General features: G+C 62.9%; 48 protein-coding genes (2 of these 48 only partly in view). 30 read left to right on the top strand and 18 right to left on the bottom strand.

Features of this window, described 5'->3' with window-relative positions:
* From H7X47_RS19325 to H7X47_RS19300, 6 genes are all read left to right on the top strand, one after another.
* Positions 1-32 carry the end of an ABC transporter permease gene (locus tag H7X47_RS19325; RefSeq protein WP_193370366.1) on the top strand. 886 nt of this gene lie to the left of the window's left edge, so only the last 32 of its 918 coding nucleotides appear in the window; its start codon lies beyond the left edge, outside the window; it ends in the stop codon at positions 30-32.
* A 1-nt stretch (position 33) separates the two neighbouring features.
* A complete protein-coding gene (locus H7X47_RS19320) occupies positions 34-930 on the top strand; it encodes an ABC transporter permease (protein WP_193370365.1) in 897 nt (298 codons plus the stop codon).
* Complete coding sequence (locus tag H7X47_RS19315; RefSeq protein ID WP_193370364.1) at positions 930-1943, top strand: ABC transporter ATP-binding protein; 1014 nt, start codon at positions 930-932, stop codon at positions 1941-1943. Before H7X47_RS19320 ends, H7X47_RS19315 begins: the two co-directional genes overlap by 1 nt.
* Entirely contained in the window at positions 1940-2953 is a 1014-nt protein-coding gene (locus H7X47_RS19310) for an ABC transporter ATP-binding protein (RefSeq protein WP_193370363.1), read from the top strand. The genes H7X47_RS19315 and H7X47_RS19310 overlap by 4 nt, the downstream gene beginning before the upstream one ends.
* A gap of 2 nt (positions 2954-2955) precedes the next feature.
* On the top strand, positions 2956-4392 hold the full coding sequence (locus H7X47_RS19305; RefSeq protein ID WP_193370362.1) for a M20 family metallopeptidase: 1437 nt from the start codon (positions 2956-2958) through the stop codon (positions 4390-4392).
* A 257-nt stretch (positions 4393-4649) separates the two neighbouring features.
* The gene (locus tag H7X47_RS19300) at positions 4650-5462 is read left to right on the top strand and encodes an ATP-dependent Clp protease adaptor ClpS (protein ID WP_193370361.1); all 813 of its coding nucleotides are present in this window, start codon (positions 4650-4652) and stop codon (positions 5460-5462) included.
* Here H7X47_RS19300 and H7X47_RS19295 read toward each other — a convergent pair.
* From H7X47_RS19295 to H7X47_RS19220, 16 genes are all read right to left on the bottom strand, one after another.
* Positions 5425-5817: an aldolase/citrate lyase family protein gene (locus H7X47_RS19295; RefSeq protein WP_193370360.1), complete on the bottom strand. Its 393-nt coding sequence runs from the start codon at positions 5815-5817 to the stop codon at positions 5425-5427. The two genes, H7X47_RS19300 and H7X47_RS19295, sit on opposite strands and share 38 nt — an antisense overlap.
* A 75-nt stretch (positions 5818-5892) precedes the next feature.
* Entirely contained in the window at positions 5893-6726 is an 834-nt protein-coding gene (locus H7X47_RS19290) for a shikimate dehydrogenase family protein (protein WP_193370359.1), read from the bottom strand.
* A 5-nt stretch (positions 6727-6731) separates the two neighbouring features.
* Positions 6732-7517, bottom strand: coding sequence for a 2-oxo-hept-4-ene-1,7-dioate hydratase (gene hpaH, locus H7X47_RS19285; RefSeq protein WP_322096515.1), 786 nt, complete (start codon positions 7515-7517; stop codon positions 6732-6734).
* A 4-nt stretch (positions 7518-7521) separates the two neighbouring features.
* Positions 7522-8412 carry a dioxygenase family protein gene (locus tag H7X47_RS19280; RefSeq protein ID WP_322096514.1) on the bottom strand — a complete coding sequence of 297 codons (891 nt, stop codon included), beginning with the start codon at positions 8410-8412 and terminating at the stop codon, positions 7522-7524.
* Between the two features lie 103 nt (positions 8413-8515).
* Positions 8516-8959, bottom strand: a complete 444-nt coding sequence (gene aroQ / locus H7X47_RS19275) for a type II 3-dehydroquinate dehydratase (protein WP_193370358.1) — start codon at positions 8957-8959, stop codon at positions 8516-8518.
* Positions 8956-9756 (bottom strand): sugar phosphate isomerase/epimerase family protein, encoded by an 801-nt coding sequence (locus H7X47_RS19270; protein WP_193370357.1) that lies wholly within the window; start codon positions 9754-9756, stop codon positions 8956-8958. Before H7X47_RS19270 ends, aroQ begins: the two co-directional genes overlap by 4 nt.
* Positions 9753-10475 (bottom strand): GntR family transcriptional regulator, encoded by a 723-nt coding sequence (locus tag H7X47_RS19265; protein ID WP_193370356.1) that lies wholly within the window; start codon positions 10473-10475, stop codon positions 9753-9755. Before H7X47_RS19265 ends, H7X47_RS19270 begins: the two co-directional genes overlap by 4 nt.
* Before the next feature lie 303 nt (positions 10476-10778).
* Entirely contained in the window at positions 10779-11918 is a 1140-nt protein-coding gene (locus H7X47_RS19260; RefSeq protein WP_319633637.1) for a nucleotidyltransferase family protein, read from the bottom strand.
* Between the two features lie 368 nt (positions 11919-12286).
* Complete coding sequence (locus H7X47_RS19255) at positions 12287-13135, bottom strand: formyltransferase family protein (protein WP_193370355.1); 849 nt, start codon at positions 13133-13135, stop codon at positions 12287-12289.
* Positions 13132-14022, bottom strand: a complete 891-nt coding sequence (locus H7X47_RS19250) for a class I SAM-dependent methyltransferase (protein WP_193370354.1) — start codon at positions 14020-14022, stop codon at positions 13132-13134. The genes H7X47_RS19255 and H7X47_RS19250 overlap by 4 nt, the downstream gene beginning before the upstream one ends.
* Positions 14023-14034: 12 nt before the next feature.
* Positions 14035-15216: a DegT/DnrJ/EryC1/StrS family aminotransferase gene (locus H7X47_RS19245; RefSeq protein ID WP_193370353.1), complete on the bottom strand. Its 1182-nt coding sequence runs from the start codon at positions 15214-15216 to the stop codon at positions 14035-14037.
* Positions 15213-16784, bottom strand: a complete 1572-nt coding sequence (locus H7X47_RS19240) for a hypothetical protein (protein ID WP_193370352.1) — start codon at positions 16782-16784, stop codon at positions 15213-15215. The genes H7X47_RS19245 and H7X47_RS19240 overlap by 4 nt, the downstream gene beginning before the upstream one ends.
* An 89-nt stretch (positions 16785-16873) precedes the next feature.
* Entirely contained in the window at positions 16874-18964 is a 2091-nt protein-coding gene (locus tag H7X47_RS19235; RefSeq protein ID WP_193370351.1) for an ArnT family glycosyltransferase, read from the bottom strand.
* 376 nt (positions 18965-19340) lie between these two features.
* Positions 19341-20702: a polysaccharide deacetylase family protein gene (locus H7X47_RS19230; protein ID WP_193370350.1), complete on the bottom strand. Its 1362-nt coding sequence runs from the start codon at positions 20700-20702 to the stop codon at positions 19341-19343.
* Entirely contained in the window at positions 20666-21448 is a 783-nt protein-coding gene (locus tag H7X47_RS19225) for a glycosyltransferase family 2 protein (protein WP_193370349.1), read from the bottom strand. Before H7X47_RS19225 ends, H7X47_RS19230 begins: the two co-directional genes overlap by 37 nt.
* 64 nt (positions 21449-21512) lie before the next feature.
* Complete coding sequence (locus tag H7X47_RS19220) at positions 21513-22487, bottom strand: lysylphosphatidylglycerol synthase transmembrane domain-containing protein (protein ID WP_193370348.1); 975 nt, start codon at positions 22485-22487, stop codon at positions 21513-21515.
* Between the two features lie 547 nt (positions 22488-23034).
* Here H7X47_RS19220 and H7X47_RS19215 point away from each other — a divergent pair.
* A complete protein-coding gene (locus H7X47_RS19215) occupies positions 23035-24333 on the top strand; it encodes a dienelactone hydrolase family protein (protein ID WP_193370347.1) in 1299 nt (432 codons plus the stop codon).
* A 24-nt stretch (positions 24334-24357) separates the two neighbouring features.
* Here the strand turns inward: H7X47_RS19215 and H7X47_RS19210 are convergent, their stop codons facing one another.
* A complete protein-coding gene (locus H7X47_RS19210) occupies positions 24358-25524 on the bottom strand; it encodes a glycosyltransferase family 4 protein (RefSeq protein ID WP_193370346.1) in 1167 nt (388 codons plus the stop codon).
* Positions 25525-26169: 645 nt separating this feature from the next.
* Between H7X47_RS19210 and H7X47_RS19205 the strand changes: the two genes are divergently transcribed.
* From H7X47_RS19205 to asnB (H7X47_RS19105), 21 genes are all read left to right on the top strand, one after another.
* On the top strand, positions 26170-26832 hold the full coding sequence (locus H7X47_RS19205) for a winged helix-turn-helix transcriptional regulator (protein WP_193370345.1): 663 nt from the start codon (positions 26170-26172) through the stop codon (positions 26830-26832).
* Positions 26829-27344 (top strand): transcription termination/antitermination protein NusG, encoded by a 516-nt coding sequence (nusG, locus tag H7X47_RS19200; protein WP_193370344.1) that lies wholly within the window; start codon positions 26829-26831, stop codon positions 27342-27344. Before H7X47_RS19205 ends, nusG begins: the two co-directional genes overlap by 4 nt.
* Before the next feature lie 121 nt (positions 27345-27465).
* Positions 27466-28401, top strand: coding sequence for a Gfo/Idh/MocA family oxidoreductase (locus H7X47_RS26375; RefSeq protein ID WP_193370343.1), 936 nt, complete (start codon positions 27466-27468; stop codon positions 28399-28401).
* Positions 28398-28985 (top strand): acyltransferase, encoded by a 588-nt coding sequence (locus H7X47_RS19190; RefSeq protein WP_193370342.1) that lies wholly within the window; start codon positions 28398-28400, stop codon positions 28983-28985. Before H7X47_RS26375 ends, H7X47_RS19190 begins: the two co-directional genes overlap by 4 nt.
* Entirely contained in the window at positions 28982-30142 is a 1161-nt protein-coding gene (locus H7X47_RS19185; protein WP_193370341.1) for a DegT/DnrJ/EryC1/StrS family aminotransferase, read from the top strand. The genes H7X47_RS19190 and H7X47_RS19185 overlap by 4 nt, the downstream gene beginning before the upstream one ends.
* Positions 30139-30948: an ABC transporter permease gene (locus H7X47_RS19180; protein WP_193370340.1), complete on the top strand. Its 810-nt coding sequence runs from the start codon at positions 30139-30141 to the stop codon at positions 30946-30948. Before H7X47_RS19185 ends, H7X47_RS19180 begins: the two co-directional genes overlap by 4 nt.
* The gene (locus tag H7X47_RS19175; RefSeq protein ID WP_193370339.1) at positions 30941-32305 is read left to right on the top strand and encodes an ABC transporter ATP-binding protein; all 1365 of its coding nucleotides are present in this window, start codon (positions 30941-30943) and stop codon (positions 32303-32305) included. Before H7X47_RS19180 ends, H7X47_RS19175 begins: the two co-directional genes overlap by 8 nt.
* Positions 32306-32315: 10 nt before the next feature.
* Positions 32316-33242, top strand: a complete 927-nt coding sequence (locus tag H7X47_RS19170) for a sulfotransferase family protein (RefSeq protein ID WP_193370338.1) — start codon at positions 32316-32318, stop codon at positions 33240-33242.
* Positions 33243-33253: 11 nt separating this feature from the next.
* On the top strand, positions 33254-33952 hold the full coding sequence (locus H7X47_RS19165; RefSeq protein WP_193370337.1) for a class I SAM-dependent methyltransferase: 699 nt from the start codon (positions 33254-33256) through the stop codon (positions 33950-33952).
* Between the two features lie 25 nt (positions 33953-33977).
* Positions 33978-34667: an SGNH/GDSL hydrolase family protein gene (locus tag H7X47_RS19160; protein ID WP_193370336.1), complete on the top strand. Its 690-nt coding sequence runs from the start codon at positions 33978-33980 to the stop codon at positions 34665-34667.
* A gap of 65 nt (positions 34668-34732) precedes the next feature.
* The gene (locus tag H7X47_RS19155) at positions 34733-36112 is read left to right on the top strand and encodes a glycosyltransferase (RefSeq protein ID WP_193370335.1); all 1380 of its coding nucleotides are present in this window, start codon (positions 34733-34735) and stop codon (positions 36110-36112) included.
* Positions 36109-37446, top strand: coding sequence for a hypothetical protein (locus tag H7X47_RS19150; RefSeq protein ID WP_193370334.1), 1338 nt, complete (start codon positions 36109-36111; stop codon positions 37444-37446). The genes H7X47_RS19155 and H7X47_RS19150 overlap by 4 nt, the downstream gene beginning before the upstream one ends.
* A gap of 10 nt (positions 37447-37456) precedes the next feature.
* Positions 37457-38326, top strand: coding sequence for a class I SAM-dependent methyltransferase (locus H7X47_RS19145; protein ID WP_193370333.1), 870 nt, complete (start codon positions 37457-37459; stop codon positions 38324-38326).
* A 50-nt stretch (positions 38327-38376) separates the two neighbouring features.
* Positions 38377-40326, top strand: a complete 1950-nt coding sequence (gene asnB, locus H7X47_RS19140) for an asparagine synthase (glutamine-hydrolyzing) (RefSeq protein WP_193370332.1) — start codon at positions 38377-38379, stop codon at positions 40324-40326.
* 21 nt (positions 40327-40347) lie between these two features.
* The gene (locus tag H7X47_RS19135; protein ID WP_193370331.1) at positions 40348-41244 is read left to right on the top strand and encodes a hypothetical protein; all 897 of its coding nucleotides are present in this window, start codon (positions 40348-40350) and stop codon (positions 41242-41244) included.
* Between the two features lie 97 nt (positions 41245-41341).
* On the top strand, positions 41342-42286 hold the full coding sequence (locus H7X47_RS19130) for an NAD-dependent epimerase/dehydratase family protein (protein WP_193370330.1): 945 nt from the start codon (positions 41342-41344) through the stop codon (positions 42284-42286).
* A 28-nt stretch (positions 42287-42314) separates the two neighbouring features.
* Positions 42315-43256 (top strand): NAD-dependent epimerase/dehydratase family protein, encoded by a 942-nt coding sequence (locus tag H7X47_RS19125; RefSeq protein ID WP_193370329.1) that lies wholly within the window; start codon positions 42315-42317, stop codon positions 43254-43256.
* Positions 43257-43271: 15 nt separating this feature from the next.
* Complete coding sequence (locus H7X47_RS19120) at positions 43272-44324, top strand: NAD-dependent epimerase/dehydratase family protein (RefSeq protein WP_193370328.1); 1053 nt, start codon at positions 43272-43274, stop codon at positions 44322-44324.
* A 15-nt stretch (positions 44325-44339) separates the two neighbouring features.
* On the top strand, positions 44340-45386 hold the full coding sequence (gene wecB / locus H7X47_RS19115) for a non-hydrolyzing UDP-N-acetylglucosamine 2-epimerase (protein WP_193370327.1): 1047 nt from the start codon (positions 44340-44342) through the stop codon (positions 45384-45386).
* Positions 45387-45415: 29 nt separating this feature from the next.
* Complete coding sequence (locus H7X47_RS26370) at positions 45416-46612, top strand: glycosyltransferase family protein (RefSeq protein WP_193370326.1); 1197 nt, start codon at positions 45416-45418, stop codon at positions 46610-46612.
* A gap of 16 nt (positions 46613-46628) precedes the next feature.
* Positions 46629-48554: an asparagine synthase (glutamine-hydrolyzing) gene (gene asnB, locus H7X47_RS19105; RefSeq protein WP_193370325.1), complete on the top strand. Its 1926-nt coding sequence runs from the start codon at positions 46629-46631 to the stop codon at positions 48552-48554.
* Positions 48555-48815: 261 nt separating this feature from the next.
* On the opposite strand, the gene H7X47_RS25890 is transcribed toward asnB (H7X47_RS19105), so the two are convergent.
* Positions 48816-49001: a hypothetical protein gene (locus tag H7X47_RS25890; protein WP_227010613.1), complete on the bottom strand. Its 186-nt coding sequence runs from the start codon at positions 48999-49001 to the stop codon at positions 48816-48818.
* Between the two features lie 785 nt (positions 49002-49786).
* Here H7X47_RS25890 and H7X47_RS19095 point away from each other — a divergent pair.
* Positions 49787-56296 (top strand): FecR domain-containing protein, encoded by a 6510-nt coding sequence (locus H7X47_RS19095; RefSeq protein ID WP_193370324.1) that lies wholly within the window; start codon positions 49787-49789, stop codon positions 56294-56296.
* A 104-nt stretch (positions 56297-56400) separates the two neighbouring features.
* Positions 56401-57671 carry the 5' portion of a CHASE2 domain-containing protein gene (locus H7X47_RS19090; protein ID WP_319633636.1) on the top strand. The gene runs 1036 nt beyond the window's last position, so only the first 1271 of its 2307 coding nucleotides appear in the window; the start codon lies at positions 56401-56403; its stop codon lies beyond the right edge, outside the window.

The raw sequence follows: 57671 nt of genomic DNA, 5'->3' as shown, positions 1-57671 counted from the left end.
CCTGGCTCGACCCGCGCATGAGGGCCGGCTGACATGGCCCGCACCGCCGATGCCCTACTGGAAGAGATCCACGGCCCGAGCCCCGCGCAACTGCTGCGGCGGCGCGTTTTCGGCCACCAGGGGCTGCTGATCGGCGGCGGCGTCCTGGCCGTGCTTTTCGTCGTGGCAGTGCTGGCGCCCTATCTCGCCCCGCACGATCCCTATGCCCAGGACCTGCTGGCGCGCATGCGTCCGCCGGTTTTTCTGGGCGGCGACTGGGACCACCCGCTGGGCACCGACCACCTGGGCCGCGACTACCTGTCGCGCCTCATCTACGGTGCGCAGGTCTCACTGCTCATCGGCAGCGTCGCGGCCGTGATCTCCGGCCTTATCGGCACCGCCATGGGGGTGGCCGCCGGTTACTTCGGCGGGCGGGTCGACATGGCGGTGACCTTCCTGGTCAACGTCCGCCTGGCCATGCCCGTGGTGCTGGTGGCCCTGGCGGTGGTGGCCCTCTTCGGCGGCTCGCTGCAGGTCGTTATCCTGGTGCTCGGTCTGCTGCTGTGGGACCGCTTCGCGGTGGTGATGCGCGCGTCGACCCGCCAGGTCCGCTCGCGCGAATACGTGACCGCGGCCCGGGCGATCGGCTGCTCCACGGCGCGGGTCGTGCTCAGTGAGATTATGCCCAACATCGTCAACAATCTGATCGTCGTGGCGACCTTGGAAATGGCGCACGCGATCCTGCTGGAGGCGGCGCTGTCGTTCCTCGGCCTCGGCGTTCAGCCGCCGACCCCCTCCTGGGGTCTCATGATCGCTGAGGGCAAGCAGATGATGCTCTTCGAACCCTGGCTGGTGACCATTCCCGGCGTCGCCCTCTTCGCCCTGGTCTTGGCCATCAATCTGCTGGGGGACGGCCTGCGCGACGTCACCGCGCCGGAGAACCGCAACTGATGGAGACGGCGGTAAACGATCCGATTCTCAAGGTGCGCAATCTGCGTCTGACAATTCCGCTGGGCGCCGGGTCGCTAAACGCGGTGCGCGGGATCGATTTCGACCTGCAGCGCGGCGAGACGCTGTGCATCGTCGGTGAAAGCGGCTCGGGAAAGTCGCTTACCGCGCTCTCGATCATCGACCTGCTGGGCCGCGGCATTGAGCGCCGGGCCGACCGTCTGGAATTCGACGGCATCGACCTGCTTAAGGCCGGGCGGAGCCAGATGCGCAGCCTGCGCGGCGACCGCATGGCGATGATCTTCCAGGAGCCGATGACCTCCCTCAACCCGGCCTATACCATCGGCGACCAGTTGGTCGAGGCCTTCCGCCTACACCGCAAGGCCGACAGGGCGGCGGCGCGCGCGCGCGCCGTGGAGCTGCTGGAGAAGGTGGGGATCACCGCGGCGGCAAGCCGCCTCGGCCAATACCCGCATCAACTCTCCGGCGGTCTGCGCCAGCGCGTGATGATCGCCATGGCCCTGATGTGCGAACCCGAGCTCATCATCGCCGACGAGCCGACGACGGCCCTCGACGTCACCATCCAGGCGCAGATCCTGCACCTGCTGGCCGAGCTGACCCGCGAGATGGGAGTCGCCATGATCCTCATCACCCACGACCTCGGCGTCGTTGCCCGCGTTGCCGACAAGGTGGCGGTGATGTACGCGGGCGAACTGGTGGAGACCGGCACGGCCAAGAAGGTCTTCGAAGCGCCGGTCCATCCCTACACCCGCGGGCTGCTGGGCTGCATTCCCGTGCCAGGACGCACCCAGCGCGGCGCGCCGCTGGGCGCCATTCCAGGCATCGTGCCCTCCCTGATCAGCGAGGTTTCGGGCTGCGCCTTCCGCAGCCGCTGCGCCGAGGCGACCGAGGCCTGCGGGGCGTTCATCCCGCACCGCGTCGCCAGCGAGGGCAGCCACAGTTTTCGCTGTGTGCACGAGAGCGGCCGAAAGGCCGGGGCGGAGGCCGGGACATGACGGCGCCGCTTCCCACCCAGCCGGTGCTCGAGCTTGACGGCGTCTCGAAGGTCTACAGCGTGAAGCAGGGACTCTTCGGCCGGCGCAAACCCCTGAGGGCCATGGATGAGGTTTCCCTCTCGCTGGGGCGCGGCGAGGTTTTGGGGCTGGTTGGGGAGAGCGGCTGCGGCAAGTCGACCCTGGCCAAGATCCTGCTCGGCCTGGAGGCGCCGACGGCGGGCCAGGTCCGCGTCGACGGAGAGCCGCTGGACGGGCAGAACCGGCGGCTGCTCGCGCGCCGCATTCAGCCGATCTTCCAGGACCCCTACTCCTCGCTCAACCCGCGCAAGTCGATCAAGGACATCATCTCGCTGCCGCTGCGCGTCCACAAGATCGGCGACGCCGCTTCCCAGGAGAATGCGGTGCGCGAGATTCTCGACGTCGTAGGCCTGCCGGTGCGGGTCATGAACTCCTATCCCAACCAGATGTCCGGCGGCCAGCGCCAGCGGGTCGCCATTGCCAGGGCCCTGATCATGAAGCCGGAGGTGGTGATCTGTGACGAACCCACCTCGGCGCTCGATGTCTCGGTGCAGTCGCAGATACTCAATCTCTTGGGCGAGCTGCGGCGCGAGTTTGGGCTGACCTACCTCTTCATCAGCCACAACCTGGCCGTGGTGGAGCACCTGGCGACCCGCGTCGCCGTGATGTACTTCGGCCGCATTGTCGAGGAGGCTGCGGTAGGCGACCTCTTCGACCGGCCGCGCCATCCCTACACCCAGGCGCTGCTGGCTTCGGTCCTCACGCCCGAGCCCGGCCTCGGCGTGCCGGACACGCAGCTGGGCGCAGCCTATCCCAATCCGATCGATCCACCTCCCGGCTGCCACTTCCACCAGCGCTGCGCCCAGGCGATGGAGGTCTGTTCCCGCCTGGCGCCGCCGTCCTGCCTGGACGGGGACCGACGGATCGAATGCCATCTGGTATCGCCCCCCGAAGGCGGCGGCGATGCCGCAACTGAACTGGAAAGAAGGTGATCATGGCCATCGCAGGTGAAGCATCCAAGGGCAGGACGACAAGCGAAAGCCCGACCAGAGACGGCGCGATTGCCCGGGCCGCGGGCTACTTCGACGAAGGCTCCTTCAAGGACGACCTCGCCGAGCTTGTCGCTTTCGAGACCGAGAGCCAGAACCCGGAGCGCCGGGGCGAGTTGTCGCGTTATCTCGAGGAAGCGATCCGTCCCCGCCTGACCGCGCTGGGCTTCGACTGCGAGATATTCAACAACCCCGATCCGCGCGGCGGGCCGCTGCTGGTCGGCGAGAGGATCGAGGATCCCGCCCTGGAAACCATCCTCACCTACGGCCACGGCGACGTGATCCTGGGCCAGACCGAGCAGTGGCGCGAAGGCCTGCACCCCTACAAGCTGGTCGAAGAGGAAGGCCGCCTCTACGGCCGCGGCACCGCCGACAACAAGGCCCAGCACCTCATCAATCTCTCGGCGCTGGCCGCCGTGCTGGCCGAGCGGCAGCGGTTGGGCTTCAACCTGAAGGTCGTCATCGAGACGTCCGAGGAGACCGGATCGGCCGGCCTGGCGGAGTTCTTTCAACAGCAGAAGGCGCGCCTGGCGGCTGACGTGCTTATCGCCTCCGACGGTCCGCGGCTTCAGCCCGAGACGCCGACCATGTTCATGGGCTCGCGCGGCGGCATCAACTTCGACCTGGTTGTAGATTTCCGGGAAGGGGCGCACCACTCGGGCAACTGGGGCGGCCTGCTGGCTGAGCCGGGGACGGTCCTGGCCAATGCCATTGCCGCGATCGTCGACCAGCGCGGCCAGATTCAGGTTCCCGAGTGGCGCCCGACGAGCCTGAGCCCAGCGATCCGCGCGGCCCTGGAGAACCTGCCCGTGGTCGGCGACAGCGGACCGGCGGTGGACGAGGACTGGGGCGAGAGGGACCTGTCGCCGGCCGAGAGGGTGTACGGTTGGAACTCCTTTGCGGTGCTGGCAATGAAGAGCGGCATTCCTGAGGCGCCTGTCAACGCCATCTCAGGCTGGGCCAAGGCGCACTGCCAGCTGCGATACGTGGTCGGCACCGACCCCGACGACATCATTCCCGCCCTGCGCCGCCATCTCGACTCCTGCCGCCTGCAGGCGGTCAAGATCGTCCCCGCCGACCGAGGTTTCTTCCGGGCCACGCGCCTCGACCCGGGCAGTCCCTGGGTCACCTTCGTGGCCGCTTCCCTGGAGAAGACGGCCGGCAAGGCGCCGCACATCCTGCCCAACCTCGCCGGCTCCCTGCCCAACGACACCTTCAGCGAAATCCTCGGTCTGCCGACCGTCTGGGTGCCGCACTCCTATCGCGGCTGCTCCCAGCACGCCCCCAACGAGCACGTCATCAAGGCGACCTGCCGAGATGCGCTGAAAGTGATGGCCGGTCTGTTCTGGGATATCGGCACCCGATCGGCAGGCGCGGGTTAACAGGGCCGACAAGGGAGGCTCGGAGATCAATAAGGCGGTTTCCGAATACCCTTCCTCTGTCCGCTCCTGGCACATTGCGGACGATTAGAACGGCTCGGACTGGTGTCTGCTTTTGACCCGAGGCAAACCTTATACGGGTGACTGTTCCGTCCAAGAGATCGGCCATGAGGCTCACGTGTTTTGTGGGTCTTAATAAAATGTGAACCGAAGGCCGTCAGATGCATCCGGCGGTTAATCACTTTTCATTGAGACGACTTATGCTGGATGCGCCGGCGGCGGCTGACGATGTTGAGATCCTTCTCCTCAACGATCAGAACACGCCCTTTGACTTTGTGGTCGACCTACTGCGGTCGGTCTTCGGTAGGGATGACGTCGAGGCGCGCCTGTTGGCGGCGACGGCTCACCACTATGGCGAAGTCTCCTGCGGCGCTTGGCCCCCATCCGTGGCGGCGGCCCTATTGGAAGTAGCCAATTCGCGGGTCGAAGCGGTACAGCATTCGTTGAGCTTTGCTCGGCGGTCCGCCGCCGGACGAAACGTGGTAGGGCAGGCGCAATGCGGCTTTTGCGGCCTGCCGGAGGCCCAGGTCGCCACACTGTATGGGACGAAGGCCGCGCGGATTTGCGACCGCTGTGTGCTGCAGGCTTCGGCCCATCTTTCCGGAAGTATCAAGAGCGCGAAGTTCAGACACTCCAAGGAGATTTTAGACTGGCACTTCGCGGGCACCCAAATTGAAGAGCTTGTCACCTCGACCCGCGTCTATCCCGAGCGCTCGCGCGCCGACCTCCAAAGGGCCCTGGACGAGATCATGCCCGCCAATACTGTACGTTTGGTTGGCGTCAAAGGAAGCTTCCGCTACGAAGCATTGACCTTCGCCGACCTGCTGCAGGTCCAGCGGGACGCTAAGCCCTTGACGCCGGTCCAGTATGCCGATGTGGATGTCGGCAGCGTCGATTGGCTGGAGCGATTTTTGTCGCGGGTGAAGTCGCCTCAGCCCCAACCGACAGCTTATGACAGCAGACGCTTCGGTATCGTCATGCAGCCCGTGTCTCACACTCGAGGCGGGGTATGAGAGCGCGCTTTTCTTTGGAGCGGATTTTATGAATGTTGAACTTATTATGGATGAAAAACGTGTCGCGGGCGCCAGGCTTAAGCACCTCAAGGCTGGCCACAAGCATGTCATGGCCTGGAAGCGGATTAGAACGGCGAGGTAAACGAGACAAAGCCTCGGTCACGTCCACCACCTGATCCCCTTCGAGAACGGTGATAGCGTCCATGGCCGCGTGCTCGGTGTCGAACATCAGCCAGTCGTATCCACAGCCGGCAAGAATTTCGGCGACCATAGGGTCCGTCATCGAACACCAGAGGCCGATCTGCTGGCGCCCTGCCTTGATCGCGGCTTTGAACGGATTGCGGGGCAGATCCATCTTGCAGGTCAGCCTTTCATAATTTGGCGCTTGTTCACGAGGTAGGCAGGAGGTGTCTTGGCCGAAGCGGCCGTTTCAGTACCTGATCTTCGCCAGCCGCCGCAGTTCCTCCGGCGTCGTCGAAGGAAAGCCGAAGAATTCAAGGTAGGCCGGAATCTGTTCGAACAGCATGTCCGTGCCAACCTGGATCATACAGCCACGTGCCCGAGCGGCGGCCAGGAAGGGGGTTTCCTCCTGCTTCATGACGACTTCACCGACGAAAGTCGAAGGGTCGATCCGATTGACATCGGCCGGCAACGGGTCTCCGTCATTCATCCCCAGCGGCGTGGCGTTGACGACGATGTCGTAGCCTTTGGGATCCTTGCCGTCGGTGACCACTTTCAGCTCCGGATAATGGGTACGCAGGCGGTTCGCCAGTTTCTCCGCGGACTCGGCTCGGGTGTCAAACAGGCCGAGACGGCGCGCGCCGGCATTGGCCAAGGACGCGGCAATGGCGGAGCCGACACCGCCAGAGCCCACGACCAGCGCAGAGGCGCCCTCGATCCTGCGCCCTTTGCGCAGAACGCCGCGCACGAAACCCTCTCCGTCGAACATATCGCCAACCAGTCGTCCCTCTGCGTCCCGCCTCACGGCGTTGCAGGCGCCGCAGACCTTCACTGTCGTACTCGACTCGTCCAGCAGGCCGACAGTACAGACCTTGTGCGGCATCGTGATCAACGCCCCGGCAATGTTGCGGAGCCTGAAGACAAGGCGGAGGAACGCCGGATAGTCTTCTGCCTCGCAGCCCATGGGCATGACGACAGCGTCAATCCCACGCTCTTCGAAATAAGGGTTGTAGATCATCGGCGCCTTGAAGCTCTCGGTTGGGACGCCCAGATGCGCAATGATGTGAGTGCGTCCTGAGATCATCGGGCTCACTCAAAGCTGACGCCGATGGCGCCCAGAGGCCCGTAGTCAGCCTGAATGACATCGCCGCTGGCGATGTCCACCGGACGCGTGAAGGAACCACCGAGCACGACTTCTCCCTTCTTCAAGCCGTCGCCGAGGGGCGCGAGCTTGTTGACCAGCCAGGCGATGCCGGCTGCGGGGTGCCCCATCACCGCAGCCGAGACGCCGGATTCTTCGATGGTGCCGTTCTTCGACAGTGTGGCGCCGATCCAGCGCACATCGACCTCGAATGGCTTGACAATCCTGCCGCCGAGGACGATCGCGCCAAAGGCCGCGTTGTCGGCGATCGTATCGACAATCTGGCGCGGCACCTCGGTGCGGTAGTCAATGATCTCGAGGGCGGGCGTGACGTACTCAGTCGCACGCATGACGTCGTGCACGCGACAACCAGCTCCAGAGAGGTCCTCGCCCATGACAAAGGCGAGTTCCGTCTCGAGACGCGGCTTGATGAAGGTGCCCGCCGGGATCCGGGCTCCGTCGTTGAACAGCGCATCGTCGAGGATCAAGCCGTAGTCGGGCTCCGTCATCTTGGAGGCCATCTGCATTGCCCGGCTGGTGAGCCCGATCTTCCGGCCGGCGACCTTGGCGCCTTTGGCAATCCGCCCCGCGGCCCAGCGCCGCTGCACGTCATAGGCATCCTCGATGGTCATGCTGGGATAGGTCTTCGAAAGCTGAGGAACGACAACACGTGTCTCCTCGGCCCTCAGGATACTGTCGGCAGCGGCCTGCCGGTCTGCATCGGTCAACATCATGGCCTCATTTGATTGGGGGGATCGGGAGCTTGGCTTCGCCGGGTTCCATGGTGAAGGTGTAGTCGAGCGTGTACCATTCACCCACGTCGCCATCCTCCGGATGCGCGTCGGTGCGGGCGACGAGGTGACCGATAAGTGCCTTCGTCACGCCGAATTGCACGTCCGACGTCAGGTAGTCGGTTTCGTCAACGTAGACCTGGCTTGTAAGGGTCTTGAACCCTTCCTTGAAAATCAGCGCGTGGACATGCGCTGGCCGGTAGGGATGGCGGTCCTGCGCGGCCAGCAGTTTGCCGACAGTAGTGTTCGTCGGAATCGGATAGCCTACGGGCTTCACCGATTTGAACCGGAAGGTGCCGTCGGCCTTGGTCAGGAACTTGCCCCGTAGATTGAAGTCGGCCTGACTCTCGTCCTGATTTTCATACAGCCCGACCGGGGATGCGTGCCACACATCGACTTCCGCGCCCTCTATCGGATTGCCGTCTCTGTCCTGAACCCGAAAGGTGCCGTAGAGCCGCGGGCCCGGCGTCTCGGAGCGCAGAATGGAGCCGCCGTCTTCCGTTTTGGGGTGATTCAGGCGCCAGAAAGGGCCGAGCAGCGACTGCGAGGTTTCGGTCGCGCCGTTGTCTCCGTTGTTGAGCAGGCAGACGAGCGAGGAAACGCCCAGAGATCCCGCCATCAGCACGAACTCATTGTGCTTGTCGTTGGACTGCTGCCCCATGGTGTTGAGGATACGCGTCGCCTGCTGGAACTCCTGCTCGGTCAATCGCACCTCCCGGGCGAAGCCGTGCAGATGCTTGATGAGGCTGACCATGATCTCGCGCAAGCGCGGGTCTTTCGTCTGCTCCATCACCTTCAGCACAGCCGGCGTGACGGCTTCATGGCTGTCGATTAGCACTTTTCACTCCTTTCCGGATCGGATCCGTGGTGCCGGCAGAATGCGGTGGTCGCTGGCCGCGATCTCACTGTCTATCCGGCGAGTTGGAGACATCCCGAACAGGTCATTCGCGCCGATCAACCAGCGCGCAAATTCGCCTGACAGCGGCTTCGTAGCCGTCGAGGCCCAGGCCGGCCACAACGGCCTCCGCACGCAGCGAGACAAAGGAATGGTGGCGGAAGCTCTCACGCTTATGAACGTTCGAGATATGAACCTCGATCACCGGACCCTCGAACGTATTGAGCGCATCGAGGATCGCAACAGATGTATGCGTGAGCGCCGCGGGATTGATGACGATGCCGCAGGCGCGCTGTCGCGCCTCGTGGATCCAGTCGACGATCTGACCCTCGCGGTTTGACTGCACGAGGTGGACATCGAAGCCATCCGCGCACACGCTGCGGCATTTGGTTTCGACGTCGCGCAGCGTTTCATGACCGTAGAGTTCGGGCTGCCGCTGGCCGAGAAGGTTCAGGTTAGGGCCGTTGATGATATAGATGACCTTGTTCATGGCAGGTTTCCCAGCAGGCTCATGGTCGCGCGGAATATGGCAGCCGCACGGACCTCCGGCGGCCGGGGATCGTCGGCCATGGGCAGTTCGACCGAGACGGCCGTCTGGTCGGGCAGCGCGGCAAGGAGGCTGGTCAGGTCCAAGTCGCCCTCTCCGGGGATCAGTCGTCCGCCACGTGCTTCGGCAATGCATCCGGCGACATCTGTCGGATGCGTCGCCGGGGCATCGCACAGCTGCGCGCTGACGACCATGCCGGGCTCCATGGCGCGAACCTCGGCGGCGGTGCCGCCGCAGCGGTGCAGGTGGAGCGCATCGACGAGAAAGCCAGCGTTTCGAGCGCCCGATGCCTTGATGACTTCGACACACTTTCCAGGAGTATCGATGCCGCGCCAGGCCATGCACTCGATGTCGACCCCCAGGCCGGAGGTGGCGGCCAACTCGCAGAGTTGTGCAAAGCGGTCGATCAGCTCGGCGCGGTCCCAGTCGTCGGCGCAGATGTTCAGGCGTTCGGCGCCTACTGCGACCGCTGCATCGATCACTGGTTGCAGTGCGTCAAGGTCGAAGGTTTGGTCCAGAACGATCGTCTCGATGTCGTAGACCGAGATGTCTTCGTCTTCCAAGCTCCTGCGAAGCTCCCGCACTTCTGCGGCATTCTGGGGACAGTAGTGCAACTGACCGGGCGCAAAGGGATTGAACCGCAGGCCGACGAAGGAGTAACCGGCCCGCCGCGCCAAGCGGACCAGCTCCACCGGCCGCAAATCGAGGAAGGTGAAATGGCCCAGGCCGAGTGTTCTCATCCTTCCTGACTCAGCACATCGGTAAGGTCAGCACTCTCGTTGCGGAGGCGGTTCAGCAGGTTCGTTCCGGTGCGCTCGATGTGGTGGCCCAAAAGCGCGCAGGCCGTCTCAGTGTCGTAGCTGATTGCGGCTTCCGCGATAGCCGTATGCTCGGCGGCCACGTCCCTGTCGCCGGAGCTCGCGAGGAGGAACAGGCGACGGTAGCGGTCGTTCTGGCTGTGAAGCACGTTGCAGAACTGCAGGAGCTGGGGCATGCGGCAGCCTGCGATCAGCTCCATGTGGAAGTCGTGATGCGCTTTTTCCCATGCTTTGATCGACGCAATATTCCCGGTTTCGCGGTGCGTATGGTTCAGGCGGTAAAGGGCGCCCATGACGGCGCTCTCCCACTCGACATTTCCGTGGCGCATGGCTTCTCGAAGCGCCATCGCCTCGAGCTCAGCGCGCAGGAAGGTGATCTCCTTGAGGTTCTCGAGTGAGACCGGCGCGACCCGGTAACCACGGTGATCCTCAAATGCCACGAGCCCTTCGGTTACCAGCTTGCCCATAGCCTCCCGGACCGATGACACGCTGATGTCGAAGTCTCGCCGCACCAATTCCAGGTTGACCTTCTCGCCAGGCGGCATTTCACCGTCGAGAATTCTCTGGCGCAGCTCTCGGGCGACCTGGCTGGCGATCGTCGCTTTCTTAGCGCCAGTGTCACCGGGATGCAGGGCTGCCATCGAATGAGTTCTCCATATCGCGTGCCGGAATCACTTCATCGCATAGTTTGATCGATCTGAGAAGGTGAAATCGATTTTTTCGAGAAAAGCGATAGTTATTTATAAAGTCGTTTTCCGGTGCGATATCGGATTCCTCGTGACGATCTGGCCTCCGTCGCCAAAAACAAAAATCCCGGGAGAAGTCCCTGATGAGAACCCGATTGACGCGCCGCGAGCTCGTCGCGGCTGCCGCCGTTACAGCCGCTGTCTTGACCTTCAGCACGCTAGCGCCGGCCCAGGATCGGGTGCGGCTAGAGCTGCCTGTCAGGCGCAGTCCTCGATCGCTTTAGCTGTTGCGGGCAGGCGTGCAAGGCTGCGCTCGATCCTCTCCCGCCAGCGCGGCCCCCGGTTTATTGCGTCCTGATAGGCCTCGACCAAGTCGCTTGGCCTGTCCTCAGCCAGGATCGCTATCAGGAGTTCTGCCTGAAGGAGGTCCTTACGTGATTTCAGGCTATCTGGGCCCTCGCGCCGGCGATCGGCGACGATCAGCTTGTGGATCGCGAATCGCTCCGGGCGAGGTACCTGGACGAGGATGCCGTCGCGGTAGACAGCGGCCGCTTGGATGGGCTCGGCAATCAGGTAGTCAAGGTGGTGGAGTGACTGGGCGCTTACTCCGAGGGCCGCGAACTCGCGGACGTCTTCCTTTTCGTCGAAGGAGGGGGTCAGGAATTCCACAAGTGATTCGCCGGCAGCCTGGCGCCATTTCCACACTTTGCCTGCATCCAGACCCGGCACAGGTGCGAAGGAGAAGTCAGAAAAGACCTCTTCAAGAGAAGGTAGGACTGTATCTCCCAGCGCGAGGGACAGGGCCTCAAAGCTGGCAATGTCGATATCGTTCGTCATTGCGGTCTGGTCGAAGGAAAGGTGCAAGCCCAGTTCGCCCTCGTAGATCCTGAAGGCGTTTATGCCCACCAGAACTCCGCCGAGGCGGAAAACACCGGCTTTTGCAAGGGCTGCGACCAGGCTGCCGGTCGTGCCGTCCATACCAAGGAATCGTTCGCTGCGCAGCAGCCTGACCAATCGTGCGCGTTCGCGCCGCCGCTGGGCCCGCTCCTCCTTTAGACTTCTGAAGCGGTCCAAGCGTGCCCGGAGAGCCTCGGAGTCTTCGCCCAGGTAGCGCTCCTTCACCTCCGAACCGATGCGATAGCGGTCGTACCAGTAGGTACGACCATTGCGATCGCGTGGGGTGGGAGTTCCCCGGATGTCGGATACCGCCTCGTCGAGCAGCAACGAGACGAGATCGTGATAGGCCGCTTGGGCGGTAGGGGAGTGGCGACGAAACATGGTGCTTGAGGTTTGTTGCCACACAATAATAATGACGTGTGGCAAAATTGCAGGGGTTGATTGCCACACGGCGTACATTTTGTGTGGCAAGGTCGGCCGACCCCATCTGAACTTGGACAAAGAAGTTTCTCTGTCAGGGCTGCCAGCCGGTTTTAGCGGCTGATTGGCGCAGACATCTGCACCGGCCGCCGACGTGTATCCGCACCCAGGTATAGGTCGTGTAAGTAGAGTTTGCAGGCAGCATCTCAGCGGTTTAGAGACGCTCCCTGTGCTGCGAGCTTCGGGTGCAATTCAGGTCCAAATCGCATTCGCTGACGAACTTCATCTCGCGTAAAGGTTGAATTTGCCCGACTGATCAAGCGATCTGACCTCTCGCAGCTAAATCCGAATGCGGCTGAACCAGCCGTGGTTACGCCCTCCCGACAGGCCATCCCGTATCGAATGTTGTTGTTGCTCGAGCGTCCGGCGCTTTGCTCCTGTGACCCTTGTCAGCGCGCCAATCTGAATGCCGCCAGCGCCAGTTGGAGGGCTTCACCGAACCTAATCAGAGATTTGCCCTGCTTACGCAAAGCGCTGACTTCGCTCGATTTCGGCCAGGAGAAATAGGACGGCTTTAGCTGGCCCTCAAACAGCACGGAACCGTGGGATCCATGTCCCGCGAGTTGTCGCACCATCTCTGCCAGAAGCTTCCCGGCCGCAATGTTGTTGTCATGGATGTGCTGAAAGACGCTGCCCGCCTCATTCCGCGGAATGACAACCTGCGCCAGCGGCGCACCCTCATCGAGCTTGGGCGTGACCTCAAAAACGGTGGACCCTATCGCGGCAGCCGGCGTCCGCAAGGCATGGAACTCTCCTGCTATGCCCTTGAATGAAGGAAGCAGACTGGAATGCACGCACCAGGTGCCCTCGACCGGGATGTCAAGCACCTGAGGTTTCAATATGTCTGCGACCCGGATCACCAGGAGATCCACCGCATCGCTTCGGAGTTCGGCCCGAATCTCCGGGGATGAAAAGTCCGCAACTTTCCGGCAGCGGGTTCCGCGTAGCGCCGCTAGGCGGCGCAGAGAACAGAACTGACGTGTCCTCGGCGACAGACGGAGCACCGAAGTCAGCGTTTCGAATACCTTGAAGGTGCCGTTGGTGAAGACCAGGAATAGCCAGTATCGGAGCGCCATGCGACGAAGCAGGGAGAGCGCCCCCCGCACCATCGACGTTTCCCCTCGGCGAGGGGACATGGCGATATACAGACCAGTGATTTCGATGCCGGAAACATCGAAAAGGGGTGAGAAGATCAGATTCGAGGTCAGATCGTCGTTTGTAAAGATTGCGACCTTCATGGAGCTATGAGATCCACGCGCTTTTTCGCCCAGACCGAGATCGGGTTCGCTTGATCGGAATGAACAACGTCGCATTTCAATCCACTAAAGTGCTCGCAGACTTCCTCCTGCGTCGGAAAGATGAGATTGGGCGGCGCAATGTTTACCAGCACCACTTCCCTGCAGGCCTTCCAAGAAGCGTTCTTCAGGCTCACTCCGCTCGCCGTCGGAAGCAGCGACAGGAACGGGACAATCAAATCTGCCAGGGCGCGTTGATACAAAGTGGGAACTTTGCTGACCATCCGCCGGGTGAGTCGGAACAAGAGCCCAAGCAGGTCTCCCCGTTTGGGATAGAACCAGACACCAATCAGCCCACCCGGTTTAGTAACCCGCACCAGCTCTGAAAGCCCCTTCCAGGGATCATCCATATAGGCGAGCGTGCCGTAAGAAAAGGTCGCGTCCGCAGAGTTGTCCTGAAGCGGTATCGATTGGCCGTCGGCATGCAAGAGTGTCGCTTTCGGAAACCTCTGCGCCACGGCCTCTAGGCCCGGGCCGGAAATGTCGATCCCGACGACTTCGACCTCTGGGTAGAACTCTCTCACGATCGCCAGGTGCACACCGTCGCCGGTTCCCACATCAACCCACCGCGCCCCGCTGCCCCGCGGAGCGGCCTCATTGAACAGGAACGACAGGAACCGAATGCCCGTTTCGCGTTTGGCAAGCGGCATCTCCGGCAGCCGGTTGTGCTGCCAGTGCTCTTCAAAATATCCGGCACCGTCCTGCAGAAACAGGTAGACCCCCGCTGCACTACGTTTAATAACGCCATGGACTGAGCAGCGCAGAGTTTCGCCTTCTCCCTGCAGCCCTGCATGACAATGCGGGCAGCGCATTCGGCCTTCGACCGTCAAGACACTTGCTTCCTACTGTTGCATGATCGTTGCGACGCGATTGGCCACGCCCACATCCACTCCCCGGTGAACCGGTAGATTGACAACGCGGCCGACATAGCGCCGCCCGATGCCGGCACCAAAGCTGAGATGATCTTTGTAGGCCGGCAGGTCCGGAACAAAATAGTCAATAAGTTCGCCGAGTTCGATTCCCGCATCCTCCGCCAATGCCAGGTAGCGCGCAGCGTCGTCCGTGCGCACAACGTAGTGGGAGAACGTCGCCCCCTCCGGATTCGGCGGAAGGGTGAGGTGCTTCGCGCCTGATAAGGCGTGATGGTAACGTCCGGCAATCATGCGGCGATGTGAAACGATGTCCTGATAGCGCTTCAGCTGACCGATTCCGATCATCGCTTCGAACGGAGCCATTTCGGTAAGATAATCGGCAGGCATGTCGATCTTGAACTCGTCGAAGTAGCGGATAAATCTGTCAAGGACGCCCAGCCTGGACAGCCGCCAGGTGAGTCCAAACATGACCGGATTGAGGGCGCACAACGCCGCAACATAATACAGGCGCCGGGAGATTTCCTTCTTCAGGCCCGCCGCACTGACGGTGCGCGCCCGCGACGTCCGGATCGCCTCTGCGAGATCATCGTCGTCGGTCGTGACCATTCCGCCAAAGACGCTGGTGAGTATCTTGCTGAAGTTGAGGCCATAGATCGCGGCTACACCGTGCTTGTGGACAGGCTTTCCCTTGTCGCTGCAGAAGAAGCTATGAGCACAGTCCTGAATAATGGCCACAGCGGGAAACCGTTCTTCGAAGCGTGCAAGGCGGTCCAGGTCGACGGGTTCGCCGAACAGCGATGTGGCGATCAGAGCCTTGGTCCTTTCATTGACGGCCTGCTCTGCCAGATCCATGTCCATCAGGAAGCTGTCCTCACTCACGTCAACGAATACGGATTCGTTGCCGCTATACTCGATCGCGTGCGGGACGACGACGCAGGTATACGACGGGCAGATGATCTGCCGGTCTTTCAAGCCCATCGCCTGCAACAGACAAATGAGCGCCGTGCGGCCGTAGGGAAACGCAATAGCGTGCCTGGTTCCGGCCACTTCGGCGAAAGCCGCTTCGAACCGGTCGACGGCATCCGGAGGCGAGGGGTGCAGGGCTTGCCCGAGGCCCGCCAAGGGTATGTCGGGGCTGAGACGGGGAATCATTGCCTGTCGTCCGAACGTTGCCAATATCCCTGGCTCGCCATGTGGATAGCCTGGATTGCTTTGGCACTCTCCACTCTTTCGATCCCTTCGGCGGGAACCACCCATTTGTCTTCTATAGAAAAGGCCGGCCGGAACCGTATGATTCGCCTGAAGACGGCTTTGGCGGAGCGCCTTCGTGTGATTAGAAGATGGACGAGAATGCGTTTTATGGCGTCTCTGCTCCACCTGAAGCGCATGGCCGTCAGGCACAGAATCCGGAGTACGATGAAATCGAGCGGCGACGGCAGGGATACGTGGTACTTTGTCAGCGGTCCCTCTATGCAGAGGGTGTCTCGGCTTGGCCACTCGATCTTCGTTTCTTCACCGGCCAGCTGACCGGTATACCAATGCCCCTCACGGTCACGGGCGCAGACTCCGGCGTCCACCTGCGAGGATGAACCGCTGTAGCGCTGAACCACCCCTCCCTTTCGCCAGTTGACGACCGTGTAGCAGCCATCTGACCGTTCGAAGACCAGCCCGGCGTCGTCAAAGCGCTTCAGGTCGCTGCCGTCCTGCTCGAAGGGAAGCGGTTCAGCCTGGGGTAACGGGCGCTCAGCAGCGGCTGCTGCGGCACGGCAGAAGCTGTTGAACATCGGGATGAGGTTGGGGTCGTCCATCGCCGCAAGACCAACGACGGCGCGGTCGCTGTGCGATTGCCGCATGAATCCGGCAATGGCTGCGGCCGCCGGGACTTCGTGAGCCAGTTCTTCGATGCCGGCGGGGTAGAGGAAACGCGTGTTCCGGCTGCCGTAGAGCCCGCCGTACGAACCGTCCGGATGGCAGCACCAGGAGAGGAATTCCATGGTGGCGGCGAGCTTCGGCCCGAGGCCCAGCTCGGGCATGACCCGGTCGAGGTCCGCCAGGTAGTCCAGCGTCAGCGACTGGTAGCCGGGATCGGCTCCCTCGTACTCCTTGAACCATCCCTCCGGCGAACGATGTTCAAGAATGAAGCTGAGCAGCGCCCGAAGCGGCGCGGAGACGTCCTGCGCAGTTTCCATCTGCCAACGCCCAAGCGCCGCCGCTGCCACGCTCAGGTGGTTGCTGATAATGCCGTGACTTTCCCTGCTCTCGGCGATATGCCGAACCATGGGGCTGACGACATCGAGGTAGCCTTTCCTCTTTTCCTCGCCGACGACATCCCTCAGCAGCGCAAGCGTCCTCAATAGATCGAAAGCGACAAGCGCCGTTACACAATAGCTGGACTCGTTGGGAAGGATCTCGTCGAGGCTGCCGTCTTTTTTGACCAGTCTGGCCGTCCCGGCAAAAATGTCGTCAATTCGCGCCAGGACGGACTCGCGGGGAAGCCAGTCCGGCAAAAGGCCCGCAGCCAAGAGCGCCGCCAAGCCATGCGCTGCCCCCTGATAGGTACCATTGGTGAAGTCGAGCCCTTTCCAGGCCCAACGGTAGCGGTCTCCAATGCCGCGGGTCCGGCTGGCCGGGTTCGTATCGAACAGCGCCAGCACGCGCGGCAGCGCGGCATGGATATCATCGAGATACGAGGCAGCAGCAATGGAGGCCTTAGTCGTCACTTGTGTCCCCAACTGGTTCGCTCCGCGGCAGTGGGCGCCCGACCAAGCGCCCAACTATCGCTGTGAGCCCTGGATGGTACCGCCACCGCCTAGTTCCCCGAGTTCCATGCAGCGTCCGAGAAGATCGCCTTGAAGCCATCCGCATCGAAGTACCGGTCCACCACCTGGCCGAACGTCCTCACTTCGGTTCCACCATGGAGATCATTGACGGTTCCGGTCTTTTTCTCGAACTGCTGATCCACCCAATCGACAAGAATATCAATTGCGCCGGGCTGGATGACCGAGGCGGCGCCCCCCAGCAAGGCGAGATACTGCTCCACGTAGTCGGCCTTTGCACGTGCATCGAACTGCAGCCAATCGCCCGCCATCAGGTTTCGGCGCTGTCGCAGGTCCGCGTCATAGCGCAGCAATACGACATTGTCCCCAATGTGGTGCAGTCCTCTGGCAAGGGTTGCGCAGGGCGTTTGCCTGGTGAGCTCCTCGAAGTTGTCCTCCGACAGGAAAACCGTGACGAGCAGGTTCGGAAATCGAGAGACGCGCCCGGTGACGGCTTCATACGCGTTCGGATCGATCAGCGTGACCGCAAGGTATTCCTTCAACTTCCCCTTCCAGACCGAGGGGTTGATGTAGAGGGACTGCCAACCGTGACCATTGTCGGCATTGACCATGACGTCGATCCGATCACCGATCGACTGCCGCCGGGCATCATAGGGAATTTCCGCCGTCCGATAGTTGACGCCGGGCCCTTCCCGGTAATACCGGATCAGGCCTCGCAGGCTCCAATCGGTCGGCTGGGGAATGGTCTCCTCCGCGTAAAGCCGCATGGAGCCCAGGAAGGGTCGATCGTAGAGATACTGGTACCCTGTGCTGCCCAGCAGCACCGTCGCTTGTTCGGGAACGCCGCAGGAAAGACCCTCGCGCATTGACGCGTGCAGGCTGCGCCCCATTACGTCGCCCACGCTTTTGATGGAGAAGGGTACTGTTACGTAGTTCGAGGTCAGCAGGGCGGCGATGCCCAAAGCGGCCGCCGCCGAGTTGACCACTTTGGCTCTGTTTTTCAGCGTGGCCCGTGCCAGGTCTATGACCCAGAAGTAGCCGATGGCCGAGAATGCCACCAGGAGGATCGCGATATTGGCGCTGTAGCGTGGCGCCTTGTTGGCGACATAGAAGAAGAAGAAGAGCTCATACAGAAAGATATTCAGGGCCAGAAAGGAGGCGATTGCCGCGGTCCGGGAAATCGGTGACTTCGCCCTTGCAGCGCGCAGCCACTCCCAACAGCAGAAAGCAAATGCGATCGCGCATCCCAGCAGTACGACCTTTCCGCCAGGCCAGGCCGTCAAGAAGGTTAGATAGTAGAGAAAAGGTATTCGTATTACTTCGAGGAAGGAACCTCCCTTGAGGAGGATGGTCAGCAAACCGAACCAAAAGTCGTCGCCGAAAAGATACCACCACAGCAGGACGCCGGCAGCTGCCCCTATCGCCAGGCAGGCGACCGGCTTCCAAGCTTCTGTCCGCAGTCTCCAGACCAGATATAAGGCGGCGGCCGGCAGATAGAACAGGCAGAAGAACCCGTACCAGTGCGTCGCAAAGCTTGCGGAGACGCTCACGCCCAGTAGTGCGGCGACTATCCGGCCTTTGCTTCCTTGGTAGTTGTGAAGCAACAGGAAAGACAGGAGCACGACCAGGGAGTACATAAACCCGAATGTAAGGTCCGGTCTGGCAGAGACCATCGGGTGACGCAGGCCGGCAAAGATCGTGGCCAGGACCAGCGTCAGCACCGCTGCCGTGTTACCGACCTTTGATCGAATCAGGTATGAAGCAGCCACGACGCCCAACAGGCCCACGGCCGTGGACTGCAGCAGAAGCTGCCATGCGCCGATTCCGAACAGTTGAAGCCAGATGCTTACGAGGTAATAGTGCAGCGGCGGGTGGATGATGAACTTGTCCACGCCAGGATAGAACAGCTCCTGTGCGTGAAGAGGATAGATCCAGGTGCCGTACAGGACATGATTTATCGGCACATTGGAGACGCTTGAACTCTCGCCATCCAGTATGGACGTCGCCAAAAGCGAGAAGATCCCGCTCCAGACAAAAAGGGCGATGCAAAGCAGGTAGAGAAGCAAACCTGCGACCCTGCGGAACCGCTCGCTCGCTATCATCTCGTCTTTCTCACGCAGCACACGATCAACTTACGGCCGGTCCATAGGGCAGCCTGAAGAGCAGCGTCTGCGACGACGCCGTCCCCGAGGACGCCGTGCCAAGCCGGCGCCGCTGCGGAGCGGCCACATCTGCGTTGTCCGCTGAGAGGGGCTTGAGAGTCGAACCGCTCGCCGGGAAGGGATTTTTGAGCCCGATATATTTTGCCCTCTGACCCCGGCCACGTGGTGGCATGGCCGACAACCGAACTGTAAATTTGCACCGCCGGCTTCATACTCTCCTGTCCAACTCAAAGACTCCTGCAATTCGTGGACGCAGATATTCTAGTAATCATTCAGTGGGCGCAAGTAACATGAGCCGAACTTTCGAGATTTATATTCGCCTTTGTAGCATCCGGCTTCATTGCCTGCTGATCAGGTCCAGCAGGTCTTCGAAACCTTCTCTCCAGCCATAGTCGCTCGCAAGCGCGTGCGGATGCCACAGGACGGCCCCCTCCCCGCCGACGCGCATCACTTCACCCAAGATCCCTGCCATGGCAGCCCGCCTGGAAGTAGGTGTCATCGGAGAGTAGTCGTAGAGATGGGAATCCATGAGAACGAGCGGTAGGACGGCGATATCGTGCGGCCTGTTGCGGACGAAGTCCCAGGGCCTGTAGGTCAAGGCCGCTCCGGCCCGGAATCCGCTTCGATCGTTGAAGCCCAGGGTCGAATCCACGCTCAGTCCGGATTCCGATTGGGCCCGCCAGGTTCCCTCCCAAGAGAACCGCAGCCAGTGCTGCCGGACGGTCTTGGCGTTGACGCCCAGGGTCCGCTCCAGCGCTTCTTTTTCGCGGGTTATCGAAGCGGTGGAATTCCAGCTTTCAAAGGACGGGTGCAAACCGAACTCAAAACCCCTCTCCTTGTACTTCCGCACGAACGACAGCAGTCGCGGATCGTCGATGCGATAGGAAGGATCAAACAACCATTTGCGGAGGCCGGGGTTGCCTGCGCCACGACCGGCATAAAGATGGAAAGCCGATATCAGGCCTCTGGCTTCTGCCATCTCGGCGACCGTCTCGAGATGGTCATAGGACAGCCGAGCGAAGACCATACGCGATGCGCCCAGGGCGGCGCTCCTGGCCTCCCGGATATCACCCCTGGCCAACAGCCGAACCAGGTTGAACAGGTTGAAGAGCCCTTGCTTCAAACGTATTGCGACGGTCTTGTCCAACGCATCGACGTCATGGGTCAGGGTGATCTGCCCTTCCGGCATCGGGCCCAAGAAGGCATCTTCTTCCTTGCCGGCAAGCCGCGCCGCCCGCCGCCGGATGAAAAGCATAATGCGGTTGGCCCAAGCGCGATCGAACAGATCTGAGGGTATCCCCTTGAGGCGGAAGCTGTAGGAATGAGCGGGCCCCAGGCTCCTCTCGATCTTGACCTGCGCTATGCCGCTCAGATGAGCAAAACCGGCCAGGAACCAGTCGCAACGCTCGAAGTCGGTACCGGGCCCCGAGGCGATACTGCGACGGTCGACCAGCAGTCGTCCATCGATGCCGATGTCGGCGGCCCATTCTGGCAGTTCGACATAGCACCAGTCGCTCCCCAGTTCTCCTGGATCGATGTCTTCCCGGCATGGATCGTCCGGCACCGCGCCAGCGGGCCAGTATCGACGCCCGGCTTCCAGAACGTAGGTCGTCAGATCGTTTCTTGTTATGGTGTGGAAGTTGCCTCCCATCGCCATGCTCCCTAGCGGGACCGAAGCTTGCTGACCGATCTCTTCCATCCGCCCCAAGGCCAATGGTACATCACCACCATGATTGCGTACCCGAGCGTGGTCACGCTGAAGACAAGCTTGCTCTCACCACGCTTCATGTCATAGCGAAGCACGAAGGGCACTTCGATCAGTTTTGCCCCGAGCAGGCGCAGCTTTAGCAGCTTCTCCAGAGTGCAGACGAACCCAAATTCCTTAAGCTGGATAAATCTGTTGCCATAAAGATTGAGGGCTTCCTTCACACATTTCGCCCGGTAGGCTCGATATCCGCAGGTAAACTCACGAATGCCACCCATCGGGAAGCAGATACGGAAGGCGTGGTTGGCGATCCGGCTGATCCATTTGCGGTCTGAACCGAGCCCGATTTCTCCTCCCCCACTGGGAAAACGTGAGGCGATGGCCACGTCAGCTCCCCCCTTGATCGCCTCCAGGAGTGCGGGAATGTACTTGGGTTCGTGAGTGCCGTCGGCATCCAGCCGGATGATGACATCTTCATCCTCTGCAAGGTCCGACGCAGCTTCAAAGCCGTCCCTGATGGTTTCTCCGAGGCCGCGGTTGCGGCGATGGCTTATGATGCTGATATCTTCCGCTGAGGCATAGTCCTTCAGCTTCTCGGATGTTCCGTCCGTGGAGCCGTCGTCGACACAGATCACGGTGTAAGAAAGCTCGTTTTCCCGACATACGGCCCGTATCGCATCGAGGAGAGGGCCGATGTTTTCGACTTCATTGTATATTGGGAGAACAATATAGATCTTCATACCAGCCCCAAGCTTCGATGGCGGACGCCGTCGGCTCCGCCTTCATGCGCGTCCTTCTGACGGATTATCCTGCTTCACGTTCTTTTCTGCTTGCCGAGATGCTGCCGATCAGATCCCGGATACCTGTAGGCCGAAGCAGAATGAGAAAAGGAGCGCTCACAGCACTTATCAGCACCTCTGCGATGTGGAGCCCTATAGACTGTGCGAGAGCGACGCTGAACGGGAAATCCATGGCGACAAGAGTCATCGAGACGGCAACCTGTATGAGGCCGATCCCGCCGGGAAGAGCCGGAACCGCGCCGGCGAACAAAACGGCCCCGAACACGAGCGCGACTTGCGAAAGGGATAGTTGCACCTCCGACTGCAGCGCAAAGAACAACCAGATCGCCAGAAAGTGCAAGGACCAACTCGTAACCGTCAGTCCTGCAACCGACCCCAGCCGCCGCTTGGTCAGCATCGTGATGACGTGCGTGCAGTTTTCACGCAGGAACTGCACCCATCTGCCCTCGTACTTCCCAGTCACCCGGAGAATCAACCCGGCAACCTTGTGAATCGACAACAGGCCGACAAAGGCAAGAAGAAGGAAGGCCGCAAAAATCTGTGAATTCTCCAGAACCGCGCCGCCGAAGCCGGCCAAGGCGATCGCAGAGACCGCAGCGACATCGAACAGCCGCTCGACAGCGATTGCGGAGGTTCCGTTGGCGAGAGGGACCTTCAGAACTTTCCTCAGGTATGTGGCTTTAATTACCTCAGCGATACGGCCGGGCGTAACGAGATTTACTCCGGCGGACAGGAGAACGGCTGCAAGGCAGTTCCCGAATGGTGCCGGCGGAACTCTCACTAAGATGGAATGCCTGAAGGCTATTACGCATGTGGCAGAAAGAAAAAGAACCTGGCTGATAAGTATGGCTTCAATGAGATTGAGTGAAACCGAGCGCCAGACCGCGATCCAATCGATGCTTATTGCAATATAGATGGCCGCTATTACAACAAATAGCAATTTAATTGAGAAAGAGGCTCGCTTAGACAAGCTGATCATGGACTGAATGCGGCCTTTCTCTACAAAACCCGTTCCATAAGAACTTGGTGGTACTTTGGCGGCGCGAATTCCGGATCGCTCTCGCCGGCGTCGGCGAACCTGAAACCTCCTCGGCCATATCCAAAGGCTCTCAACAGCTTCGCGGAACCTCAGCGGAAACCTTTGGAAAGTGGCTTGCGCGTTCCGCAACCGACATCAGCTTTTCCTCTTATCAGCGGGGGCCAATTTAATGGAAATGGCAACCATCAAGCAATCTTTTGCACTGCACTCCGGCGCCCTCTGATGTGCCCCCAACCGGGGGACAGCCGCTCGCGAAGCCGGCCGTCGGTTCGCAATCTGCGACCTGAAGCCCGGCGGCGCCAGCCCGGGCGGACCGATGGACAACGCCAATGCCTTGGCCATATCCTCCGCTGGCTCGCTTGACAGAGTCACGCAGGACAGGCGGCTTTCGGTCTGGGCGACCAGCAACCGGCCCACGCTTTAGCAGAACCCAAACTATTGGGAAATTGCATGCCCGCATCGGCAAGATAAAAGGCAAGATTGTATTATGCGAATCAACTGGGCTTTAGTTTCTGCATTACAGCTCGCTGCGATCGCGGTCTTTGTCGGTATCTTGTTACTCGATGATGGTACACGTGATGCTCTTGTGGCGAGGCTGGCGTCAGCGACATCCCAATCCCCTGCCGGCAAGACATCTGTAAAGCCCGATCCGGCGTCCTGGCGATCTGCCCAGGAGCTAATCGAATCAGATCACAGGTTCCTGGACAGCCTGCTCCGCGGACAGATGGCCTCGGCACAGCCCGAACTCGAACCGGCCGAGTTCAGGCATCTGATCGGTGTGCCGAAGGAATGCCATGGCGACCCCGGGGTTACGGTTCAACTCACGCCTTTGGCCGACAAGCCCGCGTCGGGGGTTCCTCTGCAGGCGGTTTTGGCCGAGATTCACTGCGAGGCGGCGGTACTGAGGGCCGGCGGCCTGCTGTACCTAGCAGACGGCACGCAGCCGTCCAGAGGCCTCCTCGTCGCCATCCACGGGACGTCGTCGAGCCCCGAGCAGATCTTCGGCCTCGAGACGGACGAGCACTTCGATGCCGACGACTATCACCACAATTTCGCATTGCGCGCTGCAAAGGCCGGCTTCTCGGTTTACGCCCCCAGAATAGTGACGGACCCCCATCTCGAGCCCGTGAGCGTGTTCAACAAGAACCGGAACGAACTGGACCGGCGGGCAGAAGCTTTAGGGGCAAAGCTAGTCGGCATGGAGGTCTTCGCGATCAGCAAGACCGTCAACGAAATCAGAAAACTCGATGATCTCAAGCAGAAGACTGGCGTTTATGGGATCAGCTTGGGCGGCATGACTGCATTCTATCTTGCGGCGCTGGACCAGGACATCGATGCTGTCGTCGTCTCTCAATGGGCGGAGCAACGGGGGCCGAAGCTGGCATCGCGCGATCACAAGTCGGCCATGTGGCGATATGAACAGGCCGACTACACGATTTTTCGCGACTACGTTACCCGCCTGTCGGATGAACTCGTTGTCAGATCACTGATTGCGCCGCGCCCGCTTTTGTATGAGGTCGGGTCAGAGGATGAACGCAGCGAAAGGGTGCAGCCACTGTTTCGGCAACTCCAGTCGATCTATCCGCCTGACGCGGGCGCTGATAATCGACTCTGCCTTGTCGTTGGGCCCGGCGGTCATGAGATCTTTTTCGACAAGGCCATCCGGTTTCTCGAGTACTGGCTCCGTGAAAGCGGGACATCCGGTGCTGCAGCGGCCGGCAGTGCCGGCGTTCAGACAGGCGACCAGCCATCCGAGGCCTCAGATTTCTGTTCCCAGACCGGATGACCGCCGAAGTCGTGCCCGTGTGCGCTAGACCCCATCGCGGGATCCGTCGGCTTGCTCAGGTGATGCGGTTTCATCAAGCCCCATAGCCGAAAGCATTCTCTCGTTGATCGCTCTGACATCAAAGCGCTCTTCGGCAAGGCGGCGGCTGTTGCGCCCCATGACCACGATTTGCTGCGGGTTCTCGACGAAATGCAGCATCGCGCCGACAAGGGAACCGACGTCCCGTGGGGGAACAAGATAACCATTCTCGCCGACAACGACCGTTTCCCGACAGCCGGGCGCATCCGTGGTGATCACAGGACGGCCCGCGGCCATGGCTTCCTGGGTGCTGCGCGGAATACCTTCGCGATACGAGGGGAGGACAAAAACACTAGTCTGCGCCAGCCAGGGGCGCATATTGACATGCCCCGGCCATTCTAAAACACCCTCCGCCACCCAGGACGCAACTTCCCTTTCCTTGATGGCAGAGGGGTTGGAGTCCAACCCTCCCAGCAGCAGGAACCGGACTTCGGGGTGCTTTGCCTTTACCTGCCGGGCAGCTGTGACGTATTCGCGTACACCTTTTTCCCCCAAGAGTCGCGCGGCCAGCGCAAAGGTCACCGGCGGGCCGGGCAAATCCATCACCGGCCAGGCGGCAAGATCGACTCCGCTTCCGTTGACCGGAATGATCTTTCGGCACGAGACAATGCGCCGGGCGACGAATTCATCGGCATCGTCGCGATTCTGCATGAAAACAGCTTCTGTCCCGCGCAGGGCGATGCGGTAAAGTTGCTGCACTGTCGCCTGGATGATCCAGTCACGCGGCGAACCACCCTCGGAGAAGACATACCCCAGCCCCGTTATGAGCGCGAACCGCCGAGGCACGCGTGCCAGCGCGGCGGCAAGCAAGCCATAGATCACCGGCTTGACGGTGTAGGCGAGGACGACGTCCGGCGCCAGCCGGCGCATCTGCGCATACAAACCGATGATATCGCGGAAATCGCGAACAGGGTTGAGGCCTGTGCGCGACAAAGAGATATCGACGGGTTCGACACCAATGGCCGACAGTTCGGAGCGTGTTCCCGCATCGAAATCCGGGGCCAGCGCCAGAACCTCATGACCGTGGGCCCTCATCGCCTGTATCAGAGCGCCGCGGAAGTTGACCAGGTAGTGGGCGTGACTCCCGATGACGGCGACGCGCCGGCATGTCATGATGTTTTGAACCTGTTTTTTTTAGTTCTAATGCAGGAACCCGCATCGAGAACAAGCATAAGCGAGGGGGGTTTCCAATGAGTGCGACGCTGATCTGAGTTTGATTCGATGATCATTGTCAAGCAGCCGCTGCGAGCTTGAGGATGTTGTGAGCGATACGGACTGTCGCCCATGCGGCCTTCGCTTTGTCGGTACCGCACAGCAGGAATTGCCTGAGCCCTCATGCCTGGTCGATTAGTCCGAACACCGAATCAATAGCCTGCTTGCGGATTGCTCAGGCGATCTCGCCTGCGGAGGGTTTTCAGCCGTGTTCCAATTTCGGTGCTCCTGCCGATCGGTCCTCGCTTTTAACGAGTATAATTAAGTCTATAATTCGCCGAATGCGGGTTCCGCAAGCGCGTCGGGCGTGGAGCCCGACCTCGCGAGGGTGACCAGGACAATCAATGCCAGCGACGAATCCGACTGCGCCGCAACGCTCGGCGAGGGTGCCCACACTTGGAGCAAAAATATAGGAATTCCGCCAGATTCACAGCCGAGAGGCGCGGCCATTTGACATTCACGCGATGAACAAAGTATATGTTCACGCCGTGAATTTGACTATGCCGACGGCAGCGGCCTTCGTCTCTTGGCGGGGCGTGGAGGAAAATGGCCAGTTCCGAGACTCCGGACGAGCATCAGCAGGCGTCGACCCGCATCACGCTGGGCGTGCTGAATGCCGTCGACGGTGATCGTGCGGTTACCCAGCGCCGCATCGCCGCCGATCTCGGCATCGCCGTCGGCCTGGTCAACGCCTATCTCAAGCGCTGCGTCAACAAGGGGCTGATCAAGGTTCAGCAGGTGCCGAAGCGGCGCTACGCCTATTACCTGACCCCCAAGGGTTTCGCCGAGAAGTCGCGCCTCACCGCGACCTACCTGCGCGATTCCCTCGATTTCTTCCGCCAGGCGCGGTCTTCCTGCGACGAGGCGCTGGGCATGGCGGCGGCCAGGGGCTGGAAATCGCTGGTTCTGATCGGGCGCAGCGATATGGCGGAGATCGCGCTGGTCTGCACACTGCACCATCCGCTGCGCATCGTGGCGCTGGTCGATGACTCCGCTGACAGCGGCGAAGGGACCTTCGCATCCCTGCCGCTGGTCGCGAATTTCAGCGCGGTGACCGAACCCTTCGACGGCGCGCTGATCACCCACATCGTGGATGCCCAGACGGCCCATGACGTGGCCGTGGCTGAACTGGGGGCGGCAAGGGTGCTGGTGCCGGACATCCTCGCCCAGGCCATTGCCGCGGCGAAACAGAGCGACGGCGAAGCATGACAGCGGGCGAGGACATGCGCTGGCATGCGGTGCAGGCCAAGCCCGGCCAGGAAGACAAGGCGGCCTTCAACCTGCGCCGCCAGGGCTATGCCGTCTACCTGCCGAAGTATGCCCGCCTGCGCCGCCACGCCCGCAGGACGGAAAGGGTCGCCCGCCCGCTTTTTTCCGGTTATCTCTTCGTCGCCGTCGATGCCGGCCGCCAGGGTTGGCGCGCCATCAATTCGACTCTGGGCGTCATCAGGCTGGTTGCCGCGGCGGATGCACCCATCGCGGTGCCCGAGGCCGTGATCGACGCGCTGCGCGCGCGCGAGGGCGAGGACGGCTGCGTCCGTCTCGAGCCGCAACACCATCTGAAGAGCGGTGACAAGGTACGCATCACCGAGGGCGCGTTTGAGAGCTTCCTCGGGCTTTACGAGGGTTTGAAGGAGAACGAGCGGGCACTGGTTCTCATCGACTTCCTGGGGCGCAAGGTGCGCGCCCTGATCGACCCGGAGGCTCTGGCTGCCGCCTGAAGCGCGTGGCGCCGACCGCCGGACCTGGAGTCGCCGCTTCGGGAGGCGAAACTGCCGTCACCCGGAGTGCGGTAGCATGGGAAAAACAAACTGATATGCAGAGGAAGAGGGCCCTTACTCCGTGACCAATTTCGCACTCATCGGTGCCGCCGGCTTCGTCGCGCCCCGTCATATGAAGGCCATGCGCGCCGTGGGCGGCGACTTGAAGGCCGCAATCGACCCCAACGACTCCGTCGGCATCATGGACAGCCATTTTCCCGAGGCTCACTTCTTCACCGAGTTCGAGCGCTTCGATCGTTATATCGACAAGCAGCACCGCAGCGGCGAGCGCATCGACTATGTCAGCATCTGTTCGCCGAACTATCTGCACGATGCCCATGTGCGCTTCGCCCTGCGATCCGACTGCGACGCCATCTGCGAGAAGCCGCTGGTGCTCAATCCGTGGAACCTCGATGGCCTCGCCGAGATCGAGGCAAGCACCGGGCGCCGGATCAATACCATCCTGCAATTGCGCCTTCATCCTGCGATCATCGCGCTGAAACAGAAGGTGGATGCCTCCGATAGGCGCCACTCGGTGAACCTCTCCTACGTCACGTCGCGCGGGCGCTGGTACCACCAGTCCTGGAAGGGCGACGACAAGAAGTCGGGCGGCGTCGGCACCAACATCGGGGTGCATTTCTTCGATATGCTGAGCTTCGTTTTCGGCGCTGTCACCGACAGCGCCCTGCATCTCAGGAACGAGCGCCAGATGGCGGGCTTCATCGAATGCGAGAAGGCCGATATCCGCTGGTTCCTCTCCGTCGACCGCAACGATCTGCTGCCGGGGCTCGCCGAGGGTCAGTCGACCTATCGCGCGGTCACCGTCGACGGCGAGGACGTAGAGTTTTCCGCCGGTTTCACCGATTTGCACACCGCGAGCTACGAGGCGATCCTCGCCGGCAAGGGCTTCGGCCTGGAAGCGGTGCGCCCGTCGATCGAGATGGTGTCGGCGATGCGCACGGCCGATATCGAGCCGGGCCGCGGCGAACGGCACCCGATGGTTCCGGACGCCCGATGAGCCTGCCGGAAGCCAGCATCCACCCCACCGCGATCGTCGATGAGGGCGCGCGTATCGGCGCCGGCAGCCGCGTCTGGCACTGGGTCCATGTCTGCGGCGGCGCCGTTATCGGTGAGAACTGCTCTCTGGGACAGAACGTGTTCATCGGCAACCGTGTGATCCTCGGCAACAAGGTCAAGATCCAGAACAACGTGTCCGTCTACGACGACATCACCCTGGAAGACGGTGTGTTCTGCGGTCCGTCCTGCGTCTTCACCAACGTCGTCAATCCGCGCGCCGAGATCGAGCGCAAGAGCGAATATCAGCCCACCGTTGTCGAACGGGGCGCAACGATCGGCGCCAACGCGACGATCGTATGCGGACACCGGCTGGGCGCCTATTGCTTCATCGCGGCCGGCGCCGTGGTGACCAGGGACGTTCCTGCCTTTGCGCTGATGGCGGGCGTGCCGGCCAGGCGGATCGGCTGGATGAGCAAGGCCGGTGGCCGTCTGGGCGACGACCTGGTCTGCCCCCTCGACGACAGCCGCTATCGGCTGACCGGCCCGGAGACCCTGGAAGAGATCGGGGAGGGGATCGGCCGATGAGTGGTTCGCCCATCGCTTTCATCGACCTGGCCGCCCAGCAGCGTCGCCTGGGCGAGCGGCTCAGCCAGGCCATCGGCCGGGTGCTGTCCCATGGCACCTACATCCTGGGACCGGAGGTTGCGGAGCTGGAGCAGAGGCTGGCCGCCTTCTGTGGCGCCGCCCATTGCGTCACCTGCGCCAACGGTACCGATGCCCTGCAGCTGGTGATGATGGCCGAGGGTGTGGGGCCGGGCGATGCCGTCTTCGTTCCCGCCTTCACCTTCGTCGCCACCGCGGAGGTGGTGCCCCCGACTGGCGCCACGCCGCTGTTCGTGGACGTGCGCGAGGCCGACTTCAACCTCGACCCGGCCAGCCTGGAGGCCGGAGTCGCCGAAGCCAGGCGCCTGGGCCTCAGGCCGCGCATGGTCATTGCCGTCGACCTGTTCGGCCATCCGGCCGACCACGACGCCCTATCGGCGATCTGCGTGCGCGAGGGCATGACCCTGGTGGACGATGCTGCCCAGGGTTTCGGCGGTACCTACAGGGGCCGCCATGTGGGCTGCCTGGGCGACTACACGACGACCAGCTTCTTTCCGGCGAAGCCGCTGGGCTGCTACGGCGACGGCGGCGCGGTGTTCACCGACGATGCCGCCACAGCCGAACTGCTGCGCAGCCTGCGCTTCCACGGCAAGGGCGGCGACAAGTACGACAACGTGCGCATCGGCCTGAACTCCCGCCTCGATACCCTGCAGGCGGCGATCCTGCTGGAGAAACTGGCGATCTTCGAGGACGAGCTGGCCGACCGCCAGGCGGTGGCCGCGCGCTACGCCGAAGCCCTGAAGGGGCTCAACGCGGTGACGCTGCCCCGTGTCGCCGAAGGCTGCGTCTCGGCCTGGGCGCAGTACACGCTGCTGGTCCCGGACCGCGACGCCCTTGCGGCGGCCTGCAAGGATAAGGGCGTGCCGACCGCGGTCTATTATCCGATCCCGCTGAACCGCCAGACCGGCTACGCCATGCACCCCACGGTGCCTGGCGGCGTGCCCGTCTCGGATCGCCTGGCCGCCCAGGTGCTGAGCCTGCCCATGCATCCCTATCTGGATGTGGCGACCCAGGATCGCATCGTCGCGGCCGTCCGAAGTGGCATCGGCGCGATGGCAAGCAGCGTGGCCGGCGCATGAGCGCGGCTTTTTCCGCCTTTGCCGACCCGTTGCGGGTGAGCTGGAGCCGCCGCTCGATGCTCGCCCAGACGGTGCGCATCGCCCTGCGCCAGCGCTACGCCGGAACCGCCTTCGGCTTGGCGTGGCTCGTGCTCGGGCCGGTCCTGCTGCTGGCGATTTACAGCGCCGTCTATCTCGTCGTCTTCCGGATTCGGCCGGCGAACATGGAGGCGGGAGTCTACGTTCTCTATATTTTCTCCGGCCTGATCCCCCTGATCAACTTCAGCCAGGGGCTGACGCAGGGCGCTGTTTCCCTGACCGCCAACCGGAGCATTCTGCTGAGCACCGTGTTTCCGCCGGAGCTGGTTCCGCTGCGCGAGGTGCTGACCTCGCTGATCACCACGTCCATCGCCATCATGCTGGTGCTGGCCGCCGCGCTGGTCATGGGAAAGGTCGCCTGGACCTGGCTGCTGGTGCCGGTCGTGCTGATGCTGCTCATGATGTTTCTCGCCGGCCTGACCTGGATACTCTCCCTGGCGAACCTGGTGCTGAAGGATATTCAGCAGGCGCTGACTTACGTGACGATCATTCTGCTGGTCGCCAGCCCGATCGCCTACACGCCGGACATGCTGCCGGATGCCCTGCGTGTGCTGCTCTATTTCAATCCCCTGGCCTATTATATCGTCTCCCTGCAGAGTCTGATCGTTCTCGGCAGCCTGCCTCACTGGCCGATCGCCCTTGGTGCGCTCGGCTTCAGCGTCGCCAGCCTACTGCTCGGCGCCTACGTGTTCAGCCGCGCCAAGACGGTCTTCTTCGACTATGCCTGATCCCGCCGCTCAGCCCGCCATTCGCCTGTCCGGCATCCGCAAGGACTATCGCCTGTACGGCAGTCTGTCGGAGCAGGCCCTCGACGTGATGGGCCTGTCACGGCTCCGGTTCTGGCGGCGGGTGAACTACAGGACTTTCACAGCGCTCGACGGCATCGACCTGGACGTGATGCGGGGCGAGCGGGTCGGCATCGTCGGCCGTAACGGCGCTGGAAAGACCACCCTGCTGAAGCTCATCACGGGCAACTTCGCGCCGACAGCCGGCCGTGTCGAGGTCGACGGCGCGGTGCAGGCGCTGATGCAGACCGGGCTGGGCTTTCACGGCGAGTTCACCGGCATGGAGAACATCCGCGCATCGCTGGTCTACAACGGCCTGGCGGGTGACGCCCTGGAGGAGGCGGTTGCCGATATTTTGGACTTCTGCGAGCTTGAGGACTTCATCGACCAGCCGGTCAAGACCTACTCGCTGGGCATGCGCACGCGTCTGCAGTTCGCCGCGGCGACGGCGATCAAGCCGGATATCGTGATCATCGACGAGGTGCTGGGTGCGGGCGATGCCTACTTCGCAGGGAAATCGGTCGAACGGATCAGGCGGCTGACGCAAGACGGCGCCACCCTGCTGATCGTTTCGCACTCGATGGCACAGATCCTGCAGTTCTCAACCCGCGCGGTCTGGCTGGACGGCGGCAAGATCGTCTCGGCCGGCGCGCCGCTCGACATCGTCAACCAGTACGAGGAGTTCATCAACAATCTGGAGCAGGACCGTGCGGCGCCCGGCGCCCCGGCAGGCCGACTGAAGGAAGTGCCGCAGTGGATCCTCGAGAAGACGGGGACCGGCGAAGGCAGCGGGGCCGACTGGGGCGGCAGCGGGCCGCTGCGCATCGACAGCCTGCAGGTCGTCGACGCGAACGGCAAGCCGGTCGATACCATCAAGACCGGCGAGGCGATCGGTTTCGCCGCCACCGTCAGCTCGGACCAGAACGGCAGCTTCCCCTGTTCCTGCCTGTTCACCATGTACAACGAGGGCGGTGACGTCGTCGGACGGATGATCGAGCCGCAACGCAGCTATGACTGCGACGGCGCTCAGCACCGGGTCATCGCCTGGCTCGGCGACAATCCCATCGGTCAGGGAAAGTACATCGTGTCGGCCGCCCTGTTTCGCGATTACGACCCGGCGGTGCCGACACAGGGACACCGTTACCACATCCTGTCCCGCGGATATCAGTTCCGCGTCAAGTCGGAGCGCCGGGACACCAGCCGGATTGTCCTGACGCCCGACTGGCGCTGGCAGGCGGAGGAGGGCGGAGCGCTTGCCGCAGCTGCATCGAAGGCTACCGATGGCCGGACCGGTGCCTAGAGAAGCCGCCGTGAGGGGACAGGGGCACCCCGCCGAGCAGGCGGTGCTGCAGACTCTGCTCTCCGCCCGGGGGGACGCCGCGCCGACGGCGATCTTCATCCTGGGGGCGCCACGCACCGGCAGCACCGTGTTCTACCAGGCGCTGTGCAGCCGCTTCGCGCTGCCTTTTATCGCCAACCTCACCAACGACAGTTTCGCCGAGACGCCGATCGTAGGGCTCTCCATCCAGAAGTCGCTCCCGGTGCAAATCCGCTATGACAGCCGCTACGGCAAGACGGAGGGGCCGTTCCAGCCGTCGGAGGGCTCGGCGGTGATGACGCGCTGGTTCGGCGGCGGGCATCCCTCCGCGCTGGTCAGTGCGCGCATTCTGGAAGGGATGGAGCCGCATTTCCTCGCGACGCTCGCCGCGGCGGAGGCCTTGTTCGCGGCGCCGCTGGTGATCAAGAACGCCTGGCACTGCTTCCGCGTCCCCTACCTGGCCGAGGCGCTGCCGAGCGCGCGCTTCATCTGGATCCGGCGCGACGTGGGCGCCGCCGCCAAGTCGGACCTGGCGGCGCGCTATCACACCAAGGGTTCGGCCCAGGAATGGAATTCGGCCACGCCCGTCAACGTCGAGGACCTGCGCCGGCTCGCCCCGGCGGCCCAGGTCGTGGAGAACCAGCACGCGTTCAACACTGCCGTCGCTGCAGGGCTGACCCGGCATGCCGGGGGGCGCTGGCGGGAGATCTGGTACGAGGACTTCTGCAACGACCCCGAAGCCGTGCTGACCGACCTGGACGGCTTCCTCGAGCGGAGCCCCGTCGAAGGCGCCTGTGACATCGAAATCGGCCGTTCCGGCGCGGTCGACCTGCCGGCGGTGGACGGCGACGCGATAGACCGCTACCTGGCGGAGCAGGTAGAACGTCTTTCCGCCGACAGCTATGCCGCGCGAAAGTGAGTTGAGGGCCAATGGAGATTCTGACTGAAGACGCCGTTTCGCGCTTTCTCGTCGACGACCCCATCGGCGCGTTGATGGATGTCTGCAGCGAAGCGGGCGACGAGGCACTGGTCTGCCAGCGCTGGCTGCGCGACAGCGCGCCGAAGCGGCTGATCTTCGAGCGCCTCTACGGCGACCTTCTGCATGGCGATGAAGGGCGCCGGGTCCTCGACGTTGGCGGGGGAGTCACCTGCCTGACCCGCCTTCTCGCGGCACGGCAGCGCTATGAGCTGGTCGACCTGATGGCCCACTCCGACGAGCCCGAGGTGGAAAGGGCCCGCGGGCAGGCGGACCGCCCCTATATTCACGTTGTCGACTGGTACGAATTCACGCCTAAAGGCACCTATGACGTGGTCATCGCCAACGATCTGTTCCCCAACGTGGATCAACGGCTCCCGATGTTTCTCGCCAAGATGCTGCCGATTGCGCGCGAAGTGCGGCTGTCACTCACCTACTACCCGCAGGGCCGCTTCTACATGACCCGGCGCGTGGACGGGGACGAGGTGTTTTGCATGCTGGCCTGGGACGGCGACATGACCGCCCGCGTGCTGGACCGCTACGCGGATCGCATCGTGGAGCCGGACCTCGGCCTGTTGACGTCGGAGAGCCGCTCGGTCTATCCGAATGGCCGCCAGGTCTGTCTGGCGGTCCTCAAGGGCGACCAGGGCTGAGGCTTCCACACAAGCGATAGGACCCATGACGGATACCTCCCAACACGACCCGCTCCGCATAACCTTCTTCGGCGATTCGATTTGCGTCGGCCAGGGGGTGTCGATCTACAACGGCTGGGTGACCCGGGTCGCCGGTTGCCTGGAAAGGATCGCCGAAAGCCACAACCGCGAGATCGTCGTCACCAACGCCTCGGTGAATGGCAATACCACCCGTCAGGCGCTGGAGCGGATGCCCTACGATGTTCAGTCGCATGGGGTGGACATTCTCATCGTCCAGTTCGGCATGAACGACTGCAACTATTGGCAGACGGACCGAGGCCTGCCGCGGGTGAGTCCGGCCGGCTTCGCAGCCAATCTGGCGGAGATCATCGACCGTGGGCGCGCCTTCGGCGCCAAGCGGATCTTCCTGCACAACAACCACCCCACGACCCGGGACCGCGACCCCTTTCCGGGCACCTCCAAGACGTACGAAGACAGCAACCGTGAATACAATGCGATCGTCCGCCGGGTCGGGGCAGAGGCGCCCCGCGACGTCGTGTTCATCGATATCGAAACATCCTTCAAAGATATCGCGGGCGGCGACAGTGAAAAGCTTGCGAGTCTCCTGCTGGCCGACGGTCTGCATCTGAGCCGCAAGGGGCATGACATCTATTTCGACGTAGTGGCGGACAAGATCGAGCGATGCGCCGCCGAAGCTCTCGAAGCAGCGGTGTAATGTTGCGGACTGAGTCGACACACGATCACGGGTGGGCGATGGACGGGTCAAGTAGCCAACATCCGATGGTATCGACCGTTGACGCCGCCGCTGCCCAGATGCGGCCCGGCGACCGGCGTCTGCGCATTCTGCTGTTGGCGGATGACGCGCACCCGGCCGATGCCGTGCGCGACCACATCCGCTCGATCAAGCAGCACTCCCGCCAACGGGTCGCGGTCGTCAATCCGATCCGCTACCGCAAGGGCTGGCGGGTCAGGTCGCTCGACTATGACGTCATTCTCATTCACTACTCCATCTCCGTTCTCTTCGACTACTATCTGCCTGGGCCGGTCGCGGCAGCTGTGGCGGCCTTTTCCGGGCCGAAAATCCAGATCATCCAGGACGAGTGCCGCTGGGTCGACCGGATGACCCAGCGAATGGCCGGACTTGGCATCAATGCGGTGTTCTCATCGCTGACTCCGGAGAACATCCGCCTCGCTTATCACCACCAACACGTGGCCGGCATCCGGTTCATCTCCGGACTGCCGGGCTATATCTCCAACCGCCTGCGCAAGGTCGATGCGCCGCCGCTCGCCAACCGGCCGTTTGACCTCGTCTATCGGGGGCGGCCGCTGCCGATCTGGCTCGGCCGCTTCGGTCAGGAGAAGGCTGCCATCGGCGAACAGGCGCTTCGCATGGCCGAGCGTTACGACCTAAAAGCGGATTGCGACACGCGCGAGGAAGCGCGGGTCTACGGCGCGCAATGGCACGACCTGCTGACACGCGGCCGCGCGGCCCTGGCGACGGAAGGCGGCGCCACCGTGTTCGACTTTGACGGAACGATCGAGGAAAAGGTCGCGGAATACCGAAACGACCACCCCGCAGCCGACGACGATGACGTCTGGCACGCAGTGGTCCGCCCCCACGAAGGCAACGTCGTCCACAAGACGATCACGCCGCGCGTTTTTGAGGCGATCATGTGCCGTACGGCACTGGTGATGTATCCGGGCGACTATCGTGGCATCCTGCAGCCCTGGGAGCACTACATCCCGCTGGAGCGGGACGGATCGAACGAGGCCGAAGTCGTGAGTCGCCTGCGGGACGACGCATTTCTGGAGCAGCTGACCGAACGGGCCTACCGCCGCGTCGCCGACGACCCTGCTTTGGACTTCGCAAACTATGTCCGGGCACTGGATGCCGCTGCCAGCCGGCTCTTCACGGAGCGCGAGGCGGCGGCACAGGGCCACAGGACGGCTTTTGCCGGACTGGCGGCGCTTCCGGTGGTCCGCAACTGCATTTCCGGCCTGGAGCGGCAGCTGAGCGACCTCGGAAATGTGCATACCCCGGCAGGCAAGGCGTCTTACAAGATCAGCCAGTGGACAGAGCTTGCGAAAACGCTGCTGGTCAGGCTCCTTTCTGGGCGGAATACGACATCATCATCCGGTGGCGGGAAGCCCGGGGAATGAAGAACACCATCCTGATGTTATATGGCGACCAGTTCCGCTTCATAGGAACGGTCGGCGCGCATCTCGAGGCCTTCAAGGTCCACAGCCGACACGACGTCGTGCAACTGGACGCAACCGCAGTCGCGGCAATGAGCCTCGACTTTGGCAGGTTCGATTGCATCGTCCTGCACTATTCTCTGATCGTAACGGGGGCCCGCTATATTGGGGACGACGTGCGCCAGAAGCTGAGAGAGTACCAAGGACCCAAGGTGCTCTTTATTCAGGATGAAATGCGCTGGGTGGACGCAACCTCCGCGGCGATCAAGGATCTGGGCGTCACCACCGTTTTTACCGTCGTCAACGAGGACGTGGTCCGCAAGATTTACCGTGACCCCTGGATGGACCGCGTCCGTTTCGAGCAGACCCTCACCGGCTTTGTGCCCGAGGAGTTGACGAAGCTTCCGGTGCCGGCATATCAGGACCGGCCGATCGATGTTTCATACAGGGCCCGGAAACTGCCGGGCTGGTGTGGGGCCTTCGGCCAGGAAAAGTGGATCATCGGTGCCCGTTTCGCCGCCGACGCGGAGGCTTACGGACTGAAATGCGATATCTCGACCGCCGAGCGGGATCGCATCTATGGGCAGAAGTGGGTCGAGTTCGTCGCCAATTCCAAGGCGATGCTTGGGACCGAAAGTGGTGCGAGCTTCGTCGATTTTTCCGGCGATATTGCGCCGGCGGTGGACCAGTTCGAGGCCGCAAATCCGAATTTGTCCTTTGAGGAAGTGCGCGACCGGTTTCTCGAAGGGCGAGATGGCGAGATCGTTATACATGTCATCTCACCGCGCTGCTTCGAGGCAGCCGCGTTGCGCACCCTGATGATCATGTACGAAGGGGAGTACTCCGGCGCGCTGACCGCCGGCCGGCACTATGTCCCCTTGAAACGTGATCACTCCAATATGGATGAGGTGGTGGCGGTATTGCGCGATCCGGATCGCGCCGGCCGCATCATCGAGAGTGCTTACAACGAGGTTGCCTGTTCCGGAGCATGGACCTATGCGGCATTCATCCATCATTTCGATCGCGTGGTCGCGGAGGAATGTGCCAATGGCCGCCGGCAGCCGAAGTCCGCACTCGATCCCGGTGAAGTGACGGCTTTGGAACAGAGGAGTGGGTATCTCGCAGCGCGCCATAGGCGCCGGCTTCAGTTCGCCATCAAGATGCAAGCCGTTGCGGCGAGAGTGTTCCGTTTCATCGAGCGAATGCTGCCGGGATTTGCCGGACGATCATTCTTGTGGATCGGGCGTCGGGTTATGAGGCTTGTGAAACCGTATCTGCGGCGAATTCTGCTGGACTAGAGATGGCATTATGGTGACGAAGGGCGAAGGCATGATGGCAGCCGACGGGGTTTCCTCCGATGTCGACCAGAATCAGATCGACGAGGCCAACAGCGCCTTCTGGAACGAGTTGTGCGGGACGCAGCTGGCGCAGTCCCTGGGGATCACTGACGACAGCATGGAGAGCCTGCGCCGCTTCGATGCCTGGTACATGGACTTCTACCCCTACCTCGAAACGCACATCCCGTTTCAAAGCTTCTCCGGGCAGAAGGTTTTGGAGGTCGGGCTCGGCTACGGCACGGTCGCTCAGCGGATTGCCGACAGCGGGGCCATATACTCCGGTCTCGATATTGCCGCCGGTCCGGTGGATATGGCCAATCGGCGCCTTGCCACGACCAATGCCGAGGGGGCTGCGGTCTGCGGCAGCATTCTTGACGCGCCTTTCCCTGATGCCGAATTCGACTACGTCGTCGCCATCGGCTCGCTGCATCACACCGGCGCTTTGGATCGGGCCCTGTGCGAGGTTCATCGCCTTCTCAAGCCCGGTGGCGGCGCGACGGTAATGGTTTACAACGCGGCGTCCTATCGCCAGTGGGCCCTCAGCCCGTTGAAGACATTAAGGCGTAGATGGTCGGATCCGGCACGTTATGTCAGCCACAACGAGGCCGATGAGCGGATGCGCGGTGCCTACGATGTCAATGCTGCCGGCGCCGGCGCCCCGCAGACCGAGTTTGTAACCCGCAGCGAATTGACGTATTTAACCCGGGACTTTGCCAGTTGCGATATCGTGGCCGAGAATATCGGAAGCGAGTCGGTTCTGAGGTTTTTGCCGAGGCCGATAGCCTGTCGCCTGTTAGGCCCCTATATTGGCCTGGACCTCTATTGCAGGCTCGTGAAATAGGCCTTTCGGCAATTCAGAAACATCAAATCTGACCAAAGGATTCGTATACCTTGTGTGGAATAGCCGGCATTGTTGAGCTGAAGGGCGGGGCGCTTCCGCGGCTCGAGTCGCATCTCGCCGTCATGAGCAGACTGATCGCTCACCGGGGGCCCGATGGCGCCGGCCTGTGGCAAGCCGCAGGCGCGCAGGCCGGGCTCGCTCACCGCCGACTGGCGATCATCGATCTCAGCGAAGAGGCTCGCCAGCCCATGGAAGGGGCCAACGGCACGACCATTGCCTACAATGGCGAGATCTATAACTACATCGAGCTGCGGGAGCAGCTTGCCTCCGGCTGGTCGTTCCGCAGCCATTCGGACACCGAGTGCATCCTTGCCGGCTATGCGCGCTGGGGCCGCGACGTCGTAGACCATCTGCGCGGCATGTTTTCCTTCGCGCTGTGGGACGAGGCGAACCAGCGCATGTTCTGCGCTCGTGACCGTTTCGGTATAAAGCCGTTCTACTATGCCGTGGACGACGGCGTGTTCTACTTCGCCTCGGAAGCCAAGGCGCTTCTGCCTTTCCTGCCCGAGATCGACACAGATGCCGACGCTTTGGCGGAGTATCTGACCTTCCAGTACACGATCGGTGAGCACACTTTGTTCAAGGGCATCAAGCAGCTTCTGCCGGGCCACGCACTGACGGTGGGAGGCGGCGAGGTCACCGTGTGGCGCTATTGGGATGTGCACTACGAAATCGACTACGACCACAGTCAGGCCTATTTCGAGCGTCGACTGGAGGAACTGGTGGACGATTCCGTGCGCGTGCATCTGCGCAGCGACGTTCCGGTCGGTGCCTATGTCTCGGGGGGTATCGATTCCAGCCTGATGGGGCTGTTGGCGGCGCAGCACGACGAGACCAACCGCAAGGCCTTCAATGGCCGCTTTACCCAGTTCCCCGGTTACGACGAGAGCCACTATGCCGGCCTTGTTGCGGAGCGCATGAACGGCGACCTCCATATTGCCGACATCACCCATGAGGATTTTCGCGACAACATTGCCGATGTCATCTACCACCTCGACTTTCCCGTAGCCGGCCCGGGTTCTTTCCCGCAGTTCATGGTGTCCAAGCTGGCGGCGGAGCATGTGAAAGTGGTGCTCGGCGGTCAGGGCGGCGACGAGATCTTCGGCGGCTATGCGCGCTACCTGCTGGCCTATTTCGAGCAGTGTATAAAGGCGGCGATGGATGGGACGTACAAGAACGGCCACTATGTCGTCACCATTGAGTCCATCGTGCCCAACCTTGGACTGTTACGCGAATACAAGCCGCTGATGCGCGAGTTCTGGCGCGAGGGGCTGTTCGGTCCTCTGGACGAGCGCTATTTCCGCCTCGTCAACCGCGCCAATGACATTGAGAGCGAGATCGACTGGGACGGCCTCGACATGAGAGGCGTGTTCGAGAGGTACCAGGCGATCTTCAACAATCAGGCCAATGTGCGCAAGGAAGCCTATCTCGACAGCATGACGCATTTCGATTTCAAATGTCTGCTGCCGGCACTGCTTCAGGTCGAGGACCGCATGAGCATGGCTCACGGCCTGGAAAGCCGGGTGCCGCTGCTTGATCATGCCTTGGTCGAATTTGCCGCTACTGTGCCCGCGGACTTCAAGTTCTCCGGCGGTCGCATGAAGCATTTGATAAAGACCGCCTTTGCCGATGTTATTCCCGACGACGTGCTTAACCGGCGCGACAAGATGGGTTTCCCGGTACCGCTCAAGGAATGGTTCGGCGGCGAGCTGCGCGACATGACCGTGGACATCTTCAACAATCTGCGGGACCGTCACCGGCCCTATATCAATGCCGAGGCGGTGCTGGCCAACTTCGACAAGGCCGCGCGTTTTTCTCGCAAGACCTGGGGGCTGCTTAGCCTCGAACTATGGCATCAGGCTTTCCATGACCGGGGCGCGCACTATCGCGGCCTGCTGGAGGGGCGGGCGGAAGTGGAGCTGGAAAGGGGAACGGGGTGAGATCCTGCACGACCGGCCGCTATGGCCGGACCCCTTCACGGGCCCCCGAAGCAGCGCTGCCTTGCGGCGGTGCGGTTCTGGCCGGTCAGCGGGCGGCGTGAAGGCACGGGCCTGGAGGCAGGGAATGCGGCATCCCGGGGCATCACGATGATTTACTTCTTTGCCGGTCCGCACAGAAACGGATCGCACTTCCAGTACTTCGTGGCGGAGGAAGCGCTCAAGCAGATCGGGCGGCCCTATCAGGTCCTCGATCCCGTCCCGTTCCACAACCACGACCTGGCCGCATCCAAGCGGATCCTGCGGGCCGCCGCCAAGGACAACGCCACTTTCCTTGCCAAGGGGCACTGGTACCGGAAGCGGGAGCTCGACCTGCTGCAGTCCTGCCCGAACCTGCGGGTCATGGTCATCTGGCGCGATATTCCGAGCGCCATGATGTCGGCCTACAAGTACTACTATGCGAAGAAGGGTTACGAGGTCCCGAGCTTCGATGAGTTCTACTGGAAGGGTGCCGGCCGCTGGATGTTGATCGAGCAGTACAGATACCGGCTCGCCTACCGCTGCTACGATGCCTTCCAGTCGTCCTATGAGGGCCTGGTGGACGACTTCGACGTGGAGGCTGCGCGGCTCATCAACGCCATGGGGATCGGCGCCGAGGTGGATCTCGCGAAACTGGCAGAGGCGGTTTCGAAACCGCGGCTGCGCGAGACACACGGAGACCGCGACGCGGTGTTCTTTACCCGTTCTGGACCCGATGCCGCCCAGGGCGCCCGGCTGAGCCAGACCTGTCTGTCGGATTTCCGCAAAGTAGGGGCCATGTCCGCCGCGCGGCTCGCGGCGGAAAGCTGGATCGAGGCTGCGCGCCAGGCGCCGAGGTACCTGGCACATCGTCTATCGAACCGGCTGTTGGTGCCGAACTGACCGGCGGGTTCCCTTTGACGTTGGACGCAGGCTTGAGGCTGACTCCACCTGGACGGATAGCTTCCGGCCATAAACTTAGTAAAAGGAGCGTTTTTCCGTGAAAGTTTTCATCACCGGCGGATGCGGTCAGGTCGGTTCGCATGTGGCTGAGCTGCACCTGCAGCGCGGCGACGATGTGCTCACCATCGACAATTTCGAGACCGGCCGCCGCATCCATCTCCCGGAAAGTCACGACCGGCTGACCTTCGTGGAAGGATCCATCGCGGACCGGGCGTTGATCGATCGGCTGGTCGGCGATTTCAAGCCCGATGTGCTGATCCATACTGCCGCCTCCTACAAGGATCCGAACCACTGGTATTCCGATATGCTGACCAACGGCGTCGGCGGCGTGAACCTGATCCAGGCGGCGATGAACAATAGCGTCAGCCGGTTCATTTATTTCCAGACCGCGCTGACCTATGGCCTGCATCCGGAACAGAACCCCATTCCGCTCGACCACCCGAAGAACCCGGGCAATTCCAGCTACTCCATTTCGAAAACCACCACGGAGGACTACCTGGAGCTCTCCGGGCTCGACTATGTCACCTTCCGCCTCGCCAACGTGGTCGGCCCGCGCAACGTCTCGGGACCGCTGCCGATCTTCTATCAGCGCCTGTCGGAGCAGAAGCGCTGTTTCGTTACCAAGGCGCGGCGCGATTTCGTCTTCGTCAAGGACCTCGCCAGCAACGTCGTTAAGGCTGCCGACGGTGTCGGCCATGGCGCCTACCATTTCTCTTCCGGCAAGGACGTGGCGATCAAGGAGCTGTACGATACCGTCGTGGAGGCCATGGCGATCAACGATTATCCCGAACCTGAAATTCGGGAGCTGTCGCCGGACGATGCGCCCTCGATCCTGCTCGACCCCAGCCGCACCTTCGCCGATTTCGGCGAGATCGAATTCACCCCGCTGAAGGAGATCGTGAGCGCCGCAGTGGCCTATTACCGGGAATACGGCGTCCACGGCGGCTACACCCATCTGAAAATCGAGGAAAACCAGGCCTGATTGGGCGCTGGACGAAGGGGACAACACGGTGCGTATCCTGATTTCCGGCGGCGCCGGCTGCCTGGGCTCGAACCTGATCGAGCGGCTGGTTCCCCAGGGTCATGAGGTTCTGGTGCTGGACAATTTCGCTACCGGCAAGCGCGAGGTCCTGCCCCCCGTCGGCGGACTGACGGTAGTCGAGGGCAGTATCGCCGACAGGGCCCTGGTGGATGACTGTTTCGACCGATTCCGGCCGAGCCACGTCATCCACAGCGCTGCCGCTTACAAGGACCCGGACGATTGGGAGGAAGACGCGGCGACCAACGTCACCGGCACGATCCACATGGTGGAGGCGGCGAAGCGGAACAATGTGCGGCGCTTCGTCAACTTCCAGACCGCTCTGTGCTACGGCCGTCCCTCGCGGGTACCGATTCCTGTCGATCATCCGGCCCAACCCTTCACCAGCTATGGCATCTCCAAGACCGCCGGCGAGCAATATTTGCTGATGGCCGCCGCCGACCTGCCGGTGGTGTCCCTGCGGCTGGCCAATGTCACCGGTCCGCGGCTGGCTATCGGGCCGATCCCTACCTTCTATAAGCGGCTGAAGGCCGGGCAGAAGTGCTTCTGCTCTGACACCGTGCGTGACTTTCTGGACATGGACGACTTTTTTGCCTTGATGGACAAGGCGATGACTGATGGTGCGCCGACCGGCGTCTTCAACATCTCGACCGGCGAAGGACACACCATCAAGGACATCTTCGACGTGGTGGTCGATCACTTGGGCATCAACCTGTCCGAACCGGTGCCAGTGGTACCGCCGGGCGACGACGACGTTCCGGCGGTGGTGCTCGATCCCTCGACCACCGAGGCTGCCTTTGGCTGGAAGGCCCAGTACGGCTTCGAGGAGACGATCCGCCGCATGCTGGCCTGGTACGACGCCCATGGCGTCACTGATATCTTCAGTCATCTCGCTGCGCCCAAGAAAGACTAAAGGGGCTTTCCGGACATGCACGAACCGAGTTTCAAAAAGGCGACGATCCTTGTCGTCGGTGGCGCCGGCTTTGTTGGCTCCAATCTGGTGCTCAAGCTGCTGGAACAGGGTCCGGCGCAGGTCATAATCGTCGATAATCTTTTATCTTCGGATGTGACAAATGTGCCGGACGATCCGCGGGTCGATTTCCGCTACGGCTCAATCACCGACGACCGCATCCTGCACGGCCTTCCCGAGGATCTCGATTTCGTCTTCCATCTTTCCTGCTATCACGGCAATCAATCCTCGATTGCTGATCCGCTTGCCGATCACGAAAACAACACGCTAACCAGTCTCAAGCTGTTCGAGCGAATCAAGGACATCAAGAATCTCAAGAAGGTCGTCTACGCTGCCGCCGGTTGCGCCGTGGCCGAGAAAACTTATGATACTGCACAGGCGACCAACGAGGACGCGCCGGTTTCGCTTTATCACGACAGTCCTTATTCGATCTCCAAGCTGATCGGCGAGCTCTACGGCAACTACTACTGGATGCGCCACGGCCTGCCGATAGTCAAAGCGCGCTTTCAGAATGTCTATGGGCCGCGCGAGGTGCTCGGCGCGGGGCGCTGGCGGGGCACACCACACACTGTCTGGCGCAATGTAACGCCGACCTTCATCTGGAAATCGCTGAATGGTGAGGCTTTGCCGCTGGATAATGGCGGTAGCGCCAGCCGCGATTTCATCTTCGTCGAGGATATGGCGCGGGGTCTGATGCGCGCGGCGGCGCATGGCGAGCCGGGCGAGGTCTACAATTTAGCCTCAGGCGTGGAGACGACGATCCTCGAGCTTGCCGAAATCATCAATACGGAAACCGGCAATACCACGCCGGTGGACCTGCGCCCGGCGCGCGATTGGGACCGTTCAGGAAAGCGCTTCGGCTCCACCGAGAAATCACGCGATAAAATCGGCTTCACAGCGGAAGTTTCGGTGCGTGAGGGTGTTGCCCGCACCGTGGCCTGGACCCGTGAGAACCGTGATCTGATCGAGCGCTGCATCCGCCAGCACGACCGCCTGATGTCAAGACTCTAGGAGACGTCCGAAGTAATGCTGAAGCTTGTCACCGTCATTGGTGCCCGCCCACAATTCATCAAGGCGGCGGCGGTCAGCCGGGCCGTGGCGCGCCAGGACGGAATTGCCGAGGTCATGGTGCACACTGGGCAGCATTTCGATACCAACATGTCGGAGATCTTCTTTGAGGAACTGGGCATTCCAGCCCCGGACCATCACCTCGACATTGCGGGAGGCAGTCACGGCGAGATGACCGGGCGCATGCTTGCCGCCATCGAGGCGATCCTGATCGAAGAGAAACCCGACTGGGTGCTGGTCTATGGCGATACGAATTCGACCTTGGCAGGAGCATTGGCGGCAGCCAAGCTGCATATCCCGGTTGCCCATGTCGAGGCGGGGCTGCGTTCGTTCAATCGCCGTATGCCAGAGGAAATCAACCGCGTCCTGACCGACCACGTCAGTGCCCGCCTTTATTGCCCGACCACCGCAGCGGTAAAGAACCTTGCCGATGAGGGTATTCGCGAAGGGGTCATGCATGTCGGTGACGTCATGTATGATGCCACGCTCGACGCCCGTGGGCGGGCGCGGTCTGGCTCCGATATTCTGGTTCGGCTCGGCGTCGAGCCCGGTCGTTACTCGTTGGCTACGGTTCACCGCGCCGAAAACACCGATGACGCGGCCAGCTTGCGCGCGGTGATCGCACACCTGGAGAAGGTGGCGTTGGAACGTACGGTCATACTGCCGCTACATCCCCGCACCGCACAGGCGTCCGCCCGATTTGGCATTTCGCTCGAAGCCCTCAAGGTCATAGAGCCGGTGGGCTATCTCGACATGAGTGCGTTGCTCGACGGCTGCGCCGATGTTCATACCGATTCTGGTGGCGTGCAGAAAGAGGCCTATTTTCACGGCAAGCCCTGCGTCACGCTGCGCGGCGAGACCGAGTGGGTAGAGACGGTAGAGGCGGGCTGGAACCGGTTGTGGTCGATGCCCGATTACAAACAGCCGCGCCGGCCCATCGGCGAATATGGCAGAGGCAACGCCGCCGAACTGATCGTCGCCGATCTGGTCATGGTGGGTGTGTGAGTACGAGGCCATCCGCCCTGCGCGTCTTGGTGGTCAGCGCCGATTATACCGACCGTCTCAGTTATTATGATGATTGGAAAGCGGCGTTCCTTGACTCGCCCCAATTCGAGGTGGAGGTCTGCGATATCGCCCGCGGCGATGCCGCCCGGCGGCTACGGTTGGCATTGAAGGGGGCCGATGCGGCCATTCTTCTGCACTCGACCAATGGCGACACTACCCGATATCTCGAACCGGTGGCCTCGGTGCTCGCGGAGCGGAAATGCAGGCTGCTGACGTTTGTCGGCAACGAAGTCAATTTGCCGGGCTCGCCGATCAGCGCTAAACGCGCGGTCTTCGCCACCATCCGCCCGGACTATATCGCTACCCAGCTCTTGCGAGAGAGCGGTGAATACCTTTTTGGCGACTTGGCGGAGCGCGGCGTCGTGGCGCTGCCCCACGCCCTCAACCCGGAGGCTTTCCACCCGCAGGTTCCCCATCGCGAGCGAGGCCGCGACATTGGGGTGCGGGCGGTCAAATACCTGGCGCATCTCGGCGATGATGACCGCAACCGCGTCCATGAGTTCTTCGCCCGTCACGAGTTCGCACCGGATCTGAAGGTCGATATCTCCACCGAGCGGTTCAACCGCGACGGATGGGCCGCTTTTCTCAATGATTGCCGGGGGACGGTTTCCACCGAGGCCGGCTCCTGGTTCATCGAGCGTGACGACGCCACCATGCAGGCGATCCGGGCCTGGACGGCGCAAAGGAACGCCGGAAGGGGCATCATGATTGCCAACGACAGCCCGCTGCGCCTGTTCGGCCACAAGCTGCCTTTCGGCTGGCGGCGCTGGCTGCGCAAGCTGCTGAGCCGCGGACCGATCCGCCATGAATCCGCCGTCACCGAGGCACTGGCATTCGACGAGATCCATGAAAGATTCTTTGCCGGGCGGCCCATACCGGAACATCACGGCAAGTGCATTTCCTCGCGCCACTTCGACGCCATCGGCACCGCCACCTGCCAGATCCTTCTGGAAGGGCGCTACAACGACATTCTTAGCCCCGATGTCCATTACATCCGCTTGGCGTCCGACTTTTCGAATATTTCCGAGGTGATGGAAGCCTTCCGTGACGAGCGCCGGCGTCTTGAGGTCACGGAAGCGGCCCGCGCCCATGTGATGGACGGGCATACCTATGCCCATCGGGCGCAGGCTGTCTACGACATCCTGGCCGGGGACATGGCAGCCTGATGGTGGGGGCTCGTCCATGTGTGGCATAGCCGGTTTTCTCGGGCCCGCCGGGGGGGGCGCGGACTTCGAGGCGCTGGCGCGGCGGATGGCCGACAGTCTGGTTCATCGGGGGCCGGACGACGGCGGAAGCTGGGCCGATGGGGCCGCCGGCGTCGGTCTTGGCCATCGCCGCCTTTCCATCATCGATCTCTCGGCGGCCGGACACCAGCCGATGGTTTCCGCGAACGGCCGCTATGTACTCAGCTATAATGGCGAAGTTTACAACGCCGCCGAATTACGCCGGGAGTTGGAGGCGGCAGGCGTCTCTTTTCGCGGTGCCTCCGACACCGAGGTTCTCGTCGAGGCTATCGCCCGACACGGTCTGAGGCCAACTCTCGAGCGTCTTATCGGAATGTTCGCCTTCGCCCTGTGGGATCGCGAACTGCGCGAGCTGACTTTGGTGCGCGATCGGCTCGGGATCAAGCCACTCTATTGGGGGCGATTCAGCAAGAGTCTTCTTTTCGCCTCAGAGCTTTCGGCGCTTCAGCGCCACCCCGATTTTTCCGGCGAGATCGACCGCGATTCACTCTGCAGCTTCCTGCGCTTCAACTACGTGCCGGCGCCGCAGAGCATTTACCGTGGAATCCAAAAGCTGCGCCCCGGCCACCTGCTCTCGGTTCGCCAGGGCGGGGAGCCGCAAATCGAGGCGTGGTGGTCGCTCGCGGCGGCACGGGAAAATGGGGCCGCCGCCCCTTTCACCGGCAGCGAAGACGAGGCGATCTCGGCGCTTGAGGACCTGCTCGGTGATGCGGTCGAAATGCGCATGATCGCCGATGTGCCGTTCGGCGCCTTCTTGTCCGGTGGCGTGGACTCCTCGATCGTCGCCGCGCTGATGAACAGGCGTTCGTCGCGCCCCGTGCGGAGCTTCTCCATCGGCTTTGCCGAGGACGACTACAATGAGGCAGCTTATGCCAGGGCGGTGGCAGACCACCTTGGCACCGAGCACACTGAGCTTCGGGTAACGCCGGATGAGGCCCGCGCCGTCATCCCGAACCTGCCGGATATCTATGACGAGCCTTTTGCCGATGCCTCGCAGATCCCGACCTTTCTCGTTTCTCGCATGACGCGAGAGCATGTCACGGTCGCCCTGTCCGGCGATGGCGGCGACGAGCTGTTCGGAGGCTACAATCGCTATTATCAGGCTCCCGCTGTCCTGTCACGCACAGCGCTTCTGCCCGAGCCTCTGGGGCGCTACGCCGCTGCGTTGATTTTGGCGGTGCCGCCGACCCGCTGGTCACAAATGCTCGGGCCGTTGCCGAAAATAGGCGCCATTCCCATGCTCGGCGAAAAGCTGCATAAGATCGCCGATATTTTGGGCAAGAGCCCACAACAAGCTTTCTGCGCTCTGGTCAGTCAATGGCCAGACCCTGCTGCGCTCGTCACCGGCGGGCGGGAGAACGTTGATGCCGTCTGGAGCGAGGCGGCAGGAGATCTATCCGGCTTCGCCGCGCGCATGCAGTTCGCCGACACGCAAACCTATCTTCCCGACGACATCCTCACCAAGGTCGATCGCGCTTCCATGGCGGTATCGCTTGAGGCGCGGGTGCCGCTGCTCGATCACCGGGTGGTGGAGTTCGCCTGGTCACTGCCGCAAGACTTCAAGATCCGCGGCCGCGAGGGGAAGTGGATTCTGCGGCAGGTGCTCGATCGCCATGTGCCGCGCACGCTGATCGAGCGGCCGAAAATGGGATTCAGCGTTCCAATAGATTCCTGGTTGCGCGGCCCCTTGCGCGGCTGGGCGGAGGACTTGTTGAGCGAATCCCGTCTGAAGCGCCAAGGCTTCCTCGACCCCGCACCGATCCGCGCACGCTGGGGGGAGCACATTTCCGGCAAGCGGAACTGGCAGTATTCGCTGTGGGGTGTCCTGATGTTCAGTGCCTGGCTGGATCAAAAGATGGCCTAACATGTCAGCCTGAAACTCGGCGATACGTGCGGTTTTTGATATCGAAGCCGAGCCTGACAATGGCCGGCCGACTATCATCCAGTTGCATTGTGAGAACCCTTGTCCAGGTAGCGGCCCCTAAACCGCGGAGAGTACGAGCGACGTTACCTGGTTGAGTTGTCAACCACTGCCGGCACAGAGTGGCCGGGCAATACCGTGGCTCCGGGCTCAACCGTTGGCGGCTGATCCGCGCATAACGCCCCTTTCGGGAGCAAGTTGCGGTCAGGTGCAGTGCAGGACCGCCGTGGCGGCGTCGGTTACCCGGGTAAGGCTGCGCCCGATCCGCTCTCTCCAGTGCGGGCCACGGCTCCCCTCATCCTGATAGGCCTCGGGCAGATCGCTCGGCCCGTCTTCGGCCAGGATTGCTTTTAGAAGCTCGACCTGAAGCAGGTCTTTGCGTGCCTTCACGCTATCGTGTCCCTCGCGCCGTCGATCAGCGACAATCGGCTTGTAAGATTTCGAATCGCTCCGGGCGGTGAACCTGGACGAGGATGCCGTCCCGATAGACAGCGCCCGGTTTGGCTGGCGCTTTGCGATCCTCCGACACACCATCGAAATCTGCCACGACTTCGGACCGCTTCGTGGCTCCATGCTTGCCGGCGGGCCTGGGCGTTGGGCCGTCTTTGCCGACCGCTCGCTTGCCGCTCTCGGGCTGAGCGAAAACGCCCGAGAACAGTTCCCGCCACGATAGCGGACTTCACTCCCAATACCTTGCATTCCGGTGGAAGACCAAGCGTCCTCGCCAAACGTCATTTAGTAGCAAGATGATGGGAATAAGATCATTCATCTTGTTTTTGCAATATGGCGGAGAGGCGAAGTGACAAGAAATGCCTGCCATCTACCACGGTATTTATACAGGCACCCTCTGTGGTTGCGTTAATTCCTTTGGTTAACAAAAGAAATACTTGTTAACGAATTATATTTAATTGGAATTATATAAATAAAAAATGCTGCGACTATTATGGATTGCCAATAATAAACCAATCACAACTACACTATTTTGTCACAGATTCTTCTCTTTTTTGTTCTCAGTCGCCTCTCTGTGCTGTTAGTTTCTGAGTGGGGTGGCCGATAGATTCTTGGATAATCATTAGTGTTCTGTTTAGTTTCGCTTCAGGCCTTCAGTCAAGGCGGACGCGGCCGGCCCCCTAGTTCATCCGCACAGGTCACATCCACACAGGGAGTGGGGTGAAATGGTCAGCGAGACCACTTCCGTCGGCGATCTTGCCTCCGAAAACACCGAAGTAGTCGACATCTCGGGCCCCGCGCCGGTCACGGTCGATGCCGACGTTCTGTTCTCCGCCGATTTCATCCGCTTGGACGACGATCTCCTGCTGCGCGGGCCGGAGGGCGGGGAACTGCTGTTCCGGGACTACTTCGCACAGGAGGTCCCGCCGCAGCTGGAAACCGCAGACGGCGCCCGCCTGCCGTTTGAGACCGTCGAATCCCTCGCCGGGCCGGAAATACCCGTCGCCTATGCCCAGGCCGGCGCCGAGGGGCAACTCGGCACGCCAATCGGCGAAGTGAGCGACATCGGCGGCGTCGCCCGGGTGCAGCATCCCGACGGTTCCCGCAGTGACCTGCGGGAAGGCGATCCGATCTTCCAGGGCGACATCGTCTCCACCGGCGTCGGCTCCGAACTGGGGATTGTCTTCGTGGACGATACGGTGTTCTCGCTGTCGTCCAACGCGCGGATGGTCATCGACGAGCTGATCTACAATCCGTCCGGCAGTGACAATTCCATGGGGATCTCCCTGATCCAGGGGACCTTCGTCTTCGTCACCGGCCAGGTCGCGCCCAGCGGCGGCATGGACGTGGAAACGCCGGTCGGCACCATCGGCATTCGCGGCACCACGGTCGGCGTCCAGATCGCGACCCTGGGCGGCAACACGCGGATCGTCAACCTGGTGAACCCCGACACCGGCGAGACCGGCAGCTTCATCTTCAGCAACGGCGGCGGCAGCGCGCAGTTCACGCAGGCCAACCACTTCCTGCAGGTCGCCAGCTCCAGTTCGCTGCCCGGCTCCCCGACCGTGGCCTCCAGCCAGGTCATCAACAACGTCTTCGGCCGCGACCTGGGCAACGCCATCGGCATCCAGCGCCTGATCGACCGCAATGACGACGACACGCCGCCCGCCCCGCCGACCCAGCCCAACACCAATGATCAGGAGGGCAGCCTCCCCGAGGAGCTGCCTCAGGACATCCTGGAGGCGCTGCTGGAACAGGTGCCGATCGAGACCGCCGCCGGTCCTCAGGCCCTGGGCGGCGGCGCCGAGTTCCGCCTGCCGCCCTGGCTGGGCCAGGCCTTCAGACTGCTCAGCATCACGCCGCAGGGCGTGATCGGCGAGGTCGACGCGCCGGCGCTCGAGTTCCCCGACATTCCCCAGTTCGTTGTCTTCTTCACGCCTGAATCCCCCGTGGCGCCGAGCGCCGCCTTCGGCCTGCCGGGCGCCGAGGCCGGCGGAGCGGGACTCATCGCCGCCATCAAGGAAGACTCCAAGGACAACCTCGCGATCTTCGCGGCGACCGCGGGTAACGTTGAAAACGAGCTGACCTCCATCGTGCTGGAACTGCCGGGCTTTGCGCCGGAAGACCTCGACATCTCGAGCATCATCGCCGACCTGGCCGGTGACCCTCCGCTGGGCACCGTGGAGGTGACGACGGTGGGCGGCATCACGCGCATCGTCATCACCTTCGACATCACCCAGGACATCCAGGTCTTCGCCAGCTCTTTCACGCTCGACGCGCCGGAAGACGGCAGCGACGTGGACCTGCCGGGCATCAAGATCACGGCGACCGCCCAGGACCTGTTGGATCCGACCAAGATGGGCAGTGCCAGCGCCTCCGGAACCCTGGTCCTGGATGCGGTGCTGGACGAGGCGGCCCTTCCCAGCCAGGGCGCTTCGGCGACGGTGAGCGAAGCGGCCGCCGCGCAGGACATCCCGCTGGACCTGTCGCTCAGCATCATCCCCACGGGTTTCGACTCTTCCGGGCCCGACGGTGACGGTTCGGAGGCGATCACCAACGTCACGGTGGTTCTCTCGGCGGGCAGCCTGGTGCTCGGAGCCGGGGCCCCGGCCGGGTCCTCGATCATCAGCAACGGCGGCGGCAGTTTCACGCTGCTCGTCGCCAATCCGGCGGACTACGCGGACGCCGTCGCGGCCCTGCAGGTCGAAGTGCCGGCCGGCCTCGACGGAGAGGTGACCGGCACCATCTACGTGACGACCGCGGAGTTCTCGCCCAGCGGGGCGGAGGCGCAGAGCGCCGACAACAGCCTGACCCTCGACGCCGATTTCTCTGTCATGGTGACTGCCGGCGAGGTCGCGCCCTCGGCGTCCTTCGGCTTTCCGGAAGGCGTGGTCCTGCTGGGCGCCCCGGCGGCAATCACGACGATCCTGGAAGACTCCGAGGATAACGTCATCGGCTTCTCGGTGGCTGCCGGTGACCCGACCGACGAACTGGTCTCGGTCGAAATCGCGCTGCCGGGTGTCGCGCCGGGCGACGTGGATATCGCGCAGATCAACGCCGACCTCGCCGGGCCGCCGCTGCTCGGCAGCGCGGTGGTGGCCACGCCCGACGGCGTGACCACGATCATCGTCACCTTTGCCGATGCCCAGGACGTGCAGGGTTTCTCCAGTTCCTTCACACTGGACGCCCCGGTCGCGGACAGCGACATCGACCTGGCGGACATAGAGATCACGGTGACCGCCAAGGACATCACGACGCCGGAGGCGATCGGCTCCGCCAGTGCCAGCGGCACCATCTACGTCGACGCGGTCGCCGATCCGGTGACGGTCTCCGTCGACGCGGTGAGCACCAGCGGCGACGAGGCCTTTGCGCCGGGCGAGACCGGCACGGTGACGGTGGAGGCGACCTTCGGGGACTCCTCGGACGGCTCGGAGGTGCACACGGTCACGGTGACGGTGCCGCTGGGCTTCACGGTGACGGGCCTGGATGGCGGCACCCTGGATGGCGACACCGTCACCTGGACGACGACGGACCCGAACTTCCAGGCGGTGCTGCAGGTGATGGCCGACGACCCGCTGCCGGGCGAGCAGCAGGTGACCTGGCAGGCCGAGGCCACGGCGGTCGAGCAGAACAGCAACACCGATCCGGAAGCCGGCGACGTCGAGCAGACGACGGCCAACAACACGGAAGATGACCAGGCCAGCGACACAGTGACGCTGGACCCGGCGGGCGCGCCGACGGTCTCGGTAAGCCTGGGCGATCAGGCGCTCTGCATCGCCGAGGACGGCCAGGGCGACTTCACGGTGACGGTGACGGCGCCGGGCGACGACTACGTCAGCGAGATCCTGTTGACCAACCTGCCGGGCGCCGGCGAGGGCTGGTTTACCACCGTAGAGGGAGACGACGGCGGCATCTTCGATCCGGCCACGGGCATCTACACGACCTCGGGAAGCCCGACCTCCGTGATCCTGACGGTTACCCTGATGCCGCCGCCGGACAGCGACCTGGACGTGGCCACGGTGATGGGCGGCGACATTTCCTTCACCGCGACCACGACCGACCCGAACAGCGGCGACACGGCGGCTTCCGCGCCGGTCAGCGCCGACGTCGATGTCGACGCGGTGGCCGACGGCGAGAGCGAGGGGCTGTCCGTCTCGGTCAACGTGAACGACAGCGGCGATCCCGACGGCGAGTTCTCACCCGGCGAAACAGGCACGGTCTCGGTCTCGGCGAGCTTCGGCGACTACATGGATGGCTCCGAGCTACACACGGTAGTGGTGGACATCCCCGACGGCTTCACGGTGGTCGAGCCGCTGCCGGCCCTGGCCGGTGTCACCGTCTCGGTGAACGGTGACGGCGACGTGGAGTTCCTGGTGGGCGACGGCGTCTCGGGCTTCACCGACTATAACTTCGAAGTGACCGCCTCCGCCGGTGTTGCGGACGGCGAGGTCTACCAGTTCTCGGCGACCGCCACGGCGCTGGAGGAACCGATCGACGAGGACTGCGAGGCCGGGAACAACGAGGCGACCTCCGAGGCCTCCGCCGACGCCGACACGGGCGCGGCCGGCGCCCCCACGGTGGGGCTCAGCGTGCCCGGCGACGACGGCAGCCTTAAGGAAGACACCACCGGGGACGTGGAGATCACCGCGCAGGTGACGACCTCCGGCGACACGTTGAGCCAGGTCGTCGTCACGGCGCCCGAGGGCTGGGTGCTGAGCGCGACGGCCGGCGGCCAGATCGCCGCGGTCGAGGGCGACGGCACCACCAGCCTGACCCTGACCCTGGTTGGCGGGGTGACGAACTTCTCGGCCCTGATCCAGGCGACCCCACCCGAGGACAGCGACGTCGACGGCAGCTTCACCGTCGAGGCCACGGCGGTGGACGGCTCGGACAGCGCGGTCAACGACGACGACTTCGACGTGCCCGTCGACGCCGTGGCCGACGGCGGCGCGCTGGTCACCACCGGCGGCTACGGCGTCTCCACCAACGGCTCTCTCGTCGACCTGGCGCTGCTGCTGGGGCTGCAGGACGGCAACCCGGACAATCCCGACGGCGACCTCTTCAACGCCGGCGGCTTCGACGAGGACGGCTCGGAGGCGGTGACGACCATTCAGGTGACCCTGAGCGGCAGCCCGGCGATCGCCAGCGACGACGACGCGGACCTCGTTTACGACGCCGGCTTCGGCGGCGACGTGACGCACGTCAACGGCAGCCTGGTCTGGACCTTCACCGGGACCGAGGCGGAGCTGCAGGACCTGGTGGCTTCGCTGCAGCTCGATCCCGCGGACGACTACACGGGCACCCTCACCGTCGAGGTGGCGGTTACCACGGAAGAGGCGGCCGTGGAGAGCGGCTCGCCGGCTCCCGGCGGCGACGGCAGCAACGGCGCTTCCGGCTCAGAGGCCGACGACGGCGACAATGCCGTCACCGAAACCTTCTCCTTCGACGTAGAGGCCGAGATCTTCCTGGCCGGCGCGGTCGGCATCAACGAGATCGGCCTGGGCGTGGGCACCTCGGTCGCCAAGCACGGCGACGTCATCAACACGGTCAACACCGGCCAGAACTACATCGAGATCCGCAACATCGTCGACCATGCCGTCAGCACGTCGGAGGTCAAGTCGCTGATGATCCAGATCATCGGCGCCGACGGTGAGCTGGTGACGATCGACCTCTCCACGGCGACGGGCGGCAGCATCAACATTCCGCCCCTGGGCTTCCTCACCATCTTCGAGGACGGCACCTGGGCGACCTCGACGCCGGGCGGCGAGATCCAGCAGACCGGCACCTATGAGATACCCGGCGAGTACACCGAGCCTGGTTCGGTCTGGGGCTTCGGCGACGACACTTCGGACATGCTGGGCGTCTACCTGGTGCAGGACAGCGGCTCGGTCGACATGTTCCTGGCCAACGGCGCCGACGGCGACCTCTTCGGCGGCACCAGCGGCAATTGGGTGAGCTCCGGCAGCGCCACCGCCAACGCCGCGGCGCTGCTGGGCGCGTTGATCGATCTGGAGACCTATTCCGGCCTGGTCGGAGACCAGGATGCCCTGCTGGCCTCCCTGGGCCGTTCCGACATCGTGCTCGACGATGCGCCGGCGGTGGACGACGAGGGCACCTATATCTTCTCCCGCGTCTTCGCCGACGAGGAAACCGCCGGCAATGGTCCGGGTGACGAGACCGCCGCCGACACCAATACCTCGGCGGACTGGACCACCAGCAACGAGCCGACGTCCTTCGACACCGCCATTAACAACGACGACCTGGCGGCGATCGACGACTTCAACCTGCAGGACTCCTCGGACGACCTGAACCCGGCCCAGGGCGCCGGAACCAACGAGGAGGACGCGGGCCAGACGGTGCTCTACGCGGACGTCGACGGCGACAGCCTGCAGGGCGGCCGCGGCCAAGACTTCCTCTTCGGCAACACGGCCGCCAACCTGCTGCAGGGCGGCGACCACAACGACTTCCTCTTCGGCGACCAGGGGGATGACCGGCTGGAAGGCGGCGGCGGCGCCGACTTCCTGGTGGACGTGGATGGCGCCGACCTGCTGATCGGCGGCTCCGGCGACGACATCCTGGTCAGCGGGCAGGAGCACCTGCCGGGCTCGGTCGTACTGGCCAGCGCCGCGGGTGACCTGCTGATCGGCGACGAGGTCGCCGGGGCAGGTGGCTTCTTCGGCGAGGACGTCATCCTGGGCGGCGGCGGCGGCAACCTGATCTTCGGCGACACGCTGCTGGTCGAGGCCGAGTACGAAGGCAGCCTCTTCGACCTTGCGGTACTGGTCTTCAACGACGTCGAGGGACCGGCCCTGCGCGCGGCGATGGACGGCCTCGGCGAATCCGACTGGATCGAAAGCGGTTCGGGGAACGACAGCGTCCTGGGCCAGGGCGGCGACGACACCATCGCCGGTCAGGAGGGCGACGACCTGCTCGCCGGCGGCGACGGGGCCGACGTTTACCTCTTCAGCCTCGGCGTCGACGAGGGAAGCGACGAGATCCTGGACTTCTCCGTTGTCGAAGGCGATCTCCTGTCCTTCACCGATGTCAGCGACGTCGACGGACCGGCGGGAATCGACATCGAAGATGCCGTCGCGAGCTTCACCAACAACGGCGGCGGCGCCGGTATCGATGAGCTGGTCCTGGAGAGTGGCACGGTGGTGCTGATCCACGACGTGGACGATGCGCTGTCCAGCATCGCCGATGTCACGGCCAACAGCCTGGTCAACGGCAGCTGACCGCCCTGTCGGAGTTCATGACGGCAGCGCCCCGGGCACCGGGCGCCCTGAAGCGGCGCCCGTGACGGGCAGGCAGGAGACGGGCAGCAGGAGACGGGGCGGAAGTGAGCGAGGAGGTGTCATCGATCGGGGCAGGCGACCGCGAGAAGGACAGCGGCAAGGCCGCCTTGCTGCGGCGCTTGCTGAAGCATTCGTCCCTGCTGCGGCTGGCTCAGAGGTTCGGCATCAGCCGGCTGCTCGGCCTGTGCCTCTTTCTGCCGCTGCTGGCGTTGCGGGTCTGGGATCCGGCCCCCCTGGAAACCCTGCGGCTCAAGACCTTCGACCTCTATCAGCTTGTGCAACCCCGCCAGCCGGCGATGGAGCCGGTCGTCATCGTCGACGTCGACGAGGAGAGCCTCGCGGAGGTCGGTCAGTGGCCCTGGCCGCGTACCACCGTCGCGCGGATGATCGACCGGCTGCGTGAGGCCGGCGTAGTTGCCACGGCCTTCGACATGGTTTTCGCCGAGCCCGACCGCTCCTCGCCTGCGGCCTATGCGGACGCCCTCACCGGCGTGGCGCCCGAGGTCAAGGAAGCCCTGCGCAGTCTTCCCGCCAACGACGAGGTGTTCGCCCGCGCCATCCGCAACTCGCGCCTGGTGCTGGGCCAGGCCGCCTATCACCGGCGCCGGGATGGCGATGACGCGGCGTCCTTGCCGAAGGTTCCCCTGGCGGTTCTGGGCAAGGATCCGAAGCCCTACCTCTTTCACTTCCGCGGTCTGGTGCGCAATACGCCGGTGGTGGACGCGGCGGCCTCCAGCCGCGCGGTCTTCAGCCTGGTGCCGGAGCGCGACGGCATCGTGCGCCGGGTACCCGCCTTTATCGTCGCCGACGGGCGCATCCTTCCGGGCCTCTCGGTCGAGTTGCTGCGCATCGCCACCGGCGGCAACGCCTTCGCCATCAAGACCGACGACGCCGGCGTCCGCTCCTTCGTCGTGGCCGGGGTCGAGGTGCCGACCGACCGCAACGGCCGTCTGTGGGTGCACTACGCCAAGACGCGCCCCCACCTCTACGTCTCGGCCAAGGATGTCCTGGCCGGCAGCGTGGCGCCGGAGCGCCTGGCCGGCAAACTGGTGCTGATCGGCACCTCTGCCGCGGGCCTGCTCGACATCAAGGCGACGCCGCTGCAGGAGGACATCCCCGGCGTCGAGGTGCACGCCCAGGTCCTGGAGATGATCCTCGGCAGCCAGCTCCTGCTGCGCCCGAACTACGCCCTGGGGGCCGAGCTGGTGATCTTCGCCGTGGTCGCCCTGTCCTTCATCGCCCTGGTGCCGGTGCTTGGCGCGCTCTTGACCATGCTGCTGGGCGCAGTGGTGGCCGCCGGCCTGCTGGTGGCCTC

Source organism: Pelagibius marinus (genome assembly GCF_014925385.1).
Taxonomy (GTDB): domain Bacteria; phylum Pseudomonadota; class Alphaproteobacteria; order Kiloniellales; family Kiloniellaceae; genus Pelagibius; species Pelagibius marinus.
Note: the sequence above shows the minus strand (reverse complement) of the source record. Positions and strands in the feature narration are given on the sequence as shown.

Excerpts from the sequence above, each read along its gene's own strand:
- H7X47_RS19320 (WP_193370365.1), top strand. The coding sequence starts at position 34 with ATGGCCCGCACCGCCGATGCCCTACTGGAAGAGATCCACGGCCCGAGC.
- H7X47_RS19315 (WP_193370364.1), top strand. The coding sequence starts at position 930 with ATGGAGACGGCGGTAAACGATCCGATTCTCAAGGTGCGCAATCTGCGT.
- H7X47_RS19310 (WP_193370363.1), top strand. The coding sequence starts at position 1,940 with ATGACGGCGCCGCTTCCCACCCAGCCGGTGCTCGAGCTTGACGGCGTC.
- H7X47_RS19305 (WP_193370362.1), top strand. The coding sequence starts at position 2,956 with ATGGCCATCGCAGGTGAAGCATCCAAGGGCAGGACGACAAGCGAAAGC.
- H7X47_RS19300 (WP_193370361.1), top strand. The coding sequence starts at position 4,650 with ATGCTGGATGCGCCGGCGGCGGCTGACGATGTTGAGATCCTTCTCCTC.
- H7X47_RS19295 (WP_193370360.1), bottom strand. The coding sequence starts at position 5,817 with ATGGATCTGCCCCGCAATCCGTTCAAAGCCGCGATCAAGGCAGGGCGC.
- H7X47_RS19290 (WP_193370359.1), bottom strand. The coding sequence starts at position 6,726 with ATGATCTCAGGACGCACTCACATCATTGCGCATCTGGGCGTCCCAACC.
- hpaH (WP_322096515.1), bottom strand. The coding sequence starts at position 7,517 with ATGATGTTGACCGATGCAGACCGGCAGGCCGCTGCCGACAGTATCCTG.
- aroQ (WP_193370358.1), bottom strand. The coding sequence starts at position 8,959 with ATGAACAAGGTCATCTATATCATCAACGGCCCTAACCTGAACCTTCTC.
- H7X47_RS19270 (WP_193370357.1), bottom strand. The coding sequence starts at position 9,756 with ATGAGAACACTCGGCCTGGGCCATTTCACCTTCCTCGATTTGCGGCCG.
- H7X47_RS19265 (WP_193370356.1), bottom strand. The coding sequence starts at position 10,475 with ATGGCAGCCCTGCATCCCGGTGACACTGGCGCTAAGAAAGCGACGATC.
- H7X47_RS19255 (WP_193370355.1), bottom strand. The coding sequence starts at position 13,135 with ATGAAGGTCGCAATCTTTACAAACGACGATCTGACCTCGAATCTGATC.
- H7X47_RS19245 (WP_193370353.1), bottom strand. The coding sequence starts at position 15,216 with ATGATTCCCCGTCTCAGCCCCGACATACCCTTGGCGGGCCTCGGGCAA.
- H7X47_RS19230 (WP_193370350.1), bottom strand. The coding sequence starts at position 20,702 with ATGGAAGAGATCGGTCAGCAAGCTTCGGTCCCGCTAGGGAGCATGGCG.
- H7X47_RS19225 (WP_193370349.1), bottom strand. The coding sequence starts at position 21,448 with ATGAAGATCTATATTGTTCTCCCAATATACAATGAAGTCGAAAACATC.
- H7X47_RS19220 (WP_193370348.1), bottom strand. The coding sequence starts at position 22,487 with ATGATCAGCTTGTCTAAGCGAGCCTCTTTCTCAATTAAATTGCTATTT.
- H7X47_RS19215 (WP_193370347.1), top strand. The coding sequence starts at position 23,035 with ATGCGAATCAACTGGGCTTTAGTTTCTGCATTACAGCTCGCTGCGATC.
- H7X47_RS19210 (WP_193370346.1), bottom strand. The coding sequence starts at position 25,524 with ATGACATGCCGGCGCGTCGCCGTCATCGGGAGTCACGCCCACTACCTG.
- H7X47_RS19205 (WP_193370345.1), top strand. The coding sequence starts at position 26,170 with ATGGCCAGTTCCGAGACTCCGGACGAGCATCAGCAGGCGTCGACCCGC.
- nusG (WP_193370344.1), top strand. The coding sequence starts at position 26,829 with ATGACAGCGGGCGAGGACATGCGCTGGCATGCGGTGCAGGCCAAGCCC.
- H7X47_RS19190 (WP_193370342.1), top strand. The coding sequence starts at position 28,398 with ATGAGCCTGCCGGAAGCCAGCATCCACCCCACCGCGATCGTCGATGAG.
- H7X47_RS19185 (WP_193370341.1), top strand. The coding sequence starts at position 28,982 with ATGAGTGGTTCGCCCATCGCTTTCATCGACCTGGCCGCCCAGCAGCGT.
- H7X47_RS19180 (WP_193370340.1), top strand. The coding sequence starts at position 30,139 with ATGAGCGCGGCTTTTTCCGCCTTTGCCGACCCGTTGCGGGTGAGCTGG.
- H7X47_RS19175 (WP_193370339.1), top strand. The coding sequence starts at position 30,941 with ATGCCTGATCCCGCCGCTCAGCCCGCCATTCGCCTGTCCGGCATCCGC.
- H7X47_RS19165 (WP_193370337.1), top strand. The coding sequence starts at position 33,254 with ATGGAGATTCTGACTGAAGACGCCGTTTCGCGCTTTCTCGTCGACGAC.
- H7X47_RS19160 (WP_193370336.1), top strand. The coding sequence starts at position 33,978 with ATGACGGATACCTCCCAACACGACCCGCTCCGCATAACCTTCTTCGGC.
- H7X47_RS19155 (WP_193370335.1), top strand. The coding sequence starts at position 34,733 with ATGGTATCGACCGTTGACGCCGCCGCTGCCCAGATGCGGCCCGGCGAC.
- H7X47_RS19150 (WP_193370334.1), top strand. The coding sequence starts at position 36,109 with ATGAAGAACACCATCCTGATGTTATATGGCGACCAGTTCCGCTTCATA.
- H7X47_RS19145 (WP_193370333.1), top strand. The coding sequence starts at position 37,457 with ATGGTGACGAAGGGCGAAGGCATGATGGCAGCCGACGGGGTTTCCTCC.
- H7X47_RS19135 (WP_193370331.1), top strand. The coding sequence starts at position 40,348 with ATGGCCGGACCCCTTCACGGGCCCCCGAAGCAGCGCTGCCTTGCGGCG.
- H7X47_RS19120 (WP_193370328.1), top strand. The coding sequence starts at position 43,272 with ATGCACGAACCGAGTTTCAAAAAGGCGACGATCCTTGTCGTCGGTGGC.
- wecB (WP_193370327.1), top strand. The coding sequence starts at position 44,340 with ATGCTGAAGCTTGTCACCGTCATTGGTGCCCGCCCACAATTCATCAAG.
- asnB (WP_193370325.1), top strand. The coding sequence starts at position 46,629 with ATGTGTGGCATAGCCGGTTTTCTCGGGCCCGCCGGGGGGGGCGCGGAC.
- H7X47_RS19095 (WP_193370324.1), top strand. The coding sequence starts at position 49,787 with ATGGTCAGCGAGACCACTTCCGTCGGCGATCTTGCCTCCGAAAACACC.